General features: G+C 62.9%; 45 protein-coding genes and 1 pseudogene (1 of these 46 running past the window's edge). 23 read left to right on the top strand and 23 right to left on the bottom strand.

The features are described from left to right. Together ACY34H_RS15685 and prsT are read left to right on the top strand one after the other, a co-directional pair. A protein-coding gene (locus ACY34H_RS15685) for a LuxR C-terminal-related transcriptional regulator (protein WP_464978397.1) crosses the window boundary here: on the top strand, window positions 1–139 show its 3' portion. 524 nt of this gene lie to the left of the window's left edge; only the last 139 of its 663 coding nucleotides appear in the window; its start codon lies beyond the left edge, outside the window; the stop codon is at window positions 137–139. Window positions 140–231: 92 nt separating this feature from the next. Then, a complete protein-coding gene (gene prsT / locus ACY34H_RS15680; RefSeq protein WP_464978396.1) occupies window positions 232–3,009 on the top strand; it encodes an XrtA/PEP-CTERM system TPR-repeat protein PrsT in 2,778 nt (925 codons plus the stop codon). Window positions 3,010–3,132: 123 nt separating this feature from the next. On the opposite strand, the gene ACY34H_RS15675 is transcribed toward prsT, so the two are convergent. Both ACY34H_RS15675 and ACY34H_RS15670 read right to left on the bottom strand, forming a co-directional pair. Continuing rightward, window positions 3,133–4,761: an FAD-binding oxidoreductase gene (locus ACY34H_RS15675; RefSeq protein ID WP_464978395.1), complete on the bottom strand. Its 1,629-nt coding sequence runs from the start codon at window positions 4,759–4,761 to the stop codon at window positions 3,133–3,135. A 1-nt stretch (window position 4,762) separates the two neighbouring features. Then, complete coding sequence (locus ACY34H_RS15670; protein ID WP_464978394.1) at window positions 4,763–5,506, bottom strand: N-acyl amino acid synthase FeeM domain-containing protein; 744 nt, start codon at window positions 5,504–5,506, stop codon at window positions 4,763–4,765. A gap of 223 nt (window positions 5,507–5,729) precedes the next feature. Here ACY34H_RS15670 and ACY34H_RS15665 point away from each other — a divergent pair, with 223 nt between their 5' ends. From ACY34H_RS15665 to ACY34H_RS15650, 4 genes are all read left to right on the top strand, one after another. Further along, complete coding sequence (locus tag ACY34H_RS15665) at window positions 5,730–6,620, top strand: EDSAP-1 family PEP-CTERM protein (RefSeq protein ID WP_464978393.1); 891 nt, start codon at window positions 5,730–5,732, stop codon at window positions 6,618–6,620. Window positions 6,621–6,772: 152 nt separating this feature from the next. Then, entirely contained in the window at window positions 6,773–8,302 is a 1,530-nt protein-coding gene (locus ACY34H_RS15660) for an XrtA system polysaccharide chain length determinant (protein WP_464978392.1), read from the top strand. A gap of 11 nt (window positions 8,303–8,313) precedes the next feature. Beyond that, window positions 8,314–9,093 (top strand): XrtA-associated tyrosine autokinase, encoded by a 780-nt coding sequence (locus ACY34H_RS15655; protein ID WP_464978391.1) that lies wholly within the window; start codon window positions 8,314–8,316, stop codon window positions 9,091–9,093. Between the two features lies 1 nt (window position 9,094). Next, the gene (locus tag ACY34H_RS15650; protein ID WP_464978390.1) at window positions 9,095–9,853 is read left to right on the top strand and encodes a class I SAM-dependent methyltransferase; all 759 of its coding nucleotides are present in this window, start codon (window positions 9,095–9,097) and stop codon (window positions 9,851–9,853) included. Between the two features lie 1,201 nt (window positions 9,854–11,054). Here the strand turns inward: ACY34H_RS15650 and ACY34H_RS15645 are convergent. From ACY34H_RS15645 to ACY34H_RS15635, 3 genes are read right to left on the bottom strand one after another with little or no spacing between them, the layout of a single operon-like run. Next, on the bottom strand, window positions 11,055–12,230 hold the full coding sequence (locus tag ACY34H_RS15645; protein ID WP_464978389.1) for a glycosyltransferase family 4 protein: 1,176 nt from the start codon (window positions 12,228–12,230) through the stop codon (window positions 11,055–11,057). Further along, a complete protein-coding gene (locus ACY34H_RS15640) occupies window positions 12,220–13,602 on the bottom strand; it encodes an oligosaccharide flippase family protein (RefSeq protein ID WP_464978388.1) in 1,383 nt (460 codons plus the stop codon). Before ACY34H_RS15640 ends, ACY34H_RS15645 begins: the two co-directional genes overlap by 11 nt. A gap of 55 nt (window positions 13,603–13,657) precedes the next feature. Further along, window positions 13,658–15,742 carry a glycosyltransferase gene (locus tag ACY34H_RS15635; RefSeq protein ID WP_464978387.1) on the bottom strand — a complete coding sequence of 695 codons (2,085 nt, stop codon included), beginning with the start codon at window positions 15,740–15,742 and terminating at the stop codon, window positions 13,658–13,660. Between ACY34H_RS15635 and ACY34H_RS15630 the strand changes: the two genes are divergently transcribed. The 3 genes from ACY34H_RS15630 to ACY34H_RS15620 are packed head-to-tail and all read left to right on the top strand — an operon-like array spanning window position 15,726 to window position 18,494. Continuing rightward, complete coding sequence (locus tag ACY34H_RS15630; protein WP_464978386.1) at window positions 15,726–17,171, top strand: putative O-glycosylation ligase, exosortase A system-associated; 1,446 nt, start codon at window positions 15,726–15,728, stop codon at window positions 17,169–17,171. The genes ACY34H_RS15635 and ACY34H_RS15630 overlap by 17 nt on opposite strands. Before the next feature lie 4 nt (window positions 17,172–17,175). Continuing rightward, a complete protein-coding gene (locus ACY34H_RS15625) occupies window positions 17,176–17,898 on the top strand; it encodes a GNAT family N-acetyltransferase (protein ID WP_464978385.1) in 723 nt (240 codons plus the stop codon). After that, window positions 17,877–18,494: an ABC transporter permease gene (locus ACY34H_RS15620; protein ID WP_464978384.1), complete on the top strand. Its 618-nt coding sequence runs from the start codon at window positions 17,877–17,879 to the stop codon at window positions 18,492–18,494. The genes ACY34H_RS15625 and ACY34H_RS15620 overlap by 22 nt, the downstream gene beginning before the upstream one ends. A 471-nt stretch (window positions 18,495–18,965) precedes the next feature. Here the strand turns inward: ACY34H_RS15620 and ACY34H_RS15615 are convergent. The 5 genes and pseudogenes from ACY34H_RS15615 to ACY34H_RS15595 all read right to left on the bottom strand — a co-directional run. After that, a pseudogene (locus ACY34H_RS15615) lies at window positions 18,966–19,145 on the bottom strand (IS66 family transposase); the annotation flags it as partial. A 781-nt stretch (window positions 19,146–19,926) separates the two neighbouring features. Further along, window positions 19,927–20,274 (bottom strand): IS66 family insertion sequence element accessory protein TnpB, encoded by a 348-nt coding sequence (gene tnpB, locus ACY34H_RS15610; RefSeq protein WP_464978383.1) that lies wholly within the window; start codon window positions 20,272–20,274, stop codon window positions 19,927–19,929. Between the two features lie 237 nt (window positions 20,275–20,511). Next, window positions 20,512–21,858, bottom strand: coding sequence for a PEP-CTERM-box response regulator transcription factor (gene prsR, locus ACY34H_RS15605; protein WP_464978382.1), 1,347 nt, complete (start codon window positions 21,856–21,858; stop codon window positions 20,512–20,514). 32 nt (window positions 21,859–21,890) lie between these two features. Further along, entirely contained in the window at window positions 21,891–23,963 is a 2,073-nt protein-coding gene (gene prsK, locus ACY34H_RS15600; RefSeq protein WP_464978381.1) for an XrtA/PEP-CTERM system histidine kinase PrsK, read from the bottom strand. Continuing rightward, window positions 23,963–25,342 carry a TIGR03013 family XrtA/PEP-CTERM system glycosyltransferase gene (locus ACY34H_RS15595; RefSeq protein WP_464978380.1) on the bottom strand — a complete coding sequence of 460 codons (1,380 nt, stop codon included), beginning with the start codon at window positions 25,340–25,342 and terminating at the stop codon, window positions 23,963–23,965. The genes prsK and ACY34H_RS15595 overlap by 1 nt, the downstream gene beginning before the upstream one ends. Window positions 25,343–25,524: 182 nt before the next feature. On the opposite strand from ACY34H_RS15595, the gene nadB reads away from it, so the two are divergent. Both nadB and ACY34H_RS15585 read left to right on the top strand, forming a co-directional pair. Then, window positions 25,525–27,138 (top strand): L-aspartate oxidase, encoded by a 1,614-nt coding sequence (gene nadB, locus ACY34H_RS15590; RefSeq protein ID WP_464978379.1) that lies wholly within the window; start codon window positions 25,525–25,527, stop codon window positions 27,136–27,138. Beyond that, the gene (locus tag ACY34H_RS15585) at window positions 27,135–27,671 is read left to right on the top strand and encodes a GNAT family N-acetyltransferase (protein WP_464978378.1); all 537 of its coding nucleotides are present in this window, start codon (window positions 27,135–27,137) and stop codon (window positions 27,669–27,671) included. The genes nadB and ACY34H_RS15585 overlap by 4 nt, the downstream gene beginning before the upstream one ends. A gap of 42 nt (window positions 27,672–27,713) precedes the next feature. On the opposite strand, the gene ACY34H_RS15580 is transcribed toward ACY34H_RS15585, so the two are convergent. Next, complete coding sequence (locus ACY34H_RS15580; RefSeq protein ID WP_464978377.1) at window positions 27,714–29,798, bottom strand: 3-hydroxyacyl-CoA dehydrogenase NAD-binding domain-containing protein; 2,085 nt, start codon at window positions 29,796–29,798, stop codon at window positions 27,714–27,716. A gap of 214 nt (window positions 29,799–30,012) precedes the next feature. Between ACY34H_RS15580 and ACY34H_RS15575 the strand changes: the two genes are divergently transcribed. The 6 genes from ACY34H_RS15575 to ACY34H_RS15550 all read left to right on the top strand — a co-directional run bounded on the left by ACY34H_RS15575 (window position 30,013) and on the right by ACY34H_RS15550 (window position 34,481). Next, a complete protein-coding gene (locus ACY34H_RS15575) occupies window positions 30,013–31,404 on the top strand; it encodes a protein adenylyltransferase SelO (RefSeq protein ID WP_464978376.1) in 1,392 nt (463 codons plus the stop codon). Between the two features lie 20 nt (window positions 31,405–31,424). Continuing rightward, complete coding sequence (msrB, locus tag ACY34H_RS15570; protein ID WP_464978375.1) at window positions 31,425–31,841, top strand: peptide-methionine (R)-S-oxide reductase MsrB; 417 nt, start codon at window positions 31,425–31,427, stop codon at window positions 31,839–31,841. Beyond that, complete coding sequence (locus ACY34H_RS15565; RefSeq protein WP_464978594.1) at window positions 31,841–32,470, top strand: septation protein A; 630 nt, start codon at window positions 31,841–31,843, stop codon at window positions 32,468–32,470. The genes msrB and ACY34H_RS15565 overlap by 1 nt, the downstream gene beginning before the upstream one ends. After that, the gene (locus ACY34H_RS15560; RefSeq protein ID WP_464978374.1) at window positions 32,467–32,739 is read left to right on the top strand and encodes a BolA family protein; all 273 of its coding nucleotides are present in this window, start codon (window positions 32,467–32,469) and stop codon (window positions 32,737–32,739) included. The genes ACY34H_RS15565 and ACY34H_RS15560 overlap by 4 nt, the downstream gene beginning before the upstream one ends. 89 nt (window positions 32,740–32,828) lie before the next feature. Beyond that, on the top strand, window positions 32,829–33,611 hold the full coding sequence (locus ACY34H_RS15555) for a peptidylprolyl isomerase (RefSeq protein ID WP_464978373.1): 783 nt from the start codon (window positions 32,829–32,831) through the stop codon (window positions 33,609–33,611). A gap of 90 nt (window positions 33,612–33,701) precedes the next feature. After that, window positions 33,702–34,481, top strand: coding sequence for a peptidylprolyl isomerase (locus ACY34H_RS15550; protein ID WP_464978372.1), 780 nt, complete (start codon window positions 33,702–33,704; stop codon window positions 34,479–34,481). 113 nt (window positions 34,482–34,594) lie between these two features. Here the strand turns inward: ACY34H_RS15550 and ACY34H_RS15545 are convergent, their stop codons facing one another. Both ACY34H_RS15545 and ACY34H_RS15540 read right to left on the bottom strand, forming a co-directional pair. Further along, window positions 34,595–35,626: a threonine ammonia-lyase gene (locus ACY34H_RS15545; protein ID WP_464978371.1), complete on the bottom strand. Its 1,032-nt coding sequence runs from the start codon at window positions 35,624–35,626 to the stop codon at window positions 34,595–34,597. Between the two features lie 391 nt (window positions 35,627–36,017). Beyond that, complete coding sequence (locus ACY34H_RS15540) at window positions 36,018–36,971, bottom strand: LysR substrate-binding domain-containing protein (RefSeq protein WP_464978370.1); 954 nt, start codon at window positions 36,969–36,971, stop codon at window positions 36,018–36,020. A gap of 100 nt (window positions 36,972–37,071) precedes the next feature. Between ACY34H_RS15540 and ACY34H_RS15535 the strand changes: the two genes are divergently transcribed. Beyond that, entirely contained in the window at window positions 37,072–37,203 is a 132-nt protein-coding gene (locus tag ACY34H_RS15535) for a hypothetical protein (RefSeq protein WP_464978369.1), read from the top strand. Window positions 37,204–37,225: 22 nt separating this feature from the next. Here ACY34H_RS15535 and ACY34H_RS15530 read toward each other — a convergent pair whose 3' ends face one another. The 7 genes from ACY34H_RS15530 to ACY34H_RS15500 form a co-directional block, all read right to left on the bottom strand. Continuing rightward, window positions 37,226–38,251, bottom strand: a complete 1,026-nt coding sequence (locus ACY34H_RS15530; protein WP_464978368.1) for an alpha/beta fold hydrolase — start codon at window positions 38,249–38,251, stop codon at window positions 37,226–37,228. 112 nt (window positions 38,252–38,363) lie between these two features. Further along, window positions 38,364–38,900, bottom strand: coding sequence for a superoxide dismutase [Cu-Zn] SodC (sodC, locus tag ACY34H_RS15525; RefSeq protein ID WP_464978367.1), 537 nt, complete (start codon window positions 38,898–38,900; stop codon window positions 38,364–38,366). A gap of 147 nt (window positions 38,901–39,047) precedes the next feature. After that, window positions 39,048–43,079: a phosphoribosylformylglycinamidine synthase gene (gene purL, locus ACY34H_RS15520; protein ID WP_464978366.1), complete on the bottom strand. Its 4,032-nt coding sequence runs from the start codon at window positions 43,077–43,079 to the stop codon at window positions 39,048–39,050. Between the two features lie 200 nt (window positions 43,080–43,279). Beyond that, window positions 43,280–44,500, bottom strand: coding sequence for an ABC transporter permease (locus ACY34H_RS15515; protein ID WP_464978365.1), 1,221 nt, complete (start codon window positions 44,498–44,500; stop codon window positions 43,280–43,282). Then, a complete protein-coding gene (locus tag ACY34H_RS15510) occupies window positions 44,497–45,159 on the bottom strand; it encodes an ABC transporter ATP-binding protein (RefSeq protein WP_464978364.1) in 663 nt (220 codons plus the stop codon). Before ACY34H_RS15510 ends, ACY34H_RS15515 begins: the two co-directional genes overlap by 4 nt. A gap of 32 nt (window positions 45,160–45,191) precedes the next feature. Next, window positions 45,192–46,433: an efflux RND transporter periplasmic adaptor subunit gene (locus tag ACY34H_RS15505; protein ID WP_464978363.1), complete on the bottom strand. Its 1,242-nt coding sequence runs from the start codon at window positions 46,431–46,433 to the stop codon at window positions 45,192–45,194. A gap of 6 nt (window positions 46,434–46,439) precedes the next feature. Continuing rightward, window positions 46,440–47,129 carry a YIP1 family protein gene (locus ACY34H_RS15500; protein WP_464978362.1) on the bottom strand — a complete coding sequence of 230 codons (690 nt, stop codon included), beginning with the start codon at window positions 47,127–47,129 and terminating at the stop codon, window positions 46,440–46,442. 215 nt (window positions 47,130–47,344) lie between these two features. On the opposite strand from ACY34H_RS15500, the gene ACY34H_RS15495 reads away from it, so the two are divergent. Together ACY34H_RS15495 and ACY34H_RS15490 are read left to right on the top strand one after the other, a co-directional pair. Further along, a complete protein-coding gene (locus ACY34H_RS15495) occupies window positions 47,345–48,226 on the top strand; it encodes an SPFH domain-containing protein (protein WP_464978361.1) in 882 nt (293 codons plus the stop codon). 8 nt (window positions 48,227–48,234) lie between these two features. Further along, entirely contained in the window at window positions 48,235–48,423 is a 189-nt protein-coding gene (locus ACY34H_RS15490) for a type II toxin-antitoxin system antitoxin (protein ID WP_464978360.1), read from the top strand. Between the two features lie 60 nt (window positions 48,424–48,483). Here the strand turns inward: ACY34H_RS15490 and ACY34H_RS15485 are convergent, their stop codons facing one another. Beyond that, window positions 48,484–52,080 (bottom strand): hydantoinase B/oxoprolinase family protein, encoded by a 3,597-nt coding sequence (locus ACY34H_RS15485; protein WP_464978359.1) that lies wholly within the window; start codon window positions 52,078–52,080, stop codon window positions 48,484–48,486. A gap of 81 nt (window positions 52,081–52,161) precedes the next feature. Between ACY34H_RS15485 and ACY34H_RS15480 the strand changes: the two genes are divergently transcribed. After that, window positions 52,162–53,691: an NAD(P)H-hydrate dehydratase gene (locus ACY34H_RS15480; RefSeq protein ID WP_464978358.1), complete on the top strand. Its 1,530-nt coding sequence runs from the start codon at window positions 52,162–52,164 to the stop codon at window positions 53,689–53,691. A 4-nt stretch (window positions 53,692–53,695) separates the two neighbouring features. Here the strand turns inward: ACY34H_RS15480 and ACY34H_RS15475 are convergent, their stop codons facing one another. Then, entirely contained in the window at window positions 53,696–54,412 is a 717-nt protein-coding gene (locus tag ACY34H_RS15475; protein ID WP_464978593.1) for an ABC transporter ATP-binding protein, read from the bottom strand. A 31-nt stretch (window positions 54,413–54,443) separates the two neighbouring features. Here ACY34H_RS15475 and ACY34H_RS15470 point away from each other — a divergent pair, with 31 nt between their 5' ends. Together ACY34H_RS15470 and mnmH are read left to right on the top strand one after the other, a co-directional pair. Then, window positions 54,444–55,106, top strand: coding sequence for an arylesterase (locus tag ACY34H_RS15470; RefSeq protein WP_464978357.1), 663 nt, complete (start codon window positions 54,444–54,446; stop codon window positions 55,104–55,106). Further along, window positions 55,103–56,158 (top strand): tRNA 2-selenouridine(34) synthase MnmH, encoded by a 1,056-nt coding sequence (gene mnmH, locus ACY34H_RS15465; RefSeq protein ID WP_464978356.1) that lies wholly within the window; start codon window positions 55,103–55,105, stop codon window positions 56,156–56,158. Before ACY34H_RS15470 ends, mnmH begins: the two co-directional genes overlap by 4 nt. 137 nt (window positions 56,159–56,295) lie before the next feature. Here the strand turns inward: mnmH and ltrA are convergent, their stop codons facing one another. Beyond that, window positions 56,296–57,660 carry a group II intron reverse transcriptase/maturase gene (ltrA, locus tag ACY34H_RS15460; RefSeq protein WP_464977593.1) on the bottom strand — a complete coding sequence of 455 codons (1,365 nt, stop codon included), beginning with the start codon at window positions 57,658–57,660 and terminating at the stop codon, window positions 56,296–56,298. Between the last annotated feature and the right edge of the window lie 11 nt (window positions 57,661–57,671).

Below are 57,671 nucleotides of genomic sequence, written 5' to 3'. Positions count from 1 at the left end.
ACTGATGAGCAAGCTCGACGCAACAGCGCGAACGCATGCAGTAGTCGTTGCAGCCCAGCGTGGCCTGATCGGCAGTGGTACGCGCCTCCCTGTGACATTGCCGGCACGTACATCTCGCACCAGCGCGGCAATGCAATAGACTGTTCGCAATAGCAGGATTTGTTGATATCAATCAACAAGCTTGCCCGACGATTTCCTACGCTGGCATTTCAGCCCGCATTGGAGACCGTCATGCCGAATCGCTTGCCCCGCACCAGATTTAACGCGACACCCTTTTTCAAAGCGATCAGCGCCCTGCCCCTGCTGTTGGCGCTCGGCGCCTGCACCAAGCCGCTGCCTGCGGATGAACTGCTGGCCGATGCCCGCCGTTTCAGTAGCCAGGGCGACCCAAGATCCGCCATCATCCAGCTCAAGAATCTCGTCCAGCAACAGCCTGAACATTCGGCTGCGCGACTGATGCTGGGCGAGATGTACCTCGATACCGGCGACATGGCATCTGCGGAGAAGGAGTTGCGGCGTGCCCGCGAACTGGGGGCGCAAGCAGGCCTCGTGCGGCCGGCGCTGGGGAAGGCGCTGATGTCGCAAGGGCAGTTCCAGCGCCTGCTCGATGAGTTCCCCGAGGATCCAGAAAGTGCAGATGTCATGACACTGAGGGGGCAGGCATTACTCGGCCTGGCCCGGCCGGACGAAGCGCGGCCCATGCTCGAGCGCGCCCTCAAAGTGAAACCCGGCCATGCGGATGCCACACTCGGCCTGGCGAAACTGGCGCTTATCAACGAGAACTCCAGTGAAGCCAGACAATTGGTGGAGCAGGCCATCGTGCAGAATCCCGACAGCGTCGAATCGCTGCGCTTGAGGGGGGATCTCCAGCTTGCCGACAAGAATTCCGCGGCAGCCCGGAAGACTTACGAGCGCATCCTCGAAATCAAGCCGAACAATGTGCAAGCGCACCTTGACCTGGCGAATCTGGCCATCCAGGAGAATCGCCTCGATGACGCCCGGAGTCGAATCAAGCAGGCCCGCAACGCGCAGCCGAAAAGCCTGATGATCCCCTATTCGCAGGCCTTGCTGGACTTTCGCGAAAAGCGCTACAAGTCCGCGTTGGAGCAGATTCAACAAGTCCTCCGTGTGGCACCGGAACATATGCCGAGTATCTTGCTGGCTGGTGCCGTCTCGGTCCTGATGGGGTCCGATGCACGCGCCGAGCAATACCTGACCCAGTTCTTGCAGGCTAGTCCCAATCACCCATATGCAACAAAGTTGCTGGCGACTGTCGCTTTGCGCAGTGGGAAACGGGAGGACGCCATCAACATCATGCGCACCGTGCTGAAGGACACGCCGGACGACGCCGACCTGCTGGCCCTTGCCGGCGAAGCGGAACTGCAGGCCCACAACTTCAAGCAGTCAGCCGCCTACTTTGAAAAGGCAAGCGAGCTGGCTCCCGAACGCGCCGACTATCGGATTGGCCACGGACTCAGCCGACTGCGCCTGGGCGAAAGCGCGAAGGCGATCACCGAACTCGAGCGTGCCGCGGAGGGCAACGGCGGCTCGGAGCGTGCCGGCACGCTACTGGTATTGGGCCACCTCCGCGATAAGCAGTTCGACAAAGCGTTGAAGGTCGTCGATGCCATGATTGCCAAGGGAGACAGCGCAATGCTGCAGAACCTGCGCGCTGGAGTCCTTCTGGGAAACAGCGACATTGACGGTGCACGGGCCGGCTTCGTGAAGGCGCTGGCACTGGATCCGGCGCATATGCCAGCGCTCGACAACCTGGCCAACCTCGACATCATGACGAGGAAACCTGACGACGCGCGCAAGCGATATGAAGCGGCGCTTGTTCGCGACACGAAGAACGTGGCGCTGATGAGCTCCCTTGCCAGGCTGGAGGCGCGGATTGGCAAGCCGGCCGAGGCGGCGCGCTGGCTCGAGCAGGCGGCAAAGGAGAATCCGAACGACAAGACGTCCGCGCAGCAACTGGCAAGTTTCTATATCCAGACCGGCGAGAAGCAGAAAGCGCTGACCCTGGCGCAGAAACTGCAAGCCACCGATACAGCCGATCCGGATGCGCTTGCGCTGCTCGCCCAGGCTCAGGAGCTCAACCGGCAGGATGAGGCCGCGCTGGAGAGCTGGGAACGGCTCGCGACGCTGCAGCCAAAATCGGCCGCTGTGCAGATGCGGATTGCAAATATCCACCTGTCGAGCAAGCGTTATGCTGACGCACTGCAGGCGGCGCGCAAGGCAGCCAAGGCAGAGCCCGACAGTGCCGAAGCGGCAGTCTTGCAACACGCCCTGCTGGTCGAGAGAAAGGCGTTCAGCGAGGCGCTCGCAGTTGCAAAGTCTTTGCAGGCACGACATCCGGACTGGCCGCTCGGCTTCAAGCTGGAAGGCGACGTACTGATGGCCCAGCGAAAGCCAGGCGACGCTGCACAACGTTATCAGCGGGCGTTTGAAGTTGCCCCATCAGGTCCCATCGTGATCGCGCTGCACGGCGCCCTTGTTGTGGCCGGGAAGGCGAACGAAGCGGTGGTGCAAGTGCGGAAGTGGCTGGAGAAGCACCCGGCTGACGTGCAGACTCGCACTTACTACGCCAGTACGCTGATGAGCGAAGGCGATCACAAAGCTGCCGGCCAGCAGTACGAGCAGATCTTGCGCAGCGTTCCAGATAACCCGCCCATGCTGAACGATTACGCATGGTCATTGCTGCAGTTGAAGGATGACCGAGCACTCGGCTATGCCGAACGAGCCTACAAACTCGCACCGAAAAGCCCCGCCATCGCGGACACGTTGGCGGCGATCCTGCTCGACAGAGGCGACGCGGCGCGAGCCGTGCCGCTGTTGAAATCGGCAACTGAGCAGGCGCCAGCGGTATACGACATCCGGCTCCGTTTTGCGCAGGCGCTATTCATGTCGGGCGACCGCAAAGGTGCCAGGGAACAGTGCGAACATTTGCTCGCGGCACCCGACTTCAAGCGCCAGGCCGAGGTGCGCGCACTCATGGCAAAACTGTAGCGCGGTCCCGATCGCACGCGCTACCTTCTGATGATGCTGATTGCGCTGGTGCCTGAAGTTTGAGGGTCATGGGTGAAGCGTACCCGTGCTCGCTCCTTGCAGTCGCGCTGAGCAGGGGGCGCATCAGCCACTCGGCCGCTGTCGTGCCGAGTACCGGCCAGGTGCAATCACATTTGCAGGGTCGAGCGCCGCCTTGATCCTGCCGACCATGCGCCAATAGCCGTCGTCGCCGCTGTCGAGGTCCGCCATTGATTGCAGACCGACGCGATACGGGATATACCCGGCTTTCATCATCGTGTCAAAAACCTGGCGATAGCACAGACGCGCTCGATCCACCTCGGCTGGGTCATCGGCATCGTAGGCCACGGTCAACACCCCGCCCAGCGCACGCTCGTTGATCATGCTGAACGTGACAAACAAATCAAAGCCATGGGCGCGGAAGATCGGTGCCGCCAACATGTGGACACGCAACAGGTCCTCGCCACGCATCGGCAGCACGGGCGATACCCACAGCATGCCGCAATGATCCAGCGCAGGATTGGCATCGGCGGGGAAACCAGGCGGCAAGCCGCCGCGCCGCCGCCAATAGGCACCCGCCAGGAAGCGACCATTAGGAATTCCGCGGTTCATTTCGAACAGCGAACGCCCCAGCGCCACCTTGGCGGCCAGGCGTTTCCCGGTACCGGTGATGCCCAGAAGACGAGCGGCGGAGGCGGCGAGGTCGAGCTTGCGTTCGTCCAGGAATTGAATGTCGGCCCTGGTTGGCGCCAGCGCCCTCCGCACCGCTCGCCGGGCTGCTGCGACCTGCTCCTTGCTGCCGTATAACGCGCCGGAAACCGTCCAGGCGCCCACGCCCGCTGCAGTCCGCAGCTGCAGCCGCATTTGTTCAGACAGGGGTACCTTGCCACCGGCCAATTCGCGTGGAAAAGTTGTGCCGCCGGAGATCACCCGCAGATCGTTGCCGATGTGCAGAATGCTGCGCAGTGTGCCGTCGAGGCGCAACGGCCGCAGCGCGTCGACGACAGGAGCGATGTCATCATGCTCCTGCACCATGCACAGAAAATGGTTCAAGGCCTCGGTCTTCGGCATCAGCCACAAGCCCAGGCTGGTGACGATACCCATGTTCGACTGAGTGAACAGCCCATCCACGTAGGGCCCCACGCCATAGGGGTAGACGCGATGATTGACCGAGGAGGGATAGTGTCCGAACCCGGTCCGCACGACATCGCCGTCGGCCAGCACGAGTTCCATGCCGGCCACATTCTGGAACCGGTTGCCATATGGCGAGTGGCCGAAGCCTCGTTCCAGGATGTTACCCATCAGGCTAGTGTCGGGACCGGCGCCGGTGCAATCCATCCACAGCGGCAGGTCGTGCTGCAGCAGATATTCCGACAGTTGCTGCTGCGTGACGCCGGGCTCGAGTACCACGTACGCCAGTGTCGCGTCGACCTCGAGGATTCGATTCATGCCCGACAGGTCAACGATGGCGTGGCCGTCGGCGAGCGCACAGGCATCACCGTATCCCCAGTTTCTGCCAGCACTGATCGGATACAGCGGTATCCGGTGTTGGGTGGCGGTGCGCACTACCTGCGTCACCTCGGCGGTATCAAGCGGGCGCAGTACCGCGAGTGGCCGAGTGCTCCAGGATGATGTACTGGCGGCATAGCGATCAAGCGTGTGCGAATCGTCCAGCACGCGGTCTTGCCCCAGCAGGTGGCGCCAAGCCGCCACGGCTTCTACAGCAGAGCCCATCTCAGTCGCGTCCCTGTTTCAGGCGTGTAGTGATGCCGGGCTCGTCTTTCAGCGGAAAAAAATAGGGATAGAAGGAACGCTCTCCCGACGCCTGTTCCATCTGTCCGGCAAAGGCACGGATCTGTTCCCCCATGTATTCCAGATCGAGGCGCAGCAGCACCGCCGGCGCGCCCACCCTGGTGCAGGGCCGTTCGCCGCCAAACTCGCGGAAGCCCAGCATCCGCTTATAGAACATCACATGGCGCGGGTTGACTTCGATCACATAGTCGGTGTAACGGTGAATGTTATACGCGTAGATATATGAAATGTGGATCAACGATGCAAACACGCGTTTCGTCACATTCTTGTCGATGGCAAGCCGGGAAGGTTCGCACAGGAGCCGTTCCTGAACCCTGAGCTCATCAAGCTTGTCGCGGAAGTTTTCGTCGGCGGGAAGGCCGATTCCCGGATCATCCAGACACAACGACATGGTCCCCACGGTGGTTCCCTCGGTTTCAGCGTACAGGGTAATTCGATTGGGAGCATGTTCGCTGTCGGCATCCACGTCATATCCACGCCAACCGTACATTTTGCGTAATAGCAGCCCTGCCGCTTCTCGTCCGCCAGCCGTGCTCGCCATTCGAATGTGGAAAACCTGCATATCGATCGGGTGAGTATGTGCTATCCCCGTCTCCTGCTCGCGGATCACCAGGTCACGCAGTTTTGCGGCGGCTTCGAAGGAAATGATGGTGTCGTCGTGTTGCACGTCTGCTCCTGTGGTCTTGAAGGTCTACGCACTTCAGACCGCTGCTCGGGCACCGAGTTCCACAAAGCGTCGGACTTTTTTGCAAGTCCAAGCCATCGTAGTGCTGCATTTTTGTAAGGTCTTGATTCTGCATACCCAACTGCAAGTGGCACGAATGCTGCTGAGTAGTGGCTCGTCGGCACAGATCCTCTGGCCGTAACCACATATCGAGGAGTAGTACGCCATGAACATCATCAGGAAAGGTTTTCTGGTCACGGCCGCAGCCGTAACGCTCGCATTCAGCGCCGCAGGCAGTGCCCAGGCACATGCCTATGCAGATTCAATACTGAACATCAATAATTTGCGCTTTCTGAACTCCGGCGGCACTCAGTTCGCGGCTAGCGACTTTTCGACGCTTGTCGTGAACAATAGCCGCACTGCAACGGGGACGGCCATTGGCTATGTTCCGGAAACTGTGGTCAGTTTCAATGGCCCGGCATGCGCAGGGGTTTGCCCTGCAATCCCCTTTGCGCCTCGCTTTGCTCCGGGCCCGGTTCCGCCCATTCCCTTCAACACGTTCGGTTACGGGGACACGTCCTTGACTGGTTCGGCGATCGAACCGGGCGGTGCGAATGCAAGTACCCGTGCCGCTGCCTCGGCTGCACCAGGTCAAACGCTGGGCAGCGGCAATACCGGTACCACGAGCTCATTCATTTTCGCCTTGGGCGAGGCCGATTCGATGACGGTGGCATTTGACGCCGATGCATACACCGTCGCACATGTTCCGCTCGGCACCACTGCATCTTCGTCGGCCTCTGCACGACTGACCTGGAGCATCCAGATTATCGATCTGGACAGCGGAGAGTCTGTCCTTTCGTTCTCCCCTACCGCACTCAACGGTGATTCGAACGTCAGCCGTACCGAAGTCCTGCCTGGCACAACGACCTATACGTATGCTGACTTCTTCGAAGCCACCAGCGAAATTCTGACGGCCGGCACGACCTACCAGCTCACCATCAATCACTCGTCCTTTGCCGATGCAACCCAGGAAGCGGTGCCGGAACCGGCAACACTGGCCATCATTGCGGGCGGCCTGCTCAGCATGTCGCTGGTCAGCCGCCGTCGCAAGTCCTGAGCTGATTTTGTCATCATTGCTACGCGTACCGCCAGTTGCACTGGCAGTACGCTTTTTTTTTGACGGGCCGCAAGTGCTCAGCAGGTATGGGATCAAGCCTGCAACCCCAGCCATATAATTGATCGGACTAGGTTCAGTTGGAGAGACCGGTTATGGAAGAAATCATCGCCCAGTTACAGTCCGCGCTGAAGGGAATCTGGAAGTATCGCTGGAGCGCAGTACTCGTGGCCTGGCTCGTAGCGACCGGCGGCTGGATCAAGGTTTACCTGCTGCCTGATGACTATCAGACAACCGCACGCGTCTTTGTCGATACGCAAAGCATCCTGAAACCACTGCTGTCGAGCATGACATCGATGCCGAATGTTGCTCAGCAGGTCGCGATCATGAGTCGAACCCTTCTCAGCCGGCCGAATGTGGAACGTGTCATTCGCATGGTAGACCTCGACGTGAGGGCCACCACGGCACGTGAACACGAAAAGCAGGTCGACGAACTCATGCAGAAGATCCGCATCGGCGGGACCAGCACGTATGACATTTATACAATCAGCTATAGCAACAGCGATCCGCGACTGGTACGCGATGTCGTCCAGTCATTGCTCACGATATTCGTCGAAGGTGGGTTAAAAGGTAAAAAAGGCGAGTCGGACAAGGCCGTGCAATTCATCGACGACCAGATTCGCGCATATGAAGACAAGCTGCTCGCCGCCGAGAACTCAGTCAAAGAGTTCAAGTTGAAAAACAACGCCTTGTTGCCGCGGCAAGGCGTCGACTATGGTTCGCAAGTCTTGATGTCGACCGATGCCTTGAACAATGCCAAGCTCGAATTAGTTGAGGCCGAGCAGGGCCGCAATGCCATCCATTCCCAGATTCAGGGCGATGAGCCAATCCTTGGTACCGATCTAACCCCGGCGTCTATTGAAAATCCTGAACTGGATGGACGCATCTCGGCCTTGAATAAATCGTTGGATGCATTGCTTTTGCAGTACACGGAGGCTCATCCCGATATCGTTTCCAGCCGGCGCCTGATCACGCTGCTCGAGGAACGCAAGGTTCAGGAAGCCAAGACGCGCATTGCACCTTCCGATCCCGGCAAGGGATACAGTCCTTTGCTGCAGCAACTCAAGGTCGCGTTGGCCGAAGCGGACGCACGGGTCGCTTCGATTCGTGCACGGGTCGCTGAAATGCAGCAACGACACGAAACTCTGGTCGAGCAGAGCATGGCTGTACCGGAGGTCGAATCGCAACTCGCACAGTTAAATCGTGATTACCTGATCAATAAGGACAATTACGAGAAGCTGATCGAGCGGCGCGAAGCAGCCAAGCTGTCAGGCGACCTGAGCACTAATACCGACATGTTGAGCTTCAAAATCATCGACCCGCCGACGATGCCCCTACGTCCTACTGGACCCAACAGGATGCTGCTTTATAGCGTGGTGTTTGGTGTAGCCGTACTCGCTGGCGCCGCGGTGGCATTACTGATCAGCAAGATCCGTCCTACCTATCAGAGCCCTGCTGAATTGCGCGAAGCAACAGGCCTACGTGTTTTAGGTGCGGTGGCAATGAATTGGACGGACCCGGAACGCAAGAAGCGCCGCCGGAGCCAGTTAGGCTTTAGCGCCGGGGTTGCCTGCCTGTTCGCGTCATATGGCGGCGTCATTGCGCTTTCAATGCTTCAGTCTTAGAGGAGACGACGATGCTTCCTGATACCACCGCTCAACGAACAGAACCATTCCTCATCAATCCCGATGGCCGTTTCGCGGACATCAATCTGTTACGCCTCCAGCAATTGGGAATGATTACGCACGAGGGCGGCCGGAACGGTGTCGCCGAAGATTTCCGTATCATCAAACGCCCTTTGCTAAGAAGCGCACGCGGCATCGACAGCCCATCAATACATCATGGCAATTTAATCATCGTCACCAGCGCGCTGCCTGGTGAGGGCAAGACGTTTTGCGCCATAAACCTGGCAATGAGCATGGCGATGGAGCGCGACAATACCGTACTGCTGGTGGATGCCGACGTCGCTCGGCCAGCACTCCTTAATGTCCTAGGCCTCGAGGCTCGTCCGGGGCTGATGGACGTATTGCTCGATGAAGAAATGGATCTTTCAGATGTCATTCTCAAGACTAACGTACCAGCTCTGAGCCTGCTTCCGGCAGGGCGACGCAACAAAAATGCCACCGAACTGCTGGCCAGTAGGAGCATGACCCGCCTCCTCGACGATATTGCCACCCGCTACGCCGACCGTATTGTGATCTTCGATTCTCCTCCCCTGCTACTCACTTCCGAAGCTGGCGTGCTGGCATCACAGATGGGTCAAGTGGTTATCGTTGTAGAAGCTGAACGCACTACACACAGTTCGGTTCGCGAGGCGTTGCGCCAGACTGAGAACTGCCGTCATGTAAGTCTCATCTACAATAAAACCCAGCCATTTGCTTGTAGCGACCTGTACGGCTATTACAACGAGGGATAAAATGTTTCCGGTAACGTCCCTGCTGTTCATTGGTGCAACTTTGCTACTGTGTGCTTATACTTTACACAAAGTTCGGCTGATCCACTTGATGTTGCATGATGCACGTGACCAATCCCATAGAGAGAGCACTTGTCTGTTTCGCCAGTTGGAAGCGTTACAGGGATTGTATACCGACCTGGGACTGTCTCGTAGCCTGCCAGACACACGGGGCTGGGCAGCGTCGCCAGATTTCTTGCTCGAGTTGACTCGCCATGCATTGGCGGACACGCCTCACGTCGTTGTCGAGTGCAGCAGCGGCACCGGGACGATGGTGCTGGCGCGGTGCATGCAGATCAATGGCGTTGGCAAGGTGTACAGCCTTGAGCACGATCCGGCTTACGCGCGCGAGACCCGTCGACAGCTCGAACGCCACGGGTTGACAGCTTGGGCTGAAGTCATCGACGCGCCGTTGACTGCCCACGAATTTGCCGGCGCCATGTGGCCATGGTACGCAACCGACGGCTTACCGCAAGGCGTTGAAATAGACATGCTGGTCATTGGCGGTCCCCCTCAGGCCACACGGTCGTGCGCCCGCTATCCAGCCGGCCCCGCATTGTTCGTGTTTCTATCTCCTGGCGCGGCGGTTTTTCTCGACGACGCGCGACGGCACGATGAACAACAAATCCTGCGCCGCTGGGCTAACGAATATCCCGAAATCGAGCAACGCCAAGTCTCCTGCGAAAAGGGGGCTGCCATCTTGCGCTATCGGCCACGTGCATGAGGCGAGCGGCACCAACTTCCGCAATAGCCAGCCTGACGTAAGGTTGGCGCGTGGCGGAAATGTCTCGTACTGGTCTTCGACCTGAGAGAATATTCAGCGTAAATATACGGGGCGCCTCCGTTTCTTGATCTGCAAGATGGCCCTGGAAACCCCTTCGTGCGCGGTAAGTTCAATGCCGGCAACGGCCCGTTCCTCTTGCGAACCGTATCTGGTCCTTTCGTCTTTTCGACAGAAAAGTGCTCGCTTAATCAGTGGGAGCCTGATTAGTGTTTCAGCGCTGTCAGCCAGGTTGATGCCGTAGCGGATGTCATGGCCCAACCTTCGCACGTTGAACCAATGTTTTGCTATACGACGAGCCAGGCAGTCTTCAGCTAGCACCGGCAGCACATCGCTGATGCCAGGCTACCTGCTGCTCAGTTTTCGTGTCGTCTCGCGGCTGCGTGATGGCAAGGAAGGCGAGTCAACGCGTCCCCTCTTCGATCATTGCGCTGGTGGCCCCGTAGATTCTCAAAAACCAGCTCAGATATACGCTTGGCAATGCCGTTCAGTCACCCTTTGCGCCAGCGGGCAGGGGTGCTAACGTGGCCCTAATGGAAACCACTGATGAAGGTCGACGGTGCAAGATTCCTCGTCGAATCGATTATCGAGATGATATCGGAGTCAGAGGTAGGGATTACGGGCCGGTTTTCAGACTGGCGTCGGATATGGCGATCCAGGGTGAACCGCCCCGCTATCACGTTCAGTGCTCACATATGCCCAAACCGTCGACCCAATCGTCGGGCGAGAGATAACCGATTAGCGATGATCAGCATACGACGCCGGTAGTTCTGGTGCCTGCCAAACGCCACCAGAAGGATTAATCCGCGTCGGGTGGAGAAGCAGCGCACGCTCGAGCACGAAGGTCTTGCCTGTCGACATGGGCACACGCTTATGCTCGCGTAGGACCGGCACCGCTAGTGGAAACGAATGTCGGATTTGAGGAGGTATTGGATCATCGAGTAATAGCCACGACGACTATCGGGTCTAGGGCACTACCCAGAAATATAATTAGTTTGCCCGGGTTTCTCGTCAAGTTCGATATCGAAGCGGGATATCTGACGGATATGCACTACGGGACCAAATAAACGGGCGCTCACCTTTCATCGACTTCGAACAGATTCGAGCAACTGGGATTGCGCGCGCTCGGCCGGACGCTAGCACATCATGAAGCAGCACGTTCAGGCTCGGACTGCACAGGAGTCAACTTCTGATCGGTCGGCGCTACGATGTGTCTTTCGACTGTCTCGCACTTTTCGGCCGACAAACTTGCTGCAAGTTCGACGTAGCAGCGGGCGATTTCGGCCGCAACGCGCTGCCATGTATACTGCTTTACGAGTGCCCGTACAGCGTCGCGCTCGGGCGGATAATGGATGAATTCATGGATTGCAGTGCGCTGAGCGGCACCGTCGTACCAGCGAGCCTTGCGAAGTGCAAACGCGCATTCCGGCAAATCAAGCGCATTCTCGTCAGTCATCACCACCGGTGTTCCTGCCGCCAGCGATTCCAGTACTGCCAGCGGGAACACTTCACCATGGCTGGGCAGGGCAACTACCGCTGCCGCACGGTACGCGCTGGCGAGGAGCGGATCGTCGTGATTCAAAGCCCCTAGCCAGCGCACCCAGGGTGAGCGCAGAACAGTATCGAGGTAGACCTGATCCTGCCGAGCCACTCGCCCGATCAGTACAACTGGTAGCTTCAGGTCAGCGAGCGCTTGGACAAGACCCAGCTGGTTCTTGTATGGGTTAACTGAGCCAACCATTAGCACGAAGGGTCCCGTAATGCCGGTCCGGTGACGAAACAGCTCTGGACACGCTGTAAAGAAGTACCGGCTTATTCCGTTTGGAAATACGCGAATCTTCGCGGGATCCAGCAGAAACGCCGAGGTGATCGCTTCGCGTTCCGCCTCACCGAGAGCGATGACGAGCTTAGCCAGTTGCAGTGCGCGCTTCGTCTGCGCATAGCTGGTCTGGACGTTCCAAGCAGTCAGTCGGCCAGCAAGGCGGTCGGCTATACGCGCCCGGAAACCAGCGGCACGATTCCAACCTGGCGAGAGCAGCGGGGACAGTACCACCGGAACGCCCATTTCAGTAGCGGCTTCAACCACGCGATAATTGCCATTTATTGCTGAAAAAACATGTATCAGGTCGAATGAATCAAGCCTTTCCCGATTTGGGTCGACTAACTGTGCCTGCAATGGATGGGATGGATCCTCGCCAAGCCTGTTCAAGGCCGCAATGGTTTCACGGACTTGAACCTGTAGACCGCCGTCGCGCTGGAACAGCATCGGGTAAGACAATATGCCTATGCGCATCACCACGCACTCCTTCTTAGACAGCATTACGACGCAAGATTTTGCGCCATGCAAGTTCGAGTTCATCCGCAAGCGGATGCCGCAACGCCATTACTCCCGCGACCCACAGAAGTAGCGCACACATGGATGCGACCATCAGTTGGGGTAGACCCGATTCCATCAACGCCAGAGCACTGATCGGTGCTACCGTCGTCAGCGCGGTCAAGGCAGCACTCCGGCCTACCGTGCGCAAGAGCTCCGCAGCATCGACCAAGGCCAACTTGGAAAGGCTGCGCCATGTCAGCCAACTACGGCAAAAGGTACCTGCGACCACCGCCAGCGCTACGTATTCCAGCCCAAACAAGGCCGCTGGCAGCAAAAAAAGGACCCGGACCGTGACTGAAACCGCATCTAGCCGAGCCTGCGCGCGCACGTGACCAGTTGCGATGAATAGATATCGAGCCATGATGAACATGCTATACAGCGCAGACGAACAACACATGATTCGTATCAACGGCGCGGCAGCATCCCATTGCTGGCCGTACACAAAATTGACGGCAGGCAGCGCTAGCGCTCCCAACAATGCAAAGAATGGCCATGCCACGGCGGTCATGCAACTGACCGTCAACAGGTAGGCGGCACGGAAGTCGCGACCATCGCGAGCCTGGCCGGCAAACATCGGCAGGATGACCGGCGATACCGCACTGGTAACGGCTTGGCTGAACAGGTTCAGCAAAGCCTGCGCCTTGCCGAATGTGGCAACGGCCTCGGCGTCCAGCAGTTTGCCTATGATCAAATCGGGGGCTGCAACACCAGCTTCGTCGACGAGGTTGCCCCCTGTCGCGTACAAGCCAAAGCCAAGCACTGCGCGGGTGCCTCGCAGTCGCGGTATCCACGGAAGCTCGACTGGGCGCAGCGGCAGGCTGACCAATAGCGCGGCTATCGCCGCAGCCACGGTCCCCCATGCGAGGCTGAGGCACCCGTAGCCTTGTGTGGCCAACCAGATAGTGCTGACAAGTTGCGCGAGGCTGTGAACGGTATTGATGAGGTAGATCGCTGATGCGCGCAGCTGACGGCGCAAATAAGACAGCGTAAGCGCGGTAAACGGTACCAGCAGGAAGTTCAGAGCCAGCAGGCGCATGACGTCCCGCAGGCGTGGCTGGTCGTAGAAATCCGCCATGGGTCCACTGATCAACCACACAAGAACCGCAAGCGTCCAGGCCGTGCCAACAGCAACTCCTAGTGCGGCGCGCAACTGCTCCGACGTTAGCGTCTTCGAGGCAATCACATACTGCCCGACTCCAAAATCGCGCAGTACCTGTGCAAGCCCGACCAGGACTGCACCGATTGAAAAGATTCCGATTTCGGACGGCGGCAGTATCCGCGCAATGACCATCGTCCCAGCGACACCGATCAGCAAGAGCGTATATCGTTCGCCAAATGACACGAGGAGTGAATGTCGCGCCGAGGCCATGCTACAGCAACCCGTCATAAAACTCCTGCACCAACCTCTGAACCCTTTCCATGCTGAACCGCCGGAGCGCATCCGCCCTGCCAAGTTCACCCATGCGTGTTCGCCTGGCAGGATCCGCTAACAGATCCGCCACCGTTCGAGCCACCGCAATATCGTCATCAAGGGGCACTAACAGGCCGCCAGCGCAACCTGAGAGGACATCGGTGTTCCCGGGCACGGCGCTGGCAACGGCCGGAACACCACATGCCATCGCTTCGATCGTGGCAATGCCAAAACCTTCGCGCCGACTCAGTAACAAGTGGACGTCCAGAGCAGGCATGAGCTTTTCAATGTGATCCTGGTAGCCGGTAAAGACCACGAACCGCTCCACGCCAAGCGAGACGGCAATCTTGCGGACATCCTCTTCCAATGGGCCGGTACCCGCCAGTACGAGGTAGAGCGTCGAAAAATCGGCGCGCAGCGTGTGCAACAATGCCACCAGCGCCTCTGGACGTTTTTGCGGAGACAAACGCGCAACAGCTCCGATCACCAATGCATCGGCCGGCATCCCCCACTGCTGACGCGCGGCGGCGCGCAACTCCGCGGACGGGCAAAAGCGTTTGGTGTCGACACAGTTCGGTATTACTGCAAGGCGAATGTCCTCGCGCAGATATGGCCGGTATAAAGCAAGAAAGTGCTGCAAGGCCGACTCCGTCGCACCATAGATGCCGCGAACGGCCGAAAAAGCCTCACGCAGGAGTGGGTGATGCCAGCGTCCGAACTCGCATGGGGGAAAAGTATTGTGGACGCTGATGACGGCAGGCAGCCCACAACGGCCCGCGAGCCACAACGCGGTGGCGCCATAAGTATTCCAGCAGAACGCGACATGCACGAGGTCAGCCTGGAGACGGCGCAATGCGCGCGTGCTTCCTAGCTGTGCACGGATTTTGTTCAAGCGTCGCCACTGCCATTGTTCCAGTACAGGCGGCGGTGCGAAACGCGTTACCGGCAAGCGTCGCTCGCGTAAATCATCCGCCCAGATGCCGCTGCGCGGAAATGGTCGAATCCCCAGTACGCAATCGAATCCCCCCGCACGCAGGAACTGCGCTTCTTGCGCCATGCGCAGTTCCATGCCGCCGAGTTCGCCAGAAAAGCTGGTGATTAAAACCCTTCCCCGGCTCGGCGACGCAATGCCGCACCAAGCCTCGTGCGCATAACCGCGCAGGTATGCCAGTTCCCAACGGCGCAGGAACGTGCAGTCCGCATCACGTCGCACCCATGCGATCACCAATGCAAGCAATTCGGCCGCGTACCGGCTGTACATCCAGCGCGGCACGCCGAACCATTCGGGGAACCGTCCGGGACACTCCTGGCGATACTTGCCACGGCCAAAGCGCCTGGCTCGTTCGAGTATCCACGCAACCGTCATCTGGTGCGGGCGAATGTGATGTGCCACACGTGCGCCTTGGCAGAACCAGGCGCGATGTCCGGCATCGCCGAGCCGGCGCGTCAACTGCGTTTCGCTCCCCATCGCATAGGCGCCGGCAGCAGGACCGATCGATTCGTCGAAGCGCAGACCATTTTCGAAAAGCTGGCTGCGGATGGCCATGTTGGCGCCCCACACCATGCCTGGAAAAATTGGTCCCTCCGGGGTCTCCGGCGGCGTGATCCCGAACGTCACGCCAAGCGGTACCAGGCGTTCAAGCCAAGTGGGCACAGGAACTGCCCAGTCGGCCTCAATGACGCCTGCGAAGATATCGAAATCCTGCTGTATCCGGGCGGCCTCTGCCAGCCGTTGCAGCCAAGCCGGCTCTGGCGTTGCGTCATCGTCGGTAAATACGAACAGGCCATCGCCGTCGGTGCTGTCTAATGCCAGCCCGAGAGCGCAGTTGAGCGCGACGTTTTTGCCGCGTCGTGGCTCGCAAACGTATCGGAGCGGCAGCCTGTCCGCGTAGTGCTCAATGAGCGAGCGTGTGCCATCGGTGCTGCCATTGTCCGCGATGACAATACGCCAGCCGGTGGGCGGTGCGATCAGCCTGCAATATGCTTCGAGAACCTTGGGCAGCGTGGCGACGCCGTTGAAGGTTGCCATGAGAACGGTCAACAAGGGCGCTCCTCCTGCGACGTATGATGGACTGCCGGGCTGGACCAGTGTACTGGCGGGCCTTTTAATATCGTTGAGCCTCGTCAAGAAGGAAGCCATGCGCGACATCTTCGTTACCTTGCTGGTCCTGGGTGGCCTCCCCTTTGCGCTGCAACGACCCGTCATCGGTGGCCTGATGTGGGTTTGGATCAGCGTAATGAATCCCCATACGCAGGGTTGGGGATTCGCCACCACTTTCCCGTTTGCGCAGCTGATCGCGGGCGTTACCATCCTCAGCTTGCTCAAGTCGCGGCAGAAAAACTCGCTACCGATAACGCCGATCACCGTAACACTGATCGTTTTTGTCATCTGGATGAATGTCACGACTCTCTTTGCAATTATCCCCAATGCCGCGTGGGGACAATGGAACAAAGTGATGAAGATTATGCTGATGACCTTTGTGGTGATGATGGTTATCAGGAAGCGTGAACATGTTCGCCATCTGATCTGGGTGCTGGTGATTTCACTCGGCTACTACGGCGTAAAGGGCGGCATCTTCACGGCCCGCAGCGGCGGAAATCAGCGGGTTTGGGGGCCGCTCGGCACATTCATCGGCGATAACAACGCGCTGGCGCTGGCGCTGATCATGACCATTCCGCTGATGTACTACCTGATGCAAGAGCTGCCGAAGCGGTGGATGCGTCATCTGATGCTGCTATCGATGGGGTTATGCGCGCTCGCGGCGTTGGGCAGCTATTCTCGCGGCGGTGTCCTCGCGATTGTCGCGATGCTCATCTTCATGTGGAAGAAGAGCCGGCACAAGATGGCTGGTGCCGCCCTGCTGGTGCTCCTCGTACCTCTCGCACTGCTGTTCATGCCCGAACAGTGGGGCGCCCGGATGGACACGATCGCTGAATACCAGTCAGATGGTTCCGCCATGGGTCGCATCAACGCGTGGCACATGGCGTTCAATCTCGCCTGCGACCGCGTCTTCGGGGGAGGTTTCTCGATGTACGAACCGGTCACGTTCGCGATGTACGCACCTGACCCATCGGGAGTTCATGCCGCGCACAGCATTTACTTCCAGGTATTGGGCGAGCATGGATTCATCGGTCTTGCGTTATATCTGATGCTGGGGTTCCTGACGTGGCGCTACGCGGCCTGGATCGTGCGGCACGGCCGGGGCCACGCGGACCTGCAATGGGCCACTTCACTGGCAGCGATGATCCAGGCCAGCATGATCGGCTTCGCTGTCGGTGGTGCGTTTCTTAGCCTGCTGTACTGGGACGTTCCGTACTACCTCATGGTTGCCATCATGGTCACCCGCACGGTGGTGCAACAACACCTCGCGACTTCATCGACACCAGCGACCAATGTGGGACACCGGACTCCCCTGGTCAACTGCAACGTTGACTCGCCACAAGGAAGGGAGGCCTGGTGCGAGGTTAAATGAAGTGATGAACAATCGCTTCCACACAAGCATCACGGAACTGGGCTGGTTTAACGCCCTGCTCTATTGCGCGGCGCGCCTGTTGCGAAGAACCCCATTACGAATCCATCGCTATTACTTTGTCGCGCAGCGAGTAGCTGCGAGCCCCGCGCGAATTGGATGGGGCCGCGCAATCGAAGTCCGCCCGCTGTCGGTACTGGGCGAATTTCCTTGGGGTTACCCACGGTCGCGCGATGTCGTGGCAGAACGTTTCCGCCAGGGAGGACACAGCCTCGCAGCCTGGCGTGGCAATGAACTGGCGGGCTTCCTGTGGTACCAGTTCGGCGCCTATCGCGAAGATGAGGTGCGCGTACGATACTGCCTTGCTTCGCCCCACTCAGCATGGGACTACGACGTATTCGTGCAGCCGCATTTGCGCCTGGGCCCGACATTCTTCAGGCTTTGGGAGGAAGCTCACCTGCGCTTGCACGCCCGCGGTGTGCGCTGGACTTGCAGCCGCATCTCCGCCTTCAACCCAGACTCGCTGCGCGCTCATAGGCGTCTCGGCGCGGTCCGGCTTGGCAGTGCAACCTTCCTGGCGATCGGGCACTGGCAGTGCATGCTGACCACCCAGGCGCCCTACATTCATTTCTCATTCAATGCGGAGTCCGTCCCGCAGCTGCGTTTCAATACCGATGCGCTTGATCACGCGCCAAGGAGAGAACCCTTATGCCATCCCGGACCACCTTGATCCTGGTGCTAGTGCTGCTGCATGGCATGGCCAAAGCTGCCACAGATTGCCCGGCTTTCAACAACACGGTCAGCGGCGGTGATTACACCAATGCCGATGACCGCCAGAAGCTCGATGTCGTCGAGCGTTTTCACTTCACGCCACAGGTTGAGCGGCTCGAGCGCGGACAATCCGGCTATCTCGTCGACGATATCACTTATACGCTGGATCACTTTGCCAATCATCATCGCGCGCTGACGTCACTGGCCCGGTTGGCATTGCGTGAAAAGTCGTCACGGCCCAATGGCGCAAAGTACTCGATTGACTGCTATTTCGACCGCGCGATCCGGTTCAGGCCCAACGATTCCAAGGTCCGAGCGATCTTTGGTGGGTACCTGCTGGTCCTCGGCCAAGAGGAAGCCGCGCTAGCACAACTGGAAGAAGCTGCCAGGCTGGATCCCGGCAATGCAACGAATCAGTACAACCTTGGCCTCCTCTACGTGCGTAGGAAAAATTTCGACAAGGCTCGCGAAGCAGCGAAACTGGCGTACGAGCTTGGCATTCCGTTACCAGGCCTGAAGAACAAACTGGTCGCTGCGGGCCAGTGGAAGGATTGATTCACGGACTCGCCGCCGAGGAATTGGCGTCACTTGCATGCGTGGCGGGCTCAGCGTAGGCGACTTGCGTGCATCGCGCGTCTTGGTGCCGGGCCGTACCGGTAGGTGCTCGATGCCTGCGTCAGGCCGACGCATTGCGTGCACGATTGGGGCTTCATGCCCCGCTTGACGCATGCGTTGATGCCTCTTGACGTTTGCACTATCGCTCTTATCACCCTTGGCTCCTGCTTCGGAATTGAGCTTAACGAACGTATTTGGATGGCATGCGTCTGCTCAGCGAACTCTTGAGCTCCAGGACTCAACGCGACATGATTTTTGCCGCATCGCAGGGAAGCGGAGTTTAGCCGCCCAGTTCGGCGGCACAGTTTCAGGGCAAGAAGTCGTCGACGCGGTCACAGAATAGTCGGCGATATGGGCCAGCAAATGGCGCAACCAGGAACCGCGCAAATACCGTTCAGCTTGGCCGTCCCGTCAACCCATACATGGCCACAGCGCTAGCGCCACCGCTGTTAGTGCCGGCAACAGCAAATTGCGCCGGCCTAGCGCGACACCGCGCGGTGCACATTCGGCGGCAGAGTTGTCGATCCCAGTATGGCCATCATCCAGATAACGAATCAGCGCCGGCCACATTCTAAGGGCGTACAGCATCCCCGCTGCCGTATCGCATTTGCGTGCGAATGTGAAGAGCGTGCGGGCAGCCCGCGTTTCCGGTCACCGGCAGCGGTGTCACTTACAGCTGACGTGCAGCACGACGTTCGCCCGGCCTCATGCCGCGGACGGATTCTTCGATGCCATACAGCGCCGATCCGAGTAGCGCCTCGGTAGCGAGCGGTCTCCGGCGTGCCACAGGAGGCTCATAAGACTTGCGTCGGTTTTTTGCCAAGCAGGCTGTCTCGAGGATGACGCCGGCTTACTGGACGACCTTGAAACCAGCATAGGCGTTGACCTTCGGCGCGCCGTGGAGGTTGGCCAGGTGCGCTTGCGGATGCGCTCCTCTGCAGTCTGGCCGCAAGTACACCTTACCGCTGGCGGCATTGCGGTTGGCGCGTCGTCGCGCACGCAGTTTCACGGGCGCGCTGTGCGCGTCTTGCATTGCCCCTTGCCGGCACTGTGGCAGGGGCGTATCGACCTGTACGATCGTATCGCGTTAGACACAGGCCCATTTCGGACGTAGGTGCGGCAAAGGCGGACTTTGCCCGGCACATACTAGAGCTGTCCCGAGAGCCCCTCACCGAGGTCATCAGACTGCCGCCGCAGTCCGGACACGCATCGGTGGCCGGCGTCTGCAGCCGTTCTTCACGCGGCAGATGCCGCGGCGGCGGCTTGCGTTCGCGTTCTTGCGAGGCGCTTCGTCCACTGGCGCCCGGCCTTTGGTGATCGCCTCTTCGGCCACCAGGTCCTCCAGCGGTAGCTCCAGCGGCCAGGTCTGCTACTACGGCTTTTTGGAGCTGCGGCCAAGCTGCCTGGGCCGCAGCGTGGCCAGCACGAACTTCAGATGCTGGATCGCGGCGTCACGCCTCGAGAGTTCCGCGCTCTGCTGCGCCAACCGCGCATCACTGGCTTCTGGAGGTGTCTCGAAGCGTGCAGCACACACTTTGCTGGCCACCAGCATGGCCTTGGAGGCGCCGATGCCGCCGGGCAGGCGGCTGCAGCCAGATGAAACGTCCATGCTCCAGGCAAAACGTCCATGCTCCAGGCGTTTGCACCGAAGGTACAGGCCATCGCCGGTCCACCACGGCACTTCGATCAGATCACGGTGGTGTTCCCGGAGGACAAACACCGCTGCACAAGTCGTTATTCGAGACTGTCTGCACTGTCGACGACAGTCTGGTTCGCACGCCTGCTGCGCGATCCTCCGCTTGAACGACAGCGCGCAACTCGAGCTGCCTCGGCGCCAGCGGTGTCCGACTTCACTTTCCAGTGATAACCCCTGCCAAACCTCAATGGAAACTATCTCGGCGAATGGGGCCATGCGGCCTTTAGATGGTGCTGGCTTTACGCTTGCTCTACAGGTAGCTCACTTGATTCCGTGATGAGTCATCAGGTCATATAGCGTCGGCCTGCTGACTCCGAGCATTTCGGCCGCTTTGGCGATGTTTCCTCCAGAACGCGCAAGTGCTTTCACCATGACTTTGTATTCGGCAGCATCGCGTGCCGTCCTGAGGTCGATGCTTTCGCCGGCGATAGGAGCATCCGGCAAGCCCAGGTCGGCCATGGTGATCTGCGAGCCTTCAGCCATGATCACGGCGCGCTTGACGCAGTTCTCCATTTCACGCACGTTGCCTGGCCAACCGTAGGCCTCGATAGCCAGCAGTGCATCGCCGCTGAAGTGCATCGTGGCCCGGCCCTCGGTGGCACAAAAGCGGTTTTTGAAGTGCTGCGCAAGGAGAACAGGATCTCCTACCCGTTCGCACAGCGATGGAATGTCGAGCACGATTTCGCTCAGTCTGTAAAACAGATCCTCGCGAAAAGCGCCCTCGTTCACGAGCGCCTTCAAATTACGATGGGTAGCGCAAACGATGCGGACGTCAACAGGGATTTCGCTCCGGCCGCCGACGCGTTCGATCACGCGCTCCTGCAGAAAGCGCAGCAGCTTGGCCTGCAAGGCGGGTGCCATGTCTCCAATTTCGTCGAGAAAGAACGTTCCACCTTGGGCAAGCTCAATTTTTCCGGGTGTTTGCCGCGCAGCGCCTGTAAAGGCGCCTTTCTCATACCCGAACAATTCGCTCTCGAGCAGATGTTCAGGAATCGCGGCGCAGTTGATCGCCACGAATCGTTTGTCGTTGCGCGTCGACATCCGATGCAGCCCTCGGGCAATCAGTTCTTTTCCGCTGCCTGAAGCTCCCAGAAGCAACACTGTTGCCGAAGATGGCGCCACCTTTTCCACGCTGCGGCACACTTTCAGCATGCCGGGATCACGGCTGATGATGCCTGCCAATGGCGAGTCAGTTCCGATTTGCAGCATGCGGCGATTATCCTGCTGGACCGCGTAGAGGAAAAATGCCCGCTCAATCACCAAGCGAAGCAGGTCTGCATCGAGTGGCTTCTGATGGAAGTCATAGGCACCCATCGCGATTGCCTTCAACACATTCGCGCGATCCCGGTTTCCCGACAGCACTACTACTTTGGTGTCGGGGGCGATCGCCACGATCTGCTGCAGAAGTGCCAGGCCCTCACTCGCGCCATCGGCATCCGGGGGTAGGCCAAGGTCCATCGTCACCACGCTCGGCTGGTGGCGGCGCAGGAGCGATAACGCAGTCTCCCGGTCGGCCGCAGCAACCACATCATAATCATCAAGGCTCCATCGCAACTGCCTTTGCAGTCCTGCATCGTCTTCCACTACCAATAGCTTCCGCTTAGGCATTTTGTCTCCCCATCAAACCGTATCGAGCCAGGTCAGGCCGTCGCAGGGACTTGCCCCAGCGCCGAGTTCAGTGGCAGCACGATCCGGAACGTGCTGCCGACGCCGGGCCGACTTTCGACTTCGAGTCTGCCTCCCAGCTCGCGAATGAACTCGCGACTCTCGAATACACCTATGCCCATGCCAGCCGGTTTCGTGGTCTCGAAGGGCCGGAACAGCCGTTCACGCAGGAACACTTCACTCATCCCCCTGCCGGTGTCGCATACCTCGATAACTGCGGATTCGTCCTGGCGCCGCAAGCTGACTGAGATATTGCCGCTCGGAGGCGTTGCTTCGATCGCGTTTTGCAAAAGATGCGCGACCGTGCGTTCAAATCGTTGCCCATCCACAAAAGCATGCAAAGTGTCATCGGCGATCTCGATCGAGGGACACGGCTGGGCCGTTGCGTAGCCGGCGATCGCCCGACGCAGTAGATCAGCCAAGCCATGCGACGCGCGCTCGGCGGCAGAGTGGCCCCGCGACAGCCGGTGAAGCATCACGCTCATTTTGTGGACCGAATGCTCCAGCGTTACCAGCATGTCCTCCTGAAATGCCGGATTGGCCTTATGGCGCTGAGCGTTCGCCAGCAACAGGGAATGCTGGGACAACAAATTCTTCAGGTCATGGACGACGAACGTGGTCATCCGGTTGAACGATTCAAATTGCCGCGCGACGGATAATCGGTCGGCCAGTTCGCAGTGCGCCAGGCAGCTTGCAGCCTGGCTGCCCGCCAACCGCAGCAGGTCGAATACCTCCCAGTTCAGCCCGACCGGCGTACGCGGGCCGGTCAACGTAACAAAGCCGAACAATTGGCCATCCAGCATTAGCGGCACCACCAGCCAAAGGCCAGGAATGCCATTCAGCCAGGTGGGGTGCGAAGCTTCGGCATGTCGTGGCAAATCCCCTGTCGTCAAGATCCATTGCCGTTTCTCCAGGAGCCGGCAGAACGTGCTGTGCGCCGGTTCGGTCGCATGCTGAGGCGGAACGTTCCAGGATGCGACCGGCTCGAAAGTGCCATCGCGCTGGATCCACAGTGCTCCGGCAGGGCTTTCTACAAGCGCCGCGACAGCTTGAATTGCGCGTTCCCCAGGCGCCGGGCCGCCTTCGGACAGTGCCTGGGTGAAGCGGTGCCACTCCTCGCGGTAATCGAAATGGGCCTGGTAAAAATGCTTGCTGATGAACACGCGCAAACGCGCTCGTGCTGCCCCCGAGAACAGCACGCCGGCCAGCAGCAAGCCAGCTCCGCACAAGCAAATCAATTGCATTACCGGCCCCCACGCGCCACCGAAGCTGCGCAAGTACCAGCCAGCTGCGGCCATTGCGAGAAGATAGACGGCGCAACCGACCAGGGCGGCTGAACGCAACATGATTTTGCGCGACAATGTCAGGCCCAGTTTCCAGCCGGGATTGCGCGCGGCGGTAATCGCAAGCAACGGTACACACAATGCATCGACCAGCCCGCGTGCCGCCCACAGGTGCGGCTGAACGCGTCGGAACAGCATTGCATCGCTGTACAGGTAAAAATCATAGACAAATAGCGTACCCAAACCCAGGCACGCAAACTTGATACCCCACCGTTCGCGCGTTGGCGTATTGCGATATAGCTGTTCGACGAGAAGAATGCCCAGGACGGCAAGCAGCAGCCTCGCTGCGATCGTAGCGATGACGGTGGTATCCGCCGGCTGCGCCGACGAGACTTCTGCCAATGCAATTGCCACCGACGCCAGTTCACCCGTCGCCAGCTGGATCATGGACAGCATCGCCACAACCGCGAGCAACCGCTTCGCCGGCAACCCGGAAGGAGCAAGCAGTAACAGCAGGAACACCAGCCACGCAGCGGTTCGCAGCGCTTCCAGCACTTGCGCTACCTGCGCGATGTCGACCCCCAACACCAGGTAATCGTGCAGGGCGGTTGCCGCCGACCATGCCGCCGTCAATGCACACGCTGCGACCAGAAGCCAGTGCTGGCCCTGCACCCTGCGACCGAGCAGCAGCAGGACCGCGAAAACCGCGAATGCGGCAGCGCCCATGCCATGGCTGGCCGAAGCGACCAGCGGTGCGCCGTCCATCACCGTGCGCCCTTGCCGGACAGGACAACCTGTACAGTGTCGATCAGAATCAGCAGATCGAGGAACAGGCTATTGTTCTTCACGTAGTACAGGTCGTACTGCAGCTTGCGGACGGCATCCTCGACGGACGCGCCGTACTGGTAGCGCACCTGCGCCAGTCCGGTGATGCCCGGTTTGATACTGTGGCGTACATCGTAGTACGCGATCTCGCGCCCCAGTTGCTCCACGAAGTAGGCACGTTCCGGGCGCGGCCCAACGAAACTCATCTCACCACGGAAAACGTTGAACATCTGCGGCAACTCGTCGATACGCAGCTTGCGCAGCCAGTACCCGACACGGGTTACACGCGGATCGCCGGCACTGGCCCAGCGGGGCTTGCCGTCACGCTCGGCATCCGTGCCCATGCTGCGGAACTTCAGCACCTGGAACACCCGCCCATGCTTGCCGACCCTGTCCTGGCGAAAGATCACCGGGCCGCCATCCTCGACCACGATGCACGCCGCCGCCACCAACATCACGGGGAGCGACGCAACGCAGATCGCGGTACTGGCGATCAGGTCGAACGTGCGCTTGACGAATGCGCGCAGGAAGCTCTGGTTGAAACCGCCGCCATGAATAAGGTAGCTGGGCTGCAGTGAATCGACCCGGATCTGGCGGGCTTCCCGCTCGAAGAACGCGGCCGCATCGGTAACGCGCACGCCACCCAGCGCGCAATCGAGTAACTCGCGCACCGGGTATGCCCCGTTGCGGCGATCGCTGACAGAGATGACCAACTCGTTCGCACCGTGCCGCCGCGCCAGTGTCAGCAGCGATTCGCCGGGTTTCAATACCTTGGCAGCCGGCACACAGCGCTCTTCGTCCGGCATCGCCACGCAGCCGACGACCTCGAACCGGCGCGGACCGTCTCGCGTGGCCGCCAGCTCGAGACATTCGCGGGCCAGTGCGCCCGCGCCGATCAGGATCAGGCGCTCCACCAGCATATCGGACTGCGCCGACGTAAACAGCAGCACGCGCGTCATCAGCACGCACGCGCCGCCCAGCACGAATGCGAGGCTTGTCGCCCTTCCCAGGTCGACCGAAGGTGTCACCCCCATCAAGGCGGACATCAGCACGAAGCCGACTAGGAAGGCCGGCGGAATTCGCGCGAGCGCCCCGCGCAGGTCTTCGCGCAAGTGTTGCTGGTACAAGCCGAGCGTGCTCATCGCGAACACGTTCACGAGCGCGAACAGCATGCCGGTCAGATAGGCGTCTGCATCGCCGCGGGGCGTGCCGCTCCAGAATAGCGCCGTTGCACTGGCGGCTGCATGCAGGATCAGCATTTCAAACAGCAGCAGGATGAAACCGGTGCGCGAAACATAATGATTGAAGATCCGGATCACAGTAGGAAGCTCCCTCGCCCGTCCGGTGGGCGCAACCGCCATCACGCTGCGGATGGCTCAGCCATGATGCCGGACCCTCACGATACGAGCGTTGAGACCGCGCAAAGCGGTCCGCAGGCATGACGCGTGTTTGCAAATGGTCTATAGTCATGCTCTTTTCCGCGAAAAACACCTTCCTTACCATGAAATTTGACGTAGCCATCGTCGGCAGCGGGCTCGCCGGCCTGTCGGTCGCCCTGCACCTGGCCGAGACACGCCGGGTTGCCATCATCTCCAAGCGCGAACTGCTGGATGGGGCCAGCAACTGGGCGCAGGGCGGCATCGCCGCCGTGCTCGATTCGGGCGACAGCCATGCCGAACATATCGACGATACCCTCGTCGCCGGCGCGGGACTATGCGACGAGGGCGCCACCCGCTACATCGTCGAACACGGCCGGGAAGCGATCGAATGGCTGATAGCGCAAGGTGTGCCGTTCACCCGCGACACGACGGCGGAACTGGGTTTCCATCTGACACGCGAAGGCGGGCACAGCCAGCGCCGCATCATTCACGCGGCCGACGCCACGGGCCATGCGGTGCAGGTCACGCTGGAGGAGAAGGTCCGCGCTCACCCGAACATCAGCCTGTTCGAGCACCATTGCGCCATCGACCTGATCACGTCCGACAAGCTGGGCCCCCGCCCCGCCAACCGCAACGCGCAACCGAAGTGCCACGGCCTCTACGTACAGGACGTGCGCAACGGCGAGGTCCACACCGTCGCCGCGGAACACACGGTGATGTGCACCGGCGGTGCCGGCAAGGTCTACCTGTACACGACGAACCCGGACACGGCGAGCGGGGACGGCATCGCGATGGCGTGGCGCGCCGGATGCCGGGTCGCGAACATGGAATTCATCCAGTTCCATCCGACCTGCCTGTACCACCCTTACGCGAAATCGTTCCTGATCACGGAAGCAATGCGTGGCGAAGGCGGTCTGCTGAAACTGCCGCCAGAAGCGGGAGCGGCCGCCGGCCAACGCTTCATGCTGGCACATGATCCGCGCGCAGAACTCGCGCCGCGCGACGTGGTGGCGCGCGCGATAGACTTTGAAATCAAGAAGCGCGGCCTGGACTACGTTCTCCTGGACATCAGCCACAAGCCGGCCGACTTCCTGATCGAGCACTTCCCCACCATTTACGCCCGCTGCCTCGAACTGGGCATCGACATCACGAAGGAGCCGATCCCCGTGGTGCCGGCAGCCCACTACACGTGCGGCGGCGTGGTCACGGACATGCTGGGCCGCACCGACCTTCCCGGCCTGTATGCAGTCGGCGAAACCGCCTGTACTGGCCTGCACGGCGCCAACCGCCTGGCCAGCAACTCGCTGCTCGAATGCGTCGTCATCGGCCGCGCGTGCGCGCAGGATATCCTGTCGAGAGAAAAGAACGGCACGCCGTACCTGCCGGACTGGGATGAAAGCCGCGTCACCGACGCCGACGAGGAAGTCGTCATCGCCCACAACTGGGACGAACTGCGCCGCTCGATGTGGAACTACGTGGGCATCGTCCGCACCACCAAGCGTCTCGAGCGCGCGCAGCACCGCATCGCGTTGCTGAAGGAAGAAATCGACGAGTACTATCGCAACTTCCGCATCACCGCCGATCTGCTGGAGCTGCGCAACCTGGTCGACGTGGCCGCGTTGATCGTCAACAGCGCACTGCAGCGCCGCGAGAGCCGCGGCCTGCACTTCTCCCGCGATTATCCGGAAACGCTGCCGAAGGCCCTGCCGACGATCCTCACGCCCAACCGCCGATGACTGCCATCCTGCGCCCAGCCATGCCGGGCGATATCGCCGCGCTCGAAGCGTTGATCGCCCGCTCCGGGCTGTCGCTCAGCAAGGGCTTCTATACCGAACAGCAGGCGCAGGCGATAACAAGTCATGTGTTCGGCGTCGATACCCAGTTGATCAGGGACGCCACGTATTTCGTCATCGAGCGGGACGGCGAACTGCTCGCTTGCGGTGGCTGGAGCAAGCGCGCGACGCTGTTCGGTGCCGACCGCACGAAAGCCGCGGCCGACCCGCTCCTTGACCCGGCCACGCAGGCAGGCCGCATCCGCGCCTTCTTCGTCGAGCCGGCCGTGGCGCGCCAGGGATTGGGAACACGACTGATTCGGCATTGCGAAGCCGAAGCGGCAGGGGCCGGTTTCACGATGCTGGAAATGGCGGCCACGCTGCCCGGCGTACCGTTGTACCGCTCGGCGGGTTACGAAAAGATCGAGGATTTCGACATCGACCTCCCCGGCGGCATCAGGGTACCGCTGGCGCGGATGCGCAAGCGGATCGCGTGAGGAACGCCTGATAAACGCCTGAGAGACGCCTGAGAGACGCCGTCAGCGGCTGTTGAAACCCTTGCCCTCGGCGGCCAGCCGCGCCAGCAGCGGTGCCGGCTGCCAGGCATCGCCATGCCGGCCCGTGGCAAAACGTTCGATTGCCGCCAGCACGCTCGGCAAGCCGACCGAGTCGGCATGGAACATCGGGCCGCCGCGGAACAGCGGAAAACCGTAGCCTGTCAGGTAAACCATGTCGATATCCGAGGCCCGCAGCGCGATGCCTTGTTCCAGGATGCGCGCGCCCTCGTTGACCAGTGCATACACGAGCCGCTCCACGATTTCCTGGTCGGCGATCGCGCGCCGCTCGATGCCGAGTGCCTGCGCGTGAGTCGTGATCATGGTCTCGACCTCCACACTCGGCGCTGGCGTGCGGTCCCCCGGCCGGTAGTCATACCAGCCGGCTCCCGTCTTCTGGCCGAAGCGGCCCAGTTCGCAAAGCCGGTCGGCCACTGTCGAATAGCTGATGTCGGGCCGCTCGGCGGCCCGGCGCTTGCGGATCGCCCAGCCGATATCGTTACCCGCCAGGTCGCTCATCCGGAATGGTCCCATCGCAAAGCCGAACCGCTCGAGCGCGCCGTCCACCTGGGCCGGCGTACAGCCTTCCTCCAGCAGGAAGAGGGCCTGCCGCAGATACTGTTCGATCATCCGGTTACCGATGAAGCCGTCGCACACGCCGGATACCACGCCGGTTTTCTTCAGCTTTTTTGCCAGTGCCAGCACGGTCGCCAGCACATCGTTGCCGGTAGCACGGCCGCGCACGATTTCGAGCAGCTTCATCACATGCGCCGGGCTGAAGAAATGGGTCCCGATCACATCCTGCGGCCGGCGCGTGGCGGCAGCGATGCTGTCCACGTCCAGCGTCGAGGTATTCGTGGCCAGGATCGCGCCGGGCTTCATCACGTCATCGAGTTGACGGAACACGGCTTCCTTGATCGCCTGGTCTTCGTACACCGCTTCGATCACGATGTCCGCCGCGGCGATGTCGGCGTATCGCGGCGTGCCCGCGATCAGCGCCATCCGCTGCGCAAGCTGCTCCGCCGTAATCTTGCCCTTGCCGGCGGCACTCTCGTAATGCGCGCGGATCGTGGCAAGTGCCTTCTCCAACGCCTGCGGCGATGCGTCGAGCAGCGTCACGTGAATGCCTGCGTTGGCAAAAGCCATCGCGATGCCGCCCCCCATCGTTCCGGCGCCGATCACGGCGGCGCGCTGGATCGGGCGCCGTGGCGTATCGGCCGGCACGCCCGGCACTTTTGCCGCTTCGCGCTCCGCGAAGAACGCATGTCGCAGCGCACGCGATTCGGGAGTGCGGATCAGGTGCATGAAACGTTCGCGCTCGAATGCCAGCCCCTGCTCGAAAGGCATGGTAACCGCTGCCGCGACAGTTTCGACGCATTCGAGCGGCGCAGGGAACGGGCCCGCCACTGCTGCAACGCGGGCACGCGCAGCATCCAGGAAGGCGGCTGCATCGGGGTGCCCGGCCTGCCGGTCGCGCACCTTCGGCAGTGGCCGCACGGTAGCGATCCTTTCCGCGAACGCTACCGCGGCCGCAAGCAGTTCCGTACCCGGCGCGAAGACTTCATCGAACAGCGCCGGCAGCTTCTCTGACGAGACCGGATTGCCCGACACGATCATGTTCAGTGCCGGCTCCAGGCCCAGCGCCCGCGGCAGCCGCTGCGTGCCCCCGGCACCTGGCAACAGACCGAGCTTCACCTCGGGCAGGGCCACCTGCGCCCCGGGCAGTGCCACACGGTAGTGGCAGCCCAGCGCCAGTTCCAGCCCACCGCCCATGCATACGTTGTGGATCGCGGCCACCACGGGCTTCACGGATTCCTCGGCCGTACCGATCAGCGTGTGCAGCGTCGGCTCCGTCAGCGCCTTCGGCGAATTGAACTCGCGAATGTCCGCGCCGCCCGAGAACGCCTTGCCGGCACCGGTAATGACGATGGCCATCACATTCGGATCCTGCTGCGCTCGGCGCAGGCCCTCGACCGCGGCGGTGCGCGTCGCCAGGCCAAGCCCGTTCACGGGCGGGTTGTTGAACGTGATGACGGCCACGGTGCCGTGCAGGGCGTATTCCGCACTCATGTCTCGGTTCCTCTTCTGGTGGATGGGTCGAGGCACTATACCCGCAAACGTCCGACCGTGCTATTTGCCCGTGCCGCGTCCGCCCGTTTTTCCGGGCTGGGGTAAAATCCGCCGTAGTGTCCACCCTTGCCAGTCAGGAACCGCCATCGCTGCCTTTGCCCTCCCCCTGGAAAACTCGTTCGCCACGCTGCCGCCCGAGTTCTATACCCGGCTGATGCCGACCCCTCTGCCGGCGCCGTATCCTGTCGTCGTCAGCGGCAGCGCCGCGCGGCTGCTCGGCCTCGATCCTGCCGCGCTGGATGCGGATGCGTTCGACGTCCTGGCCGGCAACCGCGTGCCGGAGCGCGCCAAACCGCTGTCCGCGGTCTATTCCGGCCACCAGTTCGGCGTATGGGCCGGCCAGCTGGGCGACGGGCGCGCGATCCTGCTCGGCGACCTGCCGACCGACGCCGGCCCGATGGAGCTGCAATGGAAAGGCGCCGGCCTGACACCCTATTCGCGCATGGGCGACGGCCGCGCGGTGCTGCGCTCGTCGATCCGCGAATTCCTGTGTTCCGAGGCCATGCACGCACTTGGAATTCCCACCACACGCGCGCTGTCCGTCATCGGTTCGGACCAGGGCGTGATGCGCGAAACGATTGAAACGGCGGCCGTGGTCGTCCGGTTGGCACCCACCTTCATACGCTTCGGCTCCTTCGAACACTGGTTCTACCGCAATGACGAAGCGCGGCTGCGCATCCTGGCCGACTACGTGATCGAGCGCTTCTATCCCGATTTGCGCGAAGAAGAAAATCCCTATGCTGCGTTGCTGGAAGAAGTCACCCGCCGCACCGCACGCATGATCGCGCAGTGGCAATCGGTCGGCTTCATGCATGGCGTGATGAACACCGATAACATGTCGATCCTCGGCCAGACACTCGACTACGGCCCGTTCGGCTTCATGGAAGCGTTCGATGCCCAGCACATCTGCAACCATACCGACCAGGGTGGCCGCTACTCCTATGCGATGCAGCCGCAGATCGGCCATTGGAACTGCTATGCGCTGGCGCAGGCGCTGGTGCCGCTGATCGGCTCCGTCGAACAGACCCAGGCCGCACTCGACGTGTACCAGGGCGTGTTCGGTGCCACGGTCGACGAACTGCTGCACGCCAAACTGGGGCTCAGGGAAAGCCGCGAGCCCGACCGCGCGCTGCTCGACGAGATGTTCGGCCTGCTGCAGGCGAATCACGCCGACTTCACCCTGTTTTTCCGCCGGCTGGGCGGCCTGCGTTCCGGCTCGACCGATGGCGACGAGCCGCTGCGCGACCTGTTCATCGATCGCCCTGCGTTCGACGCCTGGGCCGAAAAGTACCGCGAGCGGCTGCGTGCCGAAAACTCGATCGACGCGGTACGCCAGGCCGCAATGAACGCCGTCAATCCAAAATACGTTTTGCGCAATTACCTCGCCCAGGTCGCAATCGACAAGGCGCAGCACAAGGATTTCTCGGAAGTCCAGCGCCTGCTGGCCGTGCTGGAACGGCCATTCGATGAGCAGCCCGAAAATGAACGCTATGCTGCCTTGCCTCCGGACTGGGCGGCCGGCCTGGAAGTCAGCTGCTCCTCCTGAACGATCACAAAATCGAGATCATGAACGACCAAACAAAGAAAATAGTCAAAACGGACGCCGAATGGCGCACCCAACTGGACCCGATGGAATATCAGGTCACCCGGCACGCCGCGACCGAACGGGCATTTACCGGCAAGTATTGGGATCATCATGAGCCCGGCATATATACCTGCGTCTGCTGCAATACGCCGCTGTTCCGTTCGGATGCGAAATTCGAATCCGGCTGCGGTTGGCCAAGTTATTTCGAGGCCCTCGATCCGGATAATGTAATCGAGAAAGTCGACCGTTCCCATGGTATGCTGCGCACCGAAATCATTTGCGCCGTCTGCGATGCGCATCTGGGCCATGTATTTCCGGACGGTCCTCCGCCCACCGGCCTGCGCTACTGCATCAATTCCGCGGCGCTCCGTTTTACTTCGGACGTCCAATCACCATGATGAAATTCCTGTTTGATATCTTCCCCTTGCTGGTTTTCTTCGGCAGCTATAAATGGGCCGGCAGCAACGAGGAAGCGGCACAGGCCCTGATCAACGACAACCTGTCCGGCATTATTTCCGGCGGCGCGATCACGGCCAGCCAGGCACCGATCATCCTGGCCACGATCACCGGTATCGTCGCCACAGCGCTGCAGATCGCTTACCTCCTGGTGCGCGGCCGCAAGGTCGATGGCGCATTGTGGGTATCGATGGTCGTGTTCGTATTCTTTGGCGGCCTGACGATCTATTTCCACGATGACAACTTCATCAAATGGAAGCCCACCATCATTTACTGGAGCTTTGCCATCGCGATGATCGTCGCGTCCCGGTTCTTCGCCAAGAACCTGATTCGCATGGCGATGGAAAAGCAGATCGCCTTGCCCGACGAAGTCTGGCAGCGCCTGAATGCCGCATGGATCATGTTCTGGATCGTGCTGGGCCTGCTGAACCTGTTCGTGGCATTCGTGCTGTTCAAGTCCGATACCGGCGCCTGGGTCAGCTTCAAGGCATTTGGCGTTACCGGCCTGATGCTGGTGTTCTTCGTGGCACAAGGCTTTTACCTGTCCAAACATATCAAGGATGAAGCATGATCGATCCACGCCTCGATAAGATTCGCGACCGGCTGCTGGCCAATCTCGGCCCTGCCGAGATTGAACTCGAAGACGAGTCCGCGATGCACGCCGGCCATGCCGGCGCCGCATCCGGCGGCGGCCATTACCGCTTAAGGATCACCTCAGCGAAATTCGCGGGCCTGAACCTCGTCACGCGTCATCGGCTGGTGTATGATGCCGTGCACGATATGATGCATAAAGAAATCCATGCATTGGCCATTACTGCAGTGGCACCGTCGGAAATTTGATGTGCGGTTTGGTAGGAATGAATTGCTCTTTGCGTTAAGTCCCTTCTCCTCCCGCGATTGACAAGAACTTTTCCCCGTAGGAAATAATAATGACTCTCAAGCCAGCAGTCCGTATTCTGGTTGCATCGATCGCCGTTGCTTCGGCTCCCGCTTTTGCACAGAACATCGCCGTGGTTAACGGCAAGGGCATCCCCACCGCGCGCGCCGATGCGATCGTCAAGCAGGTCGTGGCCCAGGGCCAGCAAAAGGATTCGCCCGAGCTGCGCGAACTGGTCAAGAAAGACCTCGTCAGCCGGGAAGTGCTGATGCAGGAAGCTGAAAAGCAGGGTTACGCGAAAAGCGCCGACGTGAAACAGCAGATGGAAAATGCCCGCCAGGCCCTCGTCGTGCAGGCACTGGTGGCGGACTACGTCAAGAAAAACCCGGTCAAGGACACCGACGTGAAGGCCGAGTACGACCGCTTCGTCAAGGAAACGGGCGACAAGGAATACCATGTGCGCCATATCCTGGTCGACACCGAGGCAGCCGCCAACGACATCATCGCCAAACTGAAGGGCGGCGCCAAGTTCGAAGACCTGGCCAAGCAGTCGAAGGATACCGGCAGCGCCAACAACGGCGGCGACCTGGACTGGGCAACGCCTTCCGCCTTCCCGGAAGTGTTTTCGAAAGCGTTCGTCAGCCTGCAAAAGGGACAGGTTACCGAAAAGCCGGTGCAGACGCCGAACGGCTTCCACGTGATCAAGGTCGACGATGTGCGCCAGGCCAAGCTGCCGACGCTCGACGAAGTGAAGCCGCAGATCGAGGAAGCGCTCACCCAGCGCAAGCTGCAGGCTTACCAGGAAGAACTGGTCAAAAAGGCCAAGATCCAGTAAATTGCTTCGGCGCCCTTCCAGGGCGCCCGCATCCGTTTCAAACGGCCCTCCTTCGCGAGGGCAGACTCCAGTTTTTTTATAGGACGTGACATGATTTTGAAGCCAGCCCGCCTGTTGACAGCACTGATCGCCATCGCCGCCGCGCCCGCGTTCGCCCAGAACGTGGCCACCGTGAATGGCAAGGCGATCCCGGCCTCCCGCCTGGAAGCCGTGGTCAAGCAGGTTTCCGCGCAAAGCAAGCAGCCGGACAGCCCGCAACTGCGCGATGCGATCAAGAAGGACCTGATCGCCCGCGAAGTCATGGTGCAGGAAGCCGACAAGCAAGGCTACAGCAACAAGCCTGACGTCAAGCAGGCCCTGGAAAACACGCGCCAGAGCATCGTCATCAACGCGATGCTGGCCGACTACGTGAAGAAGAACCCGGTCAAGGATGCCGAGATCAAGGCCGAGTACGACAAGGCGAAGGCCGCCAACGGCGACAAGGAATACCACGCGCGCCACATCCTGGTCGCGACCGAGAAGGAAGCCACCGACATCATCGCCAAACTGAAAGGCGGCGCCAAGTTCGAAGAACTGGCCAAGCAGTCGAAAGACACCGGCTCGGCAGCCAATGGCGGCGACCTGGACTGGGCAAGCCCGGCCAACTTCGTCAAGCCGTTCTCCGATGCGATGGTGGCCCTGAAGGATGGCCAGATCACCGAGAAGCCGGTGCAATCGCAGTACGGCTACCACGTGATCAAGCTGGAAGGTTCCCGCGCCGCCAAGTTCCCGGCGATGGAAGAAGTGAAGGGCCAGATCGAACAGGGTCTGACCCAGCGCAAGATCGCTACTTACCGCGACGAACTGGTCAAGAAGGCCAAGATCCAGTAAGCAGGCTGTCCCATAAAAAAGCGCTCCTCGGAGCGCTTTTTTCGTTTCTCACTCGCTTCTCACTCGCTTCTCACTCGCTTCTCACTCGCTTCTCACTCGCTTCTCACTCTTTCTCACGCCGGCGCCGTGACGGAAGCGCCCTGCCCGCCATGGCGCACGTGGGCCCCGCGCCCGAGCAACTCGGCAAAGCCCCCGACATCGATATTCGACCCGCAGACGATCAGGGCCACCTTCTTGCCCGTCAACCGCGCGCGTAGCGGGCCGAACAGGGCTGCGGTGGCCACCGCAGCCGCCGGTTCCGCCACCAGCTTCGCATCGCGGAACAGGTCAAGCATCGCACGGCAGATTTCGTCGTCCGTCACACGCACCACATCATCGACAAAGTGCCGGCACACCGCCAGGCTGTAGGGCAGCGTCCGCGGCGCACAAAGACTGTCGGCAACCGTGTCGACACGCTCCAGTTGCTCCGTTCTACCGGAACGAAAACTGCGGAACATGGCATCCGCACCGAACGGTTCCACGCCATACACGGCGCAGGTCGGGTTGATCTGCTTGACAGCCGCAGCGATGCCCGCGCACAGTCCTCCGCCGCCGATCGGCACCACCACCGCATCCAGGCCCGGCACCTGCTCCATCAGTTCCAGGCCGATCGTCGCGGTGCCCAGTGCGGTCAGCGGGCCTTCATACGGATGCAGCATGCTGCGCCCCTCGTCCCGCGCAATGTCGCTGCCCCGCGCGAATGCCTGATGTACGTCCGGCATGAGCACAACGTCGGCACCGAGGTCACGGCAGGCCGCGATACGGGCGGGGCTGGCATGGCGCGGCATCACCACCGTGGCGCTGCAGCCGGCCAGCCGCGCCGTGTACGCCACGGCAATCGCGTGATTGCCTGCGCTGACGGCAACCACGCCACGCGCGCGCTCGGCCTCATTCAGCGCCTTGATACAGTTCAACGCGCCGCGCAGCTTGAACGTGCCGGTCTTCTGGAACAGCTCCAGCTTCAGCCAGACTTCACCGCCACCGGTGAACAGTTCTTCGATTACGCCGGTCTGCCAGCGCCACACGGGGGTATGCAGGATATTGCCCGCAAGGCGCCCGGCGCTGGCGCGGATCTCCGCCAGCGTCGGGTATGAAAAGGGGGACATCGGCGACAAGTGCGCAGAAGGTAACGGCATTGGTTTTCTCCATCGATTCGATCAGGGAATGCGACCGGGGTCGCGCGGCAAGACGGGGCGCCGAGCACCGGCAACACCGCAGCTCAGCGACCCTTGCTAATTCGAATAATGGAGAAGCCGGAAAGGCTGGAGAATGACACGCAGGCAATGGCACAGCCCCCCGCAAAGGCACTCGCACAGTCGTTCGCAAACACGGCGGCGCCGGCACGGCAGCCGATGCTGCCGCCGTCAAACAGTATCGCGATGGTGGAGGAATGCGATGTCATTCATTCAATGATGCCGGAGAACCGGGCCGATGGCAAGGCCGACGATACCTGTCGGAGCATCCTTGGCCGGATGCCACGCAGGCCGCCGTGCAAGGCTAGGAAGACGGCTGGCCCCCATTTGTGCCCGGTGCGCCGATGCGGACAAGCAGCGTGCGCTCCATCTGCCTCACCTCTTCCTCGACCCAGCTGCGGAACCGCACCACCTTCGGCAGCGCCGCCTTGCGCGGTGCATGCACCCAGTAATAGCCGCCCGGGCAGGTCACGCTGGCACCACGGATCAGCCGCAGCACGCCGCGGTCGATATCGTCGCAAACGAGCGAATACGGCACCAGCGCGATGCCATGCCCAACGATGGCCGCCTGCGCCGTGACTGCCAGGTTGGTGAATCCGCGCGAAAAATCAAAGCGGCCGTCCGGCACACCGTGCGCGCGCAGCATCCGGATCCAGTCGTCCGTGGACTCGTCGTACAGCAGCGGGAAGCGGGTCAGGTCGGCCAGCGTGAGTTCTTCCTCTCCTGCTGCCAGCAGCGCGGCGCTGTACACGGCAACCAGCCGGTCGTGATACAGCGCGGCCGGATGGTCGGTGATGGTGCCGTGGCGGATCGCCAGGTCTACATCCTCGTGTTCCACATCGACCAGCCGCTCGCATGAGTCGAGGCGAATGTCGAGTTCCGGATGGCGCAGCGTCAAGCGGCCCAGCCGCGGCGCCAGGAACTTGATCGCGAACGTATGCGTGGTCGATATCCGCACGACGTTTTCCTCGTCCCCGCCGCGCAGCGCCTCGACCTTGCCGCGCAGCTCCCTGAGCATCTTCGCGACCGTCACGGCAAGCTCCTGGCCCTTCGGCGTCAGCGCGATGTGCCGCGGATGGCGCACGAACAGCGCGAAGCCGACCGCCTCCTCGAGCTGCTTCACCTGCAGGCTGATGGCCGCCGGCGTCTTGTGCAGTTCGTGGGCGGCCAGCGTGAAACTTCCCCAGCGTGCCGCGCAGTCGAAGTCGATCAGTCCGGACAGGCTGCGCAGGGTCTTGCTCGGTGATCCTGCCTGCATAAGGTTTTCTTGGCCTTCCCTGCAAATTTACTCGTTTGTCCACGCCCGAAGGCAGGCCGACAATATACCGCACCGAGACCGATAAAGAGAGGGGAAGACCATGCACCAGCCGATCCGCCACCCAGCCGCGGGTATCCACTGCCACGCACCGCAAGCCGTGCCTTTGAACCGTGCCAACTACCTGCGTGTGCTGTTGCGCATCTTTGCCGAGCTGGCGTGCCGCCTGCGCTGACGCCGCGGCAGGCGCGGGGTACTCAGCGGCTTGCGGCCTCCCGCAGCAGACGGTATTGCGCGGCCAGCATCGCCTCGTTCGGGTCGTGGCCGGTGCGCGGCACGGCCACGAACGTCTTCGATGGCGCACTGATCGCGTCGAAGTAACGGCGCGCGATGCCGATCGGACCCAGCAGGTCTTCCTCGCCATGCACGAAGTACATCGGCACGGCGAATCGGGTGCCCATCCGGTAGAGATCGAACCGGGAGAACATGCCGTCGCCGCGCCAGCCGACGAAATGGATGAACGAGTAGTCTTCGCCAGCGGTGTAATCCGCCTGCGCCTGCGGCGTGGCGTACTGCGGCGCCGGCGCCCACCATGCCTTCGGCGGCGCATCGGTCGCCAGCGCTTCGTACTTGCGCACCACGCGGCGCATGACGCCGAAATTGCGCGGATTGGTCCACGGCGGCGCGCCCAGCGCTTCCAGCTTGCCGATCGAATCGGCATCGCCCGCCTTGCGTGCCAGCGCCAGCAGGCCCGCATAGGCCGCGGCCTCGGTCTGGCGATAATCGACGACCTGCGCCGACCCCACGTACGCCGCGAACAGCGCCGGACGCGCGTGCACCATGTGCATGCCCAACATCGAACCCCAGGAACTGCCCCATAGCAGCAGCTTCGGCCGGCCCAAGTGCCGCGTTACGTGCTCGGCCACCGCAAGGCCATCCGCCGTCATCTGCTCCATCGTCAGCGGCGTTTCCTCCGGCGGCGGCTTGCGGCCGTAGGTCATGCCGGCGCCGCGCTGGTCCCACTGCACCAGGGTGAAGTCCTGCTCCCAGGCTCCGAACAGCATGTCCGCGTAGGGGCTCAGCGGATTGCCCGGCCCGCCATGGATGAACAGCACCGCCGGATTGCCGCAGCGCTTGCCCTTGATCGTCACCCACTGCTCGATGCCATTGATCGGCACAAATGCCGCTTCGTCGATCGGCGCGTCGGGATCGGGGCAGGCGGCAAGGGCAGTGGAAGAACAGGCCAGGAACGCGGCGGCCAGCAGCGCGGCAGAACGATACATGTAATCTCCGGAAAGGTTGCGGTCGCCCAGCTTAGCTCAGCCGTGAAGGCGGCGGAGAGAAAATAAAAAAGCCGGGCGATGCCCGGCTTCGTCGATGGGTCGGCCCGACCGCTCAGCCGCCGATCACACCACAGGCAATGCGCGCCCCGCCACCACCCAGCGGCGCAGGCTGGTCGGCGTAGTTGTCGCCGCCGGCATGGATCATCAGCGCGCGGCCTTTCACGTCCGCCAGTTTTTTCAGCTGCGGTGCCTGCACCGGCGTCCTGGCCGATCCGTCAGCCGCCACCTCCAGGCGCGGCAGGTCGCCGGCATGGCCATCCTTCTCGGCCTTGCCGGGACCGTGGTGCGATTTCGTGTCGTGCGGGTCCAGGTGGCCGCCGGCGGCACCGGCCGGCACCTTCTTGCCATCGGCCTCGGTCGGCGAGCAATCGCCCTTGGCATGCACGTGGAAGCCGCGCGGTCCCGGCGGCAGGCCAGCCAGCGCCGGGGTGAACGTCAGGCCGCCGGCCGTTTCCGAGATCGTCACGCTGCCCAGTGCCTTGCCGGTGCCGGATGCGTCGACGGCGTGGATCGGCACCGTCACGTCGGCTGCCTGCGCATGGGCGGCAACGGCAGCAAAGACGGCCAGGGCAAGGGTGTGTCGGATCATGGTCTTCATTATCTACTCCCAGTGTGTGAATGCCGCACTGTCGCGGTCGGTTGAACGTTGCAATCCTAGCACTGTTGCCACGCGACAGTACACACCGCAGGCGTAAAAAAGCCGGGCTAGCCCGGCTTTTCGTCGACCGCCGGCCGCTTAGCCGACAAACTTGCGCGCGTTGCGGAACATCCGCATCCACGGCGAATCCTCATTCCACCCATCCGGCGCCCACGAATGCTGCACAGTGCGGAACACGCGCTCGGCATGCGGCATCAGCACGGTGAAGCGGCCGTCCGGCGTCGTCACCGACGTGATGCCGCGCGGCGAACCGTTCGGGTTGAATGGATAGGCTTCGGTGGCGTTGCCGCGGTTGTCCACGTAGCGCATCGCGGCAACTGCTTCGTCGAGGCTGCCGGTCTGGCTGAAGTCGGCGTAGCCCTCGCCGTGCGCGATGGCGATCGGCGTCTGCGTGCCCGCCATGCCCTGGAAGAAGATCGACGGCGAGTCGAGTACTTCCACCAGCGCGAAGCGGGCTTCGAATTTCTCCGACTTGTTGGTCGTGAACTTCGGCCACGCATGCGCGCCCGGGATGATCGATTTCAGGTTGCTCATCATCTGGCAGCCATTGCAGATGCCCAGGCCGAACGTGTCGTTACGGCCGAAGAACTGCGCGAACTGGTCGGATAGCGCCGGGTTGAACAGGATCGACTTGGCCCAGCCCTCGCCCGCGCCCAGCACGTCGCCGTAGGAGAACCCGCCGACGGCGATGACACCCTGGAAGTCCGCCAGCTTGACCCTTCCGGCGATCAGGTCGCTCATGTGCACGTCGATCGCCGCGAAGCCCGCCTGGTGCATCACCCACGCCGTTTCAATATGCGAATTGACGCCCTGCTCGCGCAGGATCGCCACGCGGGGACGTACGCCGCTCGCCAGGAACGGTGCCGCCACGTTGTCGTTCAGGTCGAAGGTGACCTTCGGCGTCATGCCCGGATCCTGCTCGTCCAGCAGGCGGTCGTATTCCTGGTCCGCCGTGGCCGGATTCTCGCGCATGCGCGAGATGCGCCAGCTGGTTTCGCTCCACAGGCGATGCAGCTCGGCGCGCGGTTTCGTGTACACCAGCTTGGCATCACGGGTGAATTCGATCACGCCGCGGTCGTTCGGCTTGCCGATGATATGGCTGCACGCGCCCAGGCCGAACGAACGCAGCACGTCCATCACGGCCGACTTGTCCTCGGCGCGCACCTGGATCACGGCGCCCAGCTCTTCGGCGAACAGCGCGCGCAAGGTCAGCTCGTTGCGGCGCTCGCCCACCTGGCTGGCCCAGTTCTTGGCATCGCCCCAGTCGGCCGCGTGTTCGCCTTCCAGGGTCAGCATGTCGAGGTTGATCGACAGGCCGGCGCGGCCGGCAAAGGCCATTTCCACCAGCGTGGCATACAGGCCGCCGTCCGAACGGTCGTGATAAGCCAGCAGCTTGCCATCGCGGTTCAGTTGCTGGATCGCCGCGAAGAAGCCCTTCAGGTCCTCCGCGCTGTCGACGTCGGGCACTTCATTGCCCAGCTGGCCCAGCACCTGGGACAGGATCGACGCCCCCATCCGGTTCTTTCCACGGCCCAGGTCGATGACGATGATCGCCGTCTCGCCCAGGTCGGTACGGATCTGCGGCGTCAGCGATTTACGCACGTCGTACACCGGCGCAAAGCCGGAAACGATCAGCGATACCGGCGAAACCACGGCTTTCTGCTCGCCGTCGTCGGACCACGTGGTGCGCATCGACAGCGAGTCCTTGCCGACCGGGATCGAGATGCCCAGCGCCGGGCACAGGTCCATGCCCACCGCCTTGACGGTATCGAACAGCGCGGCATCCTGGCCCGGCTGGCCGCAGGCCGCCATCCAGTTCGCGGACAGCTTGATCGAGGCGATATCCTCGATCGGCGCGGCGGCCAGGTTGGTGATCGTCTCGCCCACGGCCATGCGGCCGGAAGCCGGCGCGCCGATCACGGCCAGCGGCGTGCGCTCGCCCATCGCCATCGCCTCGCCCACATAGCCGTCATAGGAAAGCGTGGTGACGGCGCAATCGCCCACCGGCACCTGCCAGGGTCCGACCATCTGGTCGCGCACCGACATGCCGCCCACGGTCCGGTCGCCGATCGTGATCAGGAAGCTCTTGTCGCCCACGGTCGGCTGCAGCAGCACGCGCCGGGCCGCTTCGTCCAGTTCCACGCCCGTGAGATCGATGGCCGGGAACACGCGTTCCACGTGCTCCACATCGCGATGCATCTTCGGCGGTTTACCGAGCAGCACATCCATCGGCATATCCACCGGGTTGTTGCCATTGACAGGATCGATCAGTTTCAATTGACGTTCTTCGGTGGCCGTGCCGACCACGGCGAACGGGCAGCGCTCGCGTTCGCACAGCGCGCGGAACGTTTCCAGGTCGCCTGGAGCGATCGCCAGCACATAGCGTTCCTGCGATTCGTTGGACCAGATCTCCTTTGGCGCCATGCCCGACTCTTCCAGCGGCACCTTGCGCAGGTCGAAAATCGCGCCCCGCTTGGCATCGTTGGTGATCTCCGGAAAGGCGTTCGACAGCCCGCCCGCGCCCACGTCGTGGATCGAGATGATCGGATTGTGTTCGCCCATTTGCCAGCAGCCATTGATCACTTCCTGGGCGCGCCGTTCCATCTCCGGATTGCCGCGCTGGACGGAATCGAAGTCCAGGTCGGCCGTATTGGTGCCGGTCGCCATCGACGAAGCGGCCGAGCCGCCCATGCCGATGCGCATGCCCGGGCCGCCCAGCTGTACCAGCAGGCTGCCGACCGGGATATCGTTCTTGTGCGTGTGCTGTGCCGAGATGTTGCCGATACCGCCGGCAATCATGATCGGCTTGTGATAGCCATACACCGCGTGGCCGACGTTCTGCTCGTACGCGCGGAAATAGCCGCCCAGCACCGGCCGGCCGAATTCGTTCGAGAACGCGGCGCCGCCCAGCGGGCCGTCGATCATGATCTGCAGCGGAGAGGCGATGCGCTCCGGCTTGCCGTACGCCGCCTCGGTGGCAGCGTCTTTCGCCGTGACCGCATTGGTCACGTCCCTGGCATTCTCCCAGGGGCGCACGGCATCCGGCAGCATCAGGTTCGAGACAGTGAAGCCGGCCAGCCCGGCCTTCGGCTTGGCGCCACGGCCCGTCGCGCCTTCGTCGCGGATCTCGCCGCCGGCGCCGGTGGAGGCGCCCGGGAATGGCGAGATCGCGGTCGGGTGGTTATGCGTCTCCACCTTCATCAGCGTATGGATCAACTCAGTCGACGCGCCGTACTCATGGCTGTCGCCGCGCGGATAGAAGCGCGTGACGGTGGCGCCTTCCATGATCGACGAGTTGTCCGAATAGGCGACGATCGTGCCCTTCGGCTGCTTTTCGTGCGTATTCTTGATCATCTTGAACAGCGAACGTTCCTGCGCCACGCCGTCGATGGTCCAGTCGGCGTTGAAGATCTTGTGGCGGCAATGCTCGGAGTTCGCCTGCGCGAACATCATCAGTTCCACGTCGGTCGGATTGCGACTGGCCGCCGTGAAGGCATCGTTCAGGTAATCGATCTCGTCGTCCGACATCGCCAGGCCCAGTTCCGTGTTGGCGCGCACCAGCGCGTGCCGGCCATTGCCCAGTACGTCCACCGATTCCAGCGCCTTGCCTTCCAGGCTGCCGAACAGCCCGGCCGCCTGGCTGGCGTCGCGCAGCACCGACTCCGTCATGCGGTCATGCAGCAGCGCAGCGACTGCCTGCGTCTGTTCGGCGTTCAGGCCCTTGGCCGCGCCCAGGCTGGTTCCCAGGATGCCGCCCTTCAGCACCACGCGATACGCCACGCCACGCTCGACGCGGTGGATATGCGTCATGCCGCAGTTGTGCACGATATCCGTGGCTTTCGATGCCCATGGCGAGATCGTGCCGAAGCGCGGGATCACCACGAACGATTCGACGGCGCCATCGCCGACGTCTGCCTGGGCCGGCTCGCCATAGGTCAGCAGGCCGTCCAGGCGCGCGCGATCCTCATCGGACAGCTCCGATGGCGTATCGACGAAGTGGACGTACCGGGCCTGGACTGCCGACACGGCGGGCAGCACGGCTTGCAGTTGGGTGAGAAGACGCTGGCTACGGAATGCGGACAGGGCGTTGGAGCCCGGGAGTATCAACATGGTTGGGAGCGAGTCGATGCAGCGAGGCTGCGGATTAAGAAGAAAATAGGCACGGCAATGAAACCACGGGCTCTCGAAGTGCGCCAGCGCTGAATGGGCTGGTTGAATTGCCGGCATTATACCTGTTTCAACGGGTACTTTATAGGGACTCCCCGGTGCGGAGAGCGGTAATCATATCCAATAAGCAATAAATCACCGCGTCACTCGTAGCGCAGCGCCTCGATCGGGTCGAGCCGCGCCGCCTGCCGCGCCGGCATCACGCCGAACACGATGCCGACACCGCCGGAAAACAGCAGCGACAACGCCACCGCCCACCAGGGCACCACGGCCGGCGGAAAATCCGGAATCAGGCTCGCGATGACGGCGCCCAGCACGTAACCCAGCACCAGCCCGATCAAGCCGCCCAGCGTCGCCAGGATCACTGCCTCGACGAGGAACTGGGCCATGATGTCGCGGCTGCGCGCGCCGATCGCCTTGCAGATGCCGATCTCGCGCGTGCGCTCCTTCACCGACACCAGCATGATGTTCATGATGCCGATGCCGCCCACCAGCAGTGCGATGCCGACCACGCCGCCCATCACCAGCGTCACCATCGTGCTGATCTTCTCGAAGCTTTGCGCCAGCTGCTCGGCCGACTGTATCTCGAAATCGTCCGGCTGCCCCGGCTTCAGGCGGTGCGCGGCGCGCATCACGCCCGACAGTTGCCGGATGGTTCCGTCCAGGTCCGCGAGTTCGTTGACCGCTACCGTGATCGACAGGTTCGGCTGGCGGTTGTTGCCGAGGATGCTGCGCCCGGTACTGAAAGGAATGATCAGCTGATTGTCCTGCGACATGCCGAACACGGCACCCTGCTTTTCCTGCACGCCGACGATCTTGAACCACTCGCCGCCATAGAAAATGAACTTGCCGAGCGGGTCGGCCGGCAGGTGCAGCTCGGCGATCAGGTCTTCGCCGATGACGGCCACGCGCCGCGCCCGCGCATCGTCCGGCTCGCTGAGGAATCGCCCCAGCCGCGTATAGCGCTGGTTCACGTCCTGGTAGCTGGGCGATGTGGCGAGCACCCGTGCCGTCGTCGTGGTCCCCATGTAGCGCACTTCGGAAAAGCCGGGCGAGAACACCGGGCTCACGTAGCGGATGCCCTCGCCGCGCAGCCGGATCTGTTCCACGTCTTCCAGGCGCAGGTAGTTGATCTTGCCGCGCATCTGGTCCTTCATGTCGTTGTGGGCGCGAATCGTCACGCTGGTACCGCCCAGCCCCGTGAACTGGTCCGACACGCTTTTCGACAATCCCTGGATCAGCGAGATCACGGTGATCACGGACGCCACGCCGATGATGATGCCCAGCGCCGTGAGAAAACTGCGCAAGCGGTGGGCCAGGATCGACGCCAGCGCGGAACGCAGGCTTTCACGCAGCAGTATCATGCCGGCTCCGCCCTGTCGCCAGCGGCGCGGGTGTCGGAGACAACCTGGCCGTCCTGCAGCCGCACCACGCGCTGGCACTGCGCGGCGATATCGGGCTCGTGCGTGACCATCACCACCGTCTGTCCTGCCGCGTGGACTTCGCGGATCAGCGCCAGGATGTCGCGCGTCGTCGCCGAATCCAGGTTGCCGGTCGGCTCGTCGGCCAGCAGCAGCGCCGGCGCGCCGACCAGGGCGCGGGCGATCGCCACGCGCTGCCGCTGGCCGCCGGAAAGCTCGTTGGGGCGGTGGTGCATGCGCGCCTCCAGCCCGACCCGTTGCAGCGCATGCACCGCCATCTCGCGGCGCGCCGCCGGCGCCATCCCGCGGTAGACCAGTGGCTGCGCCACGTTGTCGAGCGCCGTCATGCGCGGCAGCAGGTGAAAGCTCTGGAAGATGAAGCCGATCTCGCGGTTACGCACGCGGGCCAGTTCATCGTCATCCATGCGCGCGACGTCGCTGCCAGTGAGCCTGAACTCGCCGCTGCTGGGGCGGTCCAGGCAGCCGATGATGCTCATCATCGTCGACTTGCCCGAGCCCGACGCGCCGATGAACGCCACCAGTTCGTTGCGCTCGATCGCCAGGTCGACATCGCGCAGCGCATGCACGGTCTGGTCACCCATCCGGTAATGCTTGCACAGCCCCTTCAGCCGGATCACCGGGCTGCCCCCGCCGCTTTCGATGCCGTGGCCGACGACTCCGCGGTGGCGCCCGCGGGCGCCGTCGGCGCGGGCGTGACCGGGTCGCCGTCGTTCAGTTCGCGGAGCACCCGGGCCGGGCCGATGGCTACCATGTCGCCCACGGCCAGCCCCTTCAGCACTTCCTGGTTGGTATCGTCGGACACGCCGACCTGCACCGCTTTCTTCACGGCCCGCCCATTCACGAGCGCGTAGGCGTAATAGCCACCCTGTGCGGTACCGCGGCCGCCCTGGGCATCGTTGAGCAGGGCCTGCAGCGGGATCGCCGGCCGCTTCACGGTGGCGCCGGCCGCAATCTCGACACGCGACGTCATTCCCGAGCGCAGCGCCGGCCGGGTCTCGTCGAGCCGCAGCTTGACCACATAGCTGCGGCCCTGGGCGGCGGCACCCGGCTGGGCCGCGCGGGGCGCCATGGCGATCTGTTCGACCTTGCCGCCGATCGGCTGTTCCGGGTAGGCGGCCGGGAAGACCTTGGCAGGCTGGCCTACCGCGACCTGGGCGATGTCGGCCTCGTCGACATTGACTTCGGCGATGATCGCGCCCATGTCGGCGATCGTCATCAGCGACGAGCCGGCGATCCCGGTCGCGCTGGCCACGGCCGTTTCGCCGACCTTGATCGGCAGCGCGGTCACGGTGCCGTCGATCGGCGCGCGCACCTCGGTCTTGGCCAGGCGTTCGCGGGCCTGCGACAGCAGCGCTTCCGCCTGCCCCAGCGCTTCACGGCTGGCGCGCAGCTCGACCTGCGCCAGCTCGGCCTGGTGCACCGCATCGTCATGCTTCGAGATGTCGATGAACTTCGCCTGGTACAGGCGTTGGGCCCTGTCCAGCGCACGCTTCTGGTTGGCCAGGTTGATCTGCGCACGCTCGATGGCGATCGACGCGCTGCGTCGGTTTGCTTCCTGCTGGGCCACCTCGGCCAGGTACACCGTCGGATCCAGCCGCAACAGCGTCTGCCCCTTCTCCACGCGGTCGCCCTCCTGCACCAGCACGGCGGCGACCTTGCCGATCACTTCGGCGGACAACTGCACTTCCTGGCGGAAGACGAGCTGGCCGGTCGCCAGGATCGTGGCACGGATCTCCAGCGGGGCCACCTTCGCGACGTCGACTTCGCGGCCCTTGGGTTGTACCAGGAACTTGCTGGCCACCGGTACCGCCAGGCAGGCCGCGATGACCGCGGCCACTATCCATTTACGCTGCATGCTGCCTCAGGAGAAAAGAATGATCCATGCCGCCCAAACGCCGTAGATCACGGCAGTCGGCAGTACCGCGGTCACGGCAGCGGCGCGCGCGCTGCAGCCGGTCCACACGCGCAGGCCGACGGCGGCCAGCACCACCGCCCACACCGTGGTGAAATCGAGGCCGGCGGCGAAGCCGGCCCAGGGATTCCCCGGATCGAGGTGCAGCAGCGACGCCAGCGAGGCAAGGTTCAGATCCTCGGCTGCAACCCGGCCTTCCGACAGCGCAACTTGCAGCGCCATCAATGGCACCAGCAACAGTTTCGGCACGCCAAGCCAGCTGACGAAGCAAAACCACTGGCTGAAGCGGATATCGGTATTCAGGGTCTTGCCGGCCAACAGGAAATATCCGGCAAAAAGAGCATAGGCGACCAGCGTGCCGATGACAAGACCGGCAAGTATCGTCAACAGCATCGGCATCGGTGCGATCGTCGCCTCCAGTGCTGCCCGGGCCTGCGGCGTCATGTCCGGCACATTGGCAGTCATCCGCTGGCGCAGCCAGCCGAAATCGGCCGTGGCGACCCACCAGTACATCACCGCGGCATTCAGGCCCAGGAGCGGGAGCAGCGGCAGCCACGGACTGCAGCGCGTCTTCAGCCGAGCGAATACGGCACCGGGTTCGAAGAGGATTCGGCCGAGATCGGCAAGACTGGCACTCATGATTCTCCCTGTCGGTGATCGCCGGCGGCGCCGGGCTTGTCATTGTAGCTCTGCGGCATGACTGTAATTCTCACTGAATATCACCCTTGTCATCACCCTCATCGCATCAGTCATGCCGGTGAGCGGCAGCGCTTGACAAGTATGCCATGAAGATCTTAAAGTGATATCACTTTGAGGTCACTTAACAATAATTGAACGTCCACAGGGAGAACAGCATGGCTGCACAGATCCGGCAAGAAGCCCGCCAGGAATCGCGCTTCACTTCAATCAACGGTTATCTGGCGGCGGCGGGAGGCGTCCTGCTCGTGATCGCCGGCGCGCTGGCGCTGCGCGGTTTGCTGCTGCTGCCGGGCATTCTGATGATCGCCGCCGGCGTGTTCCTCGCCGTCGGGCTGTACATGCTGCAGCCGAACGAAACCGCGATTCTCACCCTGTTCGGCAAGTACGTCGGCACCGACCGCAGCGAGGGATTGCGCTGGGCTTTCCCGCTGTACCGCAAGCGCAAGCTGACGGTACGCGCCCGCAACCTGAACGTCGCCACGCTGAAGGTCAACGACAAGCGCGGCAACCCGATCGAGATCGGTGCCGCGGTGGTCTGGCGCGTTCAGGATACGGCGCAGGCCGTGTTCGAGGTCGACGATTTCGAGCGCTATGTATCGATCCAGGCCGACGCGGCGCTGCGGCACCTGGCCTCGCAGTATGCCTACGACGAAGCGGACGACCTGGTCGCGGGGGAAACCACGCTGCGGGCCGGTGCCAATGAAGTGGCGATGGCGTTGCGCACCGAACTGCAGGCTCGTTTCGAGGCCGCGGGCGTGGAAACGGTCGATGCCAAGCTCACGCACCTGGCCTACGCGCCGGAAATCGCCCAGGTGATGCTGCGCCGGCAGCAGGCCGAGGCCATCATCAGTGCCCGCGCCAAGATCGTGCACGGCGCGGTCACCATGGTGGACTCCGCGCTGAAAGCGCTGGCGGAGCGCGACATCGTCGAACTCGACCCGGAACGCAAGGCGGCCATGGTCAGCAATCTGCTGGTGGTGCTCTGCTCGGACCAGAACGCACAGCCGATCATCAACGCGGGCACCCTGTATAACTGAAGAGCACCATGGCAAGTCCCGGTAAAAAAGCCTATCCGCTGCGGATCGATCCGGCATTATGGGCCGAGCTGCAGCGGCTGGCGGCAAACGACCTGCGCAGCGTGAATGCGGAAATCGAATTCCTGTTGCGCGAGGCGCTGGCGCGCCGGGGCATCAAGATGCAGCCACCCGCGCCTGGCCCGGACGACGAAGCCTGATGGCCGCGGCCGCCGGGTGGCCTGACTGGCCCAGCCCGGCATCTCCAGGCCACGCACTCTTCACTCCGGCTTGCCGAAGCCGCCGCCGCCGGGCGTTTCGATGACGAACACATCCCCCGGCGCCATTGCCGTCTTGCCGATGTGCCCCAGTTCCTCCACCCTGCCGTCGGCGCGCTCCACGGCGTTCCTGCCCAGTGCGCCCGGCGCGCCGCCGTCCATGCCGAACGGCGCGTGAATCCGGTTGTTCGACAGGATCGCCGCGGTCATCGGTTCGAGGAAGCGGATGCGCCGCACGCCGCCGTTCCCGCCGCGCCAGCGCCCGGCCCCACCCGAGCCATGCCGGATCGCATAGCTGTCCAGGCGTACGGGGAAACGGAACTCGAGGATCTCGGGGTCGGTCAACCGCGAGTTCGTCATATTGGTCTGGACCACGTCGGTGCCGTCGAAACCGGGGCCGGCGCCGGAACCGCCGCTGATGGTCTCGTAGTACTGATGGCGGCTGCTGCCGAACGTAAAATTGTTCATCGTGCCCTGCGCGGCCGCCATCACGCCCAGTGCGCCGTACAGCGCATTGGTGATGCAGGTCGAGGTTTCGACATTTCCCGAGACCACCGAGGCCGGAGGCCGGGGGTTGAGCATCGACCCCGGGGGAATGATCACGCGCAGCGGCTTCAGGCAGCCGGCATTGAGGGGGATGTCGTCGTCCACCAGAGTGCGGAACACGTACAGCACTGCCGCCATGCAGACGGCCGACGGCGCGTTGAAGTTGTTGTCCAGTTGCGCGGACGTGCCCGTGAAGTCGATCGTCGCGCTGCGCGCCGCCGCGTCGACCTTGACGGCCACGCTGATCCGCGCGCCATTGTCGAGGTCCACCGCATAAGCCCCATCGCGCAGCGCGCCGATCACGCGCCGCACGGCTTCCTCGGCGTTGTCCTGCACGTGGCCCATGTACGCGCGTACTACGTCCAGGCCGAAGTGGTCCACCATCCGGTGCAGCTCTTCGACGCCTTTCTGGTTGGCGGCGACCTGGGCGCGCAGGTCCGCCAGGTTCTGGTCCGGATTGCGTGCCGGGTAGCGCGCCTCCGACAGCAACGCACGGGTTTCCGCCTCGCGCAGCACGCCGCCGTCGACCAGCTTGAAATTATCGATCAGCACCCCCTCCTCGACGATCGTGCGCGAGTCGGGCGGCATCGAGCCCGGCGTGGTGCCGCCGATGTCGGCATGGTGGCCGCGCGAGCCCACATAGAACAGGATTGCGGCACCGGCGGCATCGAAGACCGGCGTGATCACCGTCACGTCCGGCAGATGGGTGCCGCCGTTATATGGATCGTTCAGCATGTAGACGTCGCCTGGCCGCATCGATCCTGCGTTGGCGTGAATGACGCGCTTGATACTCTCACCCATCGAGCCCAGGTGTACCGGCATGTGCGGCGCGTTGGCGATCAGGTTGCCGTCGCCATCGAAGATCGCGCAGGAAAAGTCGAGGCGCTCCTTGATATTTACCGAATGCGCTGTGTTCTGCAAGCGCAATCCCATCTGTTCGGCGATCGACATGAACAGGTTGTTGAAAATCTCCAGCATGACCGGGTCGGCCGTGGTGCCGATCGCCCTGCGCGCCGGCAACGCTTCGACGCGCGTGAGTACCAGGTGGTCCTGCGGCGTCACCTGCGCCTGCCAGCCCGCCTCGACGACGGTGGTGGCGTTGGCCTCGGCAATGATCGCCGGACCATTCACCACGTCGCCGCTGCGCAGGCCTGCGCGACGGTACAACGCGGTGTCGCGCCATTCGCCCGCGCTGTACATCGGCACCGCACGATCGGGCCGCGCCGCGCCGTCGCGCTGGGGGCGCACGGGCACCGCCTCCTCCGGTGCATCGGACTTGCCGATCGCCTCCACCGACACTGCCTCGACGATCAATGCCCGGCCTGGCATCAGGAACGAGAAGCGCTTCCGGTATGCCTGCGTGAACTGCTCGCGCATGTCCGGTTCGTCGCCGAACGTGACGGCCAGCGCGGAATCGGTGCCTTCGTAACGCAGATGCACCCGGCGCATCGTGACGATGCGGTCCCTGCCGACACCCTGCTTTCGCAGGTCGCCACAGGCGAGGTCCACCAGGGTATCGAGCGCCGCCGCCAGCGCGGGCAGCGTGGCGCCTGCCAGCGGGCGCTCGACGGCCTGCTCGCGCATCGCGACCTGGTCCGCCAGCCCCATGCCGTAGGCGGACAGGACGCCGGCCAGCGAGTGGATGAACACGGTCTTCATGCCCAGCGCGTCGGCCACCAGGCAGGCGTGCTGGCCGCCCGCGCCGCCGAAACTCGTCAGGGCATAGCCGGTCACGTCGTGGCCTCGCTGTACCGAGATCTGCTTGATTGCATTGGCCATGTTGCCGACGGCGATCTCGATGAAGCCGGCGGCCACCTGTTCCGGTGTCGTCGCGGCACCGCCCGCCCGCGCGATGTCGCCAGCCAAGGCCGCAAAGCGCGCGCGTACCGTCTCCGCATCGAGCGGCTGCTTGCCATCGGAGCCGAACACGTGGGGGAACTCATCAGGCTGGATCTTGCCCAGCATGACGTTGCAGTCGGTGACGGCCAGCGGCCCGCCGCGCCGGTAGCTGGCCGGTCCGGGATCGGCTCCGGCGCTGTCCGGTCCCACGCGCAGCCGGCTGCCGTCGAAATGGAGGATCGAACCGCCGCCGGCCGCCACCGTGTGAATGCTCATCATCGGTGCGCGTATCCGCACGCCGGCCACCTGGGTCTCGAACACGCGCTCGAATTCGCCGGCGTAATGCGATACGTCGGTCGACGTGCCGCCCATGTCGAAGCCGATCACCTTGTCGAACCCGGCCAGCCGGCTGGCCCGCACCATGCCGACGATGCCGCCGGCCGGGCCGGACAGGATGCTGTCCTTGCCCTGGAATGCCAGCGCGTCCGTCAATCCGCCATTGGACTGCATGAACTGCAGGTTCACGCCAGGCAGTTCGGCGGCGACCTGGTCGACGTAGCGGCGCAGGATCGGCGACAGGTAGGCATCGACCACGGTGGTGTCGCCGCGGGCCACGAGCTTCATCAGCGGGCTGGCTTCATGTGACAGCGACACCTGGTGATAGCCCAGTTCCCTGGCGATGCGGGCCACTGCCCGTTCGTGGTCCGTGAAGCGGTAGCCGTGCATGAAGACGATTGCCAACGAACGGTAGCCCTGGTCGTATGCGGCCTGCAATCCTGCGCGTGCCGCCGTTGCATCGAGCGGCAGCACGACTTCGCCATGGGCACCCATGCGTTCGTCGATCTCGATCACCTGCCCGTACAGCAGTTCCGGCAGCACGATGTGGCGGTCGAACAGCCGCGGGCGGTTCTGGTAGGCGATGCGCAGCGCATCGCCGAAGCCCCTGGTGATGGCCAGTACGGTCGGCTCGCCCTTGCGTTCGAGCAGCGCATTGGTCGCCACGGTCGTCCCCATCTTGACGGCGCCAACCAGGCCGCGCGGCACCGCCTCGCCGGCGCCGATGCCGAGCAGGTGGCGGATACCGGCCAGCGCCGCGTCACGATAGCGCTCCGGGTTCTCGGAGAGCAGCTTGTGCGTCGCCAGCGTGCCGTCCGGGCGCCGCGCGACGATGTCCGTGAAGGTGCCGCCCCGATCGATCCAGAATTGCCAGTCCATGCCTCGCTCCCGCGGTCAAAAGTGCCAGGTTTGCAAAAAACGCTATTCTATCGGCTTGTATCCATCACGCGAGGCGCGGCCATGAATCCCCTGTACAGCGTTGTCCAGATCCGCGATGTCGAACGCCTGGCAGCCGTCGGGCAGCCGGAAGGCATGCTGATGGAGCGCGCCGGGCGCGCCGCGGCCGGCGTCGCGCTCGACCTGCTGCCGTTCGCCACGCCGCGCGCGCAGGTGCTGGTGCTGGCGGGCCCCGGTAACAATGGCGGCGACGCGTTCGAGGTCGCCGCGCACCTGGCGCGTGCCGGCGCGCACGTTTCGGTGGTCCACATCGCGCCCGCCGGCGCCACCGCGCCAGAGCGGGACCGGGCGTACGAGCGGGCCCGCGCCAGCGCGGCGCGCTTCGTCGACCCGGTGCCGGCGGACATCGCGGCGGGCGGCTGGAATCTGGTGGTGGATGGCCTGTTCGGCATCGGCCTGCGACGTCCGCTCGATGGCATGCCGGCCATGCTGGTGGACGCGGTCAACGCGCTGGCCTGTCCGGTGCTTGCGCTGGACGTGCCGAGCGGACTCGACGCGGATACCGGTTGCATCGTCGGCCCGCAGGGCAACGCCGTGCGCGCCACCCATACCGTCACCTTCATCGGCGACAAGCCGGGCCTGCACACCTGCGATGGCCGCGACCATGCGGGCAACATCATCGTGGCCGACCTGGGCATCGCCCCCGCGCTGCTGCCGCCGGCATCGATGCACCTGAACGATCCGGCATTCTTTGCGCGGCAGGCGCGCACCCGGCGGCACAACAGCCACAAGGGCAGTTACGGCAACGTATTCGTGCTGGGTGGCGCACCAGGCATGGCGGGCGCCCCGGTGCTGGCCGGCCGCACCGCGCTGCATGCCGGCGCGGGCCGCGTCTACCTGTGCTTTGCCGGCACGCCACTGGCGGTGGATGCGGGCCAGCCTGAACTGATGTGCCGCGCCGCGCGCGACGTCGACTTTACGGCGGGCGTCACGGTAGCGGGCCCCGGGCTCGGCGGCGATGACGAGGCCGGGCGGCTGCTGGCAGGCGCAGTGGCATCGCAGCAGCCCTTGCTGCTCGACGCCGATGCGCTGAACCTGCTGGCCGCCGATGCATCGCTGCGTGCCGCGGTCGCGCAGCGCCCGGCGCCCACGCTGGCCACGCCGCATCCGCTGGAAGCGGCACGCCTGCTCGACATCCCGGTCGGCACAGTGCAGGCCGATCGCCCGGCGGCAGCGCGCACGCTGGCGCAGCGGCTCAATGCGTGCGTGGTCCTGAAAGGTTCGGGCACGGTGATCGCCGCGCCGGATGGCCGGCTTGCGATCAACCCGACCGGCAATGCGGGCCTGGCCACGGCCGGCACCGGCGATGTGCTGGCCGGCCTGGCCGGCGCACTGCTGGCACAGGGCTGGCCGGCCTGGGAAGCGGCACTGGCCGCGGTCTGGCTGCACGGCATCGCGGCGGACATGCTGGTGGCCGAAGGCGCCGGCCCGATCGGCCTGACCGCGGGTGAGCTGATCGCGACGATCCGCGTGGCGATGAACCGCCTGGTCGCACAGCAGGCCGCCCCGCCCACGGCGCAACCGGCGCAGTAGCCGGTTACACCAGCCGCCCGGCGGCGATCGTGATGGTGCGGCCGCAGCGTGCCGCCATCGCCGGATCGTGCGTCACCAGCACCAGCGTGGAACCATGTTCGCGATTGAGTTCGAACATCAGCTGGATCACCGCTTCGCCGGTAGCGGCGTCGAGGCTGCCGGTGGGCTCGTCCGCCAGCAGAAGCGGCGGCTGCGTGACAAAGGCACGGGCGAGCGCCACGCGCTGCTGCTCGCCGCCGGACAGGTATTTCGGATAATGCTTCAGCCGGCTGGACAGCCCTACCCGGCCCAGCATCGCCTCCGCCTTGGGTTTCGCTTCGCTGTCGCCCGCCAGTTCCAGCGGCAGCATCACGTTTTCCACGGCTGTCAGGTGCGGCAGCAGCTGGAACGACTGGAAGACAAACCCCAGCTTGGCCTTGCGCAGCGCGGCACGGCCGTCTTCATCCAGCGCGAAGATGTCGGTGCCATCGATCAGCACCTTGCCGTCGCTCGGCGTATCGAGCCCGGCCAGCAGGCCAAGCAGCGTGGACTTGCCCGATCCCGATGCGCCGACGATTGCCAGCGTCTCGGCCTTTTGCACGGTAAAATCCACGCTGTGCAAAATGGTCAGCTCGCCGCTTGCATCGGCCACGCGCTTGGTCAGGCCCGTTACCGCGATGGCGGCGGCGCCGGCGCTGGCGGCAGGTGTGCCGCCGGCATGCAGCGCAGGCGAGTCTGGAATGAAATTGGCTGTCGCGTGAGGAAAATCTGGCATGGTCGAAGGTTTGCTTGGCTTGGTGAAAAGTATCGGTTCGCGTTTCTGCATCTGTCTCTGTGCCACGCTGCTGCTGTGGGGCAGCCCGGCGAGCGCCTATTCTGCCCCAAAAACGCTGCTCGTGGTGGGCGACAGCCTGTCTGCCGAATATGGCCTGGCGCGCGGCACCGGCTGGGTCGCACTGCTCGAGCGCAAGCTGCAGGCGCAGAAACAGGATATCCGCATCGTCAACGCCAGCGTCAGCGGCGAAACCACCAGCGGCGGCCGCACGCGGCTGCCGGCCCTGCTGAAGAAGCACCGGCCCGATTTCGTCGTGCTGGAACTGGGCGCCAACGACGGCCTGCGTGGCTTGCCGGTGCGATCCGCCGACAGCAACCTGCGGGCGATGGTCAAGCAGGCGCGCGATGCCGGCGCACGCGTACTGCTGGTCGGTATCCGCATTCCGCCGAACTATGGCCGCGATTATGCGGAAAAGTTCTATGCGATGTACGACGCCATCAGCCGCGATGAGAAAGTGGCACTGGCACCTTTCATGCTCGACGGCGTGGCCGAGAAGATGGAACTGTTCCAGGCCGACCGCATCCACCCGCTCGCCAGCGCCCACCCGATCATCCTGAACAACATCTGGCCGCACCTGCAGCCCATCTTAAGGACGAAATGAAGTATCCCGAAATCCTCCGCATCGACGACGTGCTGGCCCGGCTCGACGCGTTCGACACGATCATCGATGCCCGCACGCCGGCCGAGTTCGCACTCGACCACCTGCCGAACGCGATCAACTGCCCGGTGCTCGACGACGAGCAGCGCATCGTGGTCGGCACGCTGTACAAGCAGGCCGGCCCGTTCGAGGCTAAGAAGGTAGGCGCGCCGATGGTGGCGGCGAACATCGCGCACCATATCGACACCCTGTGGCACGACAAGCCGCGCGAGTGGACCCCGCTGGTCTACTGCTGGCGCGGCGGCAACCGCAGCGGTTCGATGGCGCACATCCTGGCGAAGATCGGCTGGCCCGTGGTGCAGCTCGAGGGCGGCTACAAGGCGTTCCGCAATCGTATCAATGCGGACCTGGAACAGGCACCGGAACTGGACTTCCGGGTGATCTGCGGCACCACGGGCAGCGGCAAGACGCGGTTGCTGGACACGCTCGAAGCGGTCGGTGCCCAGGTGCTGGACCTGGAACAGCTGGCGGCGCACCGGGGCTCCGTGCTGGGCAACCTGCCCTGCCAGCCGCAGCCGACACAGAAAGCGTTCGAGACCTCGATCTGGGACCGGCTGCGCCGCTTCGATCCGGCACTGCCGGTGTTCGTCGAATCGGAGAGCAAGAAGGTCGGCGCACTGCGTGTTCCAGCGGCCCTGATGGAACGGATGCGTGCCTCGCCATGCATCGCCTTGCAGGTGGCGCGCGAGCACCGCGTGCAACTGCTGATCGAGGACTATCAGCACTTCGCCTGCAACGCACCGGCATTGAACACGCAGCTATCCTACCTGTCCGACCTGCACGGCAAGGAAAGGATCGGCAAATGGCAGCAGATGGCCCTCGACGGCCGCATGCCCGAACTGGTCGACGAACTGCTGGTCGATCATTACGACCCCGCCTATACGCGCTCGATCCATCGCAACTTCACGCAATACGAGCAGGCCCGCGCGATCGACTTGCCGGACATCGCGCCGGCTTCGTTCCTGGCAGCCGCACGCGCACTGCACGAGGACTGATCGCCGTGCGGCCCGCGCTGCGCGTCAGCACTGCCGCCAAGCTGATCCAATCGGCATAGGGGGCAGCTAATGTAAGCTGCGCCCCTGCCACACCACCCGGCATGCGGGTCCGCACCGGGCGGTTCGAGTAGTTGAGGTCAGGACAGGCGTGGTACGCCAAGCCGGTCGAAATAAGCGATCGTGAGGACTGTTTTCAGCAACCGATCAGCGTTTCGCCACCAGCATCGGCTGCTAGCGGCTACCCGCTTCGCAACCGTTTCCGACGCCCCTAGATTGCGCAATTCCCGATACATGGTTTTTCCACGCTTCCAGTGCTTGAGCTGGATCGCTCTCAGCCTGTGGCGCAGCCACTCATCGAGTTTCCGCCAAACCTTCGGCGTTTGAGCCAGCTTGAAGTACCCTTTCCAGCCAAGCATGTAGCGGCGCAGGTTGTCGACGACTTGTGCCATGCTTTTGCCGCCAGAGCGCCACGTCAATTCCCGAATACGCTGCTTGAATGTTGCCAGCGGCTTATCCGCGACCTTGAGTTTGACGCCACTGCGATCAGCCCAGAGGCTGTAACCGAGGAATTTACGACCAAAGGCGCTACCCACCGCACTCTTGCCTTCGTTGACCACGAGGTGCAACTTGTCATAGAGACGGCGCAGCAACGCCATCACCCGCTCGCCAGCATGCTTGCTGCGCACGTAGACGTTCGCATCATCGGCATAGCGCGCAAAGCAATGGCCGCGACGTTCCAGTTCCTTGTCCACTTCATCGAGCAGGACGTTGGCCAGTAGCGGCGACAGCGGCCCGCCTTGCGGCGTCCCCTCGTTCCGCGACTGCACCACGCCATGGTCCATGATGCCGCTGTTCAGATAAGCGCGGACCAGCCAGATTACTCCAGCGTCATTGATGCGTTTCCGTAGGCGGTCGATCAGGATGTCGTGGTTGACCCGGTCGAAGAACTTCGACAGGTCCACGTCCACTACGATCCGTCGTCCCGACTGGACATACGCCCGAGCGGCAAGTACCGCATCCTGCGCACGCCGACCGGGACGAAAACCGTAGCTGTGCTCGCTGAAAGTGGGGTCAAGAATCGGTTGCAGCACCTGGAGCAGTGCTTGCTGGATCAGCCGATCCGTCACCGTCGGGATGCCGAGCTCACGCTCGCCACCGTCGGGCTTCGGGATCGTCACCCTTCGTACCGGGCGGGGCCGGTACGTCCCTGCCAGCAGTTGTTCGCGTATTTCCGGCCAGGCGACGGCCAGATAGCGCGAGGTTTCGTCAATGTCCCGACCATCCACCCCGGCTGCGCCCTTGTTGGCACGCACACGCTTGAACGCCTGCAGCAGATTTTCCCTTCTCAGCGCTGCTTGCAGCAGCGCCGATCCTGCGTTTCCTGACACATGTCGCGGACCACAGGCTTCGTCGCTGGAAGTTGCAGCCAAGGCTTCACCCTGACCTACGGCCTCCCGCCCCGCTGACGCGGGCATCTGACGCATTGCCTGTTGTATCGACATGCCGGAAAAAA

The organism is Pseudoduganella sp. jia 9 (assembly GCF_055502615.1).
Note: the sequence above shows the minus strand (reverse complement) of the source record. Positions and strands in the feature narration are given on the sequence as shown.

What these genes read in the sequence shown, in the direction of transcription:
- prsT (WP_464978396.1), top strand. Translation starts at nt 232, where the DNA reads ATGCCGAATCGCTTGCCCCGCACCAGATTTAACGCGACACCCTTTTTC.
- ACY34H_RS15675 (WP_464978395.1), bottom strand. Translation starts at nt 4,761, where the DNA reads ATGGGCTCTGCTGTAGAAGCCGTGGCGGCTTGGCGCCACCTGCTGGGG.
- ACY34H_RS15665 (WP_464978393.1), top strand. Translation starts at nt 5,730, where the DNA reads ATGAACATCATCAGGAAAGGTTTTCTGGTCACGGCCGCAGCCGTAACG.
- ACY34H_RS15660 (WP_464978392.1), top strand. Translation starts at nt 6,773, where the DNA reads ATGGAAGAAATCATCGCCCAGTTACAGTCCGCGCTGAAGGGAATCTGG.
- ACY34H_RS15655 (WP_464978391.1), top strand. Translation starts at nt 8,314, where the DNA reads ATGCTTCCTGATACCACCGCTCAACGAACAGAACCATTCCTCATCAAT.
- ACY34H_RS15650 (WP_464978390.1), top strand. Translation starts at nt 9,095, where the DNA reads ATGTTTCCGGTAACGTCCCTGCTGTTCATTGGTGCAACTTTGCTACTG.
- ACY34H_RS15645 (WP_464978389.1), bottom strand. Translation starts at nt 12,230, where the DNA reads ATGCTGTCTAAGAAGGAGTGCGTGGTGATGCGCATAGGCATATTGTCT.
- ACY34H_RS15630 (WP_464978386.1), top strand. Translation starts at nt 15,726, where the DNA reads ATGAGAACGGTCAACAAGGGCGCTCCTCCTGCGACGTATGATGGACTG.
- ACY34H_RS15625 (WP_464978385.1), top strand. Translation starts at nt 17,176, where the DNA reads ATGAACAATCGCTTCCACACAAGCATCACGGAACTGGGCTGGTTTAAC.
- ACY34H_RS15620 (WP_464978384.1), top strand. Translation starts at nt 17,877, where the DNA reads ATGCCATCCCGGACCACCTTGATCCTGGTGCTAGTGCTGCTGCATGGC.
- prsR (WP_464978382.1), bottom strand. Translation starts at nt 21,858, where the DNA reads ATGCCTAAGCGGAAGCTATTGGTAGTGGAAGACGATGCAGGACTGCAA.
- prsK (WP_464978381.1), bottom strand. Translation starts at nt 23,963, where the DNA reads ATGGACGGCGCACCGCTGGTCGCTTCGGCCAGCCATGGCATGGGCGCT.
- nadB (WP_464978379.1), top strand. Translation starts at nt 25,525, where the DNA reads ATGAAATTTGACGTAGCCATCGTCGGCAGCGGGCTCGCCGGCCTGTCG.
- ACY34H_RS15585 (WP_464978378.1), top strand. Translation starts at nt 27,135, where the DNA reads ATGACTGCCATCCTGCGCCCAGCCATGCCGGGCGATATCGCCGCGCTC.
- ACY34H_RS15580 (WP_464978377.1), bottom strand. Translation starts at nt 29,798, where the DNA reads ATGAGTGCGGAATACGCCCTGCACGGCACCGTGGCCGTCATCACGTTC.
- ACY34H_RS15575 (WP_464978376.1), top strand. Translation starts at nt 30,013, where the DNA reads ATGCCGACCCCTCTGCCGGCGCCGTATCCTGTCGTCGTCAGCGGCAGC.
- msrB (WP_464978375.1), top strand. Translation starts at nt 31,425, where the DNA reads ATGAACGACCAAACAAAGAAAATAGTCAAAACGGACGCCGAATGGCGC.
- ACY34H_RS15565 (WP_464978594.1), top strand. Translation starts at nt 31,841, where the DNA reads ATGAAATTCCTGTTTGATATCTTCCCCTTGCTGGTTTTCTTCGGCAGC.
- ACY34H_RS15560 (WP_464978374.1), top strand. Translation starts at nt 32,467, where the DNA reads ATGATCGATCCACGCCTCGATAAGATTCGCGACCGGCTGCTGGCCAAT.
- ACY34H_RS15555 (WP_464978373.1), top strand. Translation starts at nt 32,829, where the DNA reads ATGACTCTCAAGCCAGCAGTCCGTATTCTGGTTGCATCGATCGCCGTT.
- ACY34H_RS15550 (WP_464978372.1), top strand. Translation starts at nt 33,702, where the DNA reads ATGATTTTGAAGCCAGCCCGCCTGTTGACAGCACTGATCGCCATCGCC.
- ACY34H_RS15545 (WP_464978371.1), bottom strand. Translation starts at nt 35,626, where the DNA reads ATGTCCCCCTTTTCATACCCGACGCTGGCGGAGATCCGCGCCAGCGCC.
- ACY34H_RS15540 (WP_464978370.1), bottom strand. Translation starts at nt 36,971, where the DNA reads ATGCAGGCAGGATCACCGAGCAAGACCCTGCGCAGCCTGTCCGGACTG.
- ACY34H_RS15535 (WP_464978369.1), top strand. Translation starts at nt 37,072, where the DNA reads ATGCACCAGCCGATCCGCCACCCAGCCGCGGGTATCCACTGCCACGCA.
- ACY34H_RS15530 (WP_464978368.1), bottom strand. Translation starts at nt 38,251, where the DNA reads ATGTATCGTTCTGCCGCGCTGCTGGCCGCCGCGTTCCTGGCCTGTTCT.
- sodC (WP_464978367.1), bottom strand. Translation starts at nt 38,900, where the DNA reads ATGATCCGACACACCCTTGCCCTGGCCGTCTTTGCTGCCGTTGCCGCC.
- purL (WP_464978366.1), bottom strand. Translation starts at nt 43,079, where the DNA reads ATGTTGATACTCCCGGGCTCCAACGCCCTGTCCGCATTCCGTAGCCAG.
- ACY34H_RS15515 (WP_464978365.1), bottom strand. Translation starts at nt 44,500, where the DNA reads ATGATACTGCTGCGTGAAAGCCTGCGTTCCGCGCTGGCGTCGATCCTG.
- ACY34H_RS15510 (WP_464978364.1), bottom strand. Translation starts at nt 45,159, where the DNA reads ATGGGTGACCAGACCGTGCATGCGCTGCGCGATGTCGACCTGGCGATC.
- ACY34H_RS15505 (WP_464978363.1), bottom strand. Translation starts at nt 46,433, where the DNA reads ATGCAGCGTAAATGGATAGTGGCCGCGGTCATCGCGGCCTGCCTGGCG.
- ACY34H_RS15500 (WP_464978362.1), bottom strand. Translation starts at nt 47,129, where the DNA reads ATGAGTGCCAGTCTTGCCGATCTCGGCCGAATCCTCTTCGAACCCGGT.
- ACY34H_RS15495 (WP_464978361.1), top strand. Translation starts at nt 47,345, where the DNA reads ATGGCTGCACAGATCCGGCAAGAAGCCCGCCAGGAATCGCGCTTCACT.
- ACY34H_RS15490 (WP_464978360.1), top strand. Translation starts at nt 48,235, where the DNA reads ATGGCAAGTCCCGGTAAAAAAGCCTATCCGCTGCGGATCGATCCGGCA.
- ACY34H_RS15485 (WP_464978359.1), bottom strand. Translation starts at nt 52,080, where the DNA reads ATGGACTGGCAATTCTGGATCGATCGGGGCGGCACCTTCACGGACATC.
- ACY34H_RS15480 (WP_464978358.1), top strand. Translation starts at nt 52,162, where the DNA reads ATGAATCCCCTGTACAGCGTTGTCCAGATCCGCGATGTCGAACGCCTG.
- ACY34H_RS15470 (WP_464978357.1), top strand. Translation starts at nt 54,444, where the DNA reads ATGGTCGAAGGTTTGCTTGGCTTGGTGAAAAGTATCGGTTCGCGTTTC.
- mnmH (WP_464978356.1), top strand. Translation starts at nt 55,103, where the DNA reads ATGAAGTATCCCGAAATCCTCCGCATCGACGACGTGCTGGCCCGGCTC.
- ltrA (WP_464977593.1), bottom strand. Translation starts at nt 57,660, where the DNA reads ATGTCGATACAACAGGCAATGCGTCAGATGCCCGCGTCAGCGGGGCGG.